Here is a 48,424-nt window from a genome sequence, read left to right on the forward strand (position 1 = left end):
AGTCTCTTTCCAATCGCCAGGAACTTGGCTCTTCTCTTAGCCCGCGTTGGGCGAAGCCCTTCCCGAAGGGTAGGCGGGCTTCGTCTGTATAGCCGCGATTTCCAAGAGACTGTTGGCGAATTGATGTAGGGTAAGACCCCACCCCCAAGTTTCCTCGTTCCCAGCTCAAGCTTGCAGGAGGAAAAACCGCGCAGATTGTGAGAGTCTCGCTCCACTCTTAGCCCGCGTTGGGCGAAGCCCTTCCCGCAGGGTAGGCGGGCTTCGTCTGTATAGCCGCGATTTTCAATCGCCAGGAACTTGGCCAACTAGCCAGAGGTCTAACCCCTCACGAATTCGCCAACAGCTTCTTTCCAATCGCCAGGAACTAGGCTAATCGCCGACGAACTAGCTTGATAGTCTAACCCCCCGTTAATTCGCCAACAGCTTCTTTCCAATCGCCTGGAAATTAACAAAGTAGCAAACCTCAATCCCTCACACCGGCGGCAATTCCAGCGGAATCGCCCCCAGCAAACCCTTGCGAAAATCAGTCAGCAACTGGCGCGACGCCCGCTCCACATCTCCCTGATATTTCAAGCGAGCCACACCCTGCACGTACTCCTCACCCGTCATCGAGATCGCGTCTAATTCATAGCGCGACTTTAACATATCTAGCGACACCACCCCCTCACTCGTCGCCTCCAAATAAGTCAGAAAATCCACCAGCTCAGCAGCCACCAAATAATTGTCGTAAGACGCCTCGCCAATATCGTCACAAATCGCCAACTTAATCGCATCTTCCTGACTGTCAATCTTCACCGGAATCACCCCCGGCGCATCCAGCAACTCAATCTCCTCAGAAATCCGCACCCAGCGCAACTGGCGCGTCACACCGGCACGCGCCGCACTCTCCACGACGCGCCGGTTCAGCAGCCGGTTAATCAGAGCCGATTTCCCCACATTGGGAAAGCCAATCGCCACCGCACGCACCGCCCTCGGCAACATCCCCCGCTCGCTCCGCTTGCGGTTCACCGCCACACCGGCAGCTTGAGCCGCCTTCGCCACCGCCTTGACACCTTGACCGTTTTGTGCGTTGGTGAAAAACGGCGTTTCTCCCTGCGCCCGGAACCACTCCTCCCAGCGCTGGCGTGCCGGTGGGGAAATCATATCGAGCCGGTTGACCACCAGCACCCGAGTTTTCCCGCCCACCCACTGGGGCACTTGCGGGTGGTGCGTGGCCAGAGGAATGCGGGCATCCCGGACCTCCAGCACCACATCCACGAGTTTTAACTGTTCCTTGAGCGCCTTCTCAGCCTTAGCAATATGGCCTGGATACCACTGAATGGTCATGGGTAACACCAATTTTGGATTTTCCCCTCGTTCCCTCGTTCCCAGGCTCTGCCTGGGAATGCTCTGCGGGAGGCTCTGCCTCCCGAACCCCTCGTAACCCCTCGTAACCCCTCGTTCCCCTCGTTTCCTGGCTCCCTGGCTCCCCTCCCCCAGGCACGAGGCAATGGCGTTCCCACTTAAACGACGCAGACGAGGCAGAGCCTCTGGAATGGCGTTCCCAGGCGGAGCCTGGGAACGAGAATATAACAGCCGAGGAACGAGAAACAGGACTAAGGGACAACCAGCACTGGACACGGAGACAGGTTGATCACCCGAACGGTAACGCTTTCAGCGGCTCCTTCCTCAGTCAGCCCCATTCCCCGGAAGCCCATGATAATTAAATCTGCGCCAATTTCGTCCGCCACATCACAGATTGTAAACGCCGGCTTGCCTTCGCGCTCAATGGATTGGGCCTCTATCCCCTGCTGGGCAAACATCTTTTGGGCGCTCTTGAGCAGTTCCGCAATCGCTTCTGGGGAGCTCATCGGCTCCGCCGGCGGCGCTGCCTCCCCAGCCCCCGGCACTTGCACCACAGACAGCAGCACCAGGCGGCTGCCATAGGTTTTGACCACGTTGACAACCGTATCAGCGGCTTCGCGGGACTCTCGGCTTTGATCTATCGGAAAAAGAACAGTCTTAAACATAACACCCCTATCCAGGACACACTCTTCGATAAAATGTTCTCGGCGAACCACCCGGTAGATTTCGTTATCACCGTCCAGTTTGGGCCTTGCATCAGGGCAGAAGTGGGAGCGACCGTTAGCGCACTGTTTGGGTGGAAATCAGACGATTTGACGCAATTAGGAGGTTTATCCGTGCCCAAGAAAACTGTAGCAAATTTGTCGGCATCCGATTTGGCCGGCAAGCGCGTGCTGGTGCGTGCCGACTTCAACGTGCCGCTCGACGAGGCCGGCAATATTACCGATGATACCCGCATCCGGGCGGCTCTGCCGACTATCCAGGATTTAACCGGCAAGGGAGCCAAAGTCATCCTGTGCAGCCACTTCGGACGTCCCAAAGGCGTAGACGACAAGCTGCGCCTGACGCCGGTGGCCAAGCGCCTTTCCGAATTGCTGGGCCAAGAAGTCATCAAGTGCGACGACTGCATCGGCGAGGAAGTGGCCAGTAAAGTCGGTGCCATGCAAGATGGCCAAGTCGCCTTGCTGGAAAACGTCCGCTTCTACAAAGAAGAAGAAAAGAACGACCCCGAATTCGCCCAAAAACTGGCCTCCGTTGCCGACTTGTACGTCAACGACGCCTTTGGCACCGCTCACCGCGCCCACGCTTCCACCGAAGGCGTCACCCACTACCTGAAGCCCTCCGTCGCCGGCTACCTGATCGAAAAAGAGCTGCAGTACCTGCAAGCTGCCATTGAGAACCCCCAGCGCCCCCTGGCTGCCATCATCGGCGGTTCCAAGGTGTCCAGCAAAATTGGCGTCATTGAAACCCTGCTGGAGAAGTGCGACAAGCTGCTGATTGGCGGCGGCATGATCTTCACCTTCTACAAAGCTCGCGGGCTGAGCGTCGGCAAGTCTCTCGTCGAAGAGGACAAGCTGGAACTCGCCAAAACCCTGGAAGCCAAAGCCAAAGAGCGGGGCGTCGCATTCCTCTTGCCCACCGATGTCGTCGTTGCCGACAAGTTCGCGCCGGATGCCGAAGCTCAGACTGTGAGCATTGAAAGCATCCCCGACGGCTGGATGGGCTTGGATATTGGCCCCGACTCCGTGAAGGTGTTCCAAGAAGCCCTGGCCGATTGCAAAGCCGTAATCTGGAACGGGCCGATGGGCGTGTTCGAGTTCGACAAGTTTGCGGTTGGCACCGAAGCGATCGCCCGCACCCTGGCGGATCTCACCCCGAAGGGCACCACCACCATCATCGGCGGTGGCGACTCCGTGGCGGCTGTGGAAAAGGTGGGCTTAGCTGACAAAATGAGCCACATCTCCACCGGCGGCGGTGCGAGCTTGGAGCTGCTGGAAGGCAAAGTCCTGCCTGGAATTGCCGCCCTCGACGAAGCCTAATTCCGTGACAGCCGGAGCCTGGTTCCAGATATTATCTGCCTTGTGCGGATATCTTTTGTAAACCCGTTCGTGCTGATTCTTGCCAGAAGTAGGGTGCGTTCCCCAGAGCGGAACGCACCCTACAAGTTGCTAAGAAACACTCATATTATTTAGGGATTGAGAAACCCCGGCGCTTGTAGGGGCGTGCCACCCACAAAGACCGCCCCTTGCGGGTTTATCAGCCGCCATTCACTCAACTGAGAGCCGCGCTCTCACCGGCAGCCTCACTTCATAGCAGTTCTTTCTTTGAATTTTCTCAGCAATTTATTATTGCTAATAAGGATAATCTGGCGGGTCAACTTGCCGCCCCCGAATGCGCGGGGGCAGAAACTCAGAGCGCCCTTTCGGAGGCATCGGGTGCCCGGAGTTGAAGGGCTGAATCACTTGCACTGTGCGGGGGGAGCGCTGCTGCTGCCAGATCAAAACGAATACCGCCGCCAGAATAATGCCAACAATAATTGTTAGCACCATACCGGCCAGCGCCCAAACTATCCCCAAAACCATTTGATTTGCCGGCTGCTGAGCGGGAGCAGGTGCCGGCACTGGGTTGCTCTTGACGCTGAGGGCATTTTCTTTCAGCTGCGCCGTCAGAGCCTCAATCTGCCGCTGCTGGCTCTGCATGATATCTTTCAGCTGCGCCATATCATTGCGCTGATCTTCGAGCCGGTCTTTCAGCCGCTCCACATCCAGCCGCTGCTCCGGATTGCAGGCAGTGGCAGCCGGTGTGGCAGCCGGTGGCGGCGGCAAAGACGTACTTGCAGAGGGCAGAGCCGGCGGCGCGGGGGGCAGCGCGGAATTGGGCAGATAAGATGGATCTAAATTCAATCCTCCCTTGAGCAAGACAAGAGCCGCAAGCCCAGTGAAGGCAGCTCCGGCCAAAAATGCTATACTATCACTCATCGACCTTGCCTTTGAACCACGACTTGACCACATTCAACTGACGCACTGCGACTCTCATCACTTTAACCCTACTGCAGGTTAACAGTTCAGCGGAGCCGCCGGCATCTTTTGCCAGTGTCTGACCGGCATCCCCTTTTTATAGGATATCGGGTAAATTGTCATTAAAAAAACTCACCCCCTCACCGCCGGCACTCATGGGAGAGACGAGAAACAATCCAATCTTTTTCTTACTTTCCCTCTCCGCTTCTGGGAGGGGGGTGGGGTGGCGAGGGGCAAAAAAAGTTTGATTAATAAACCGGACATGATATTACAGCAATGTTATGGGAACCGGATACATCGCGTCTTGTGCGGCTGCCGGTGGCGGGCCAATTGCGCCTGCCGCCAGGGAGCGGACCGCCGGTAGGGCACTATCCCAACTACAAACTAGGGCTAAAGTAGGGGCGGGTTTACCAGCATCTGAACTGAGCAGCAGAGTTCTTGGATAAACCCGCCCCTACTAGGGCTAAAGTAGGGGCGAGTTTACCAGCATCTGAACTGAGCAGCAGAGTTCTTGGATAAACCCGCCCCTAGGAACTTTTGGGCATTAGCCCAACTGCAAACTTTGGGCATTAGCCCAACTACAAACGGTCGGTTGTGGCTTCCCCAACCGAGGCGCTGCCAACTTCTTTGGTGATGAAAGCGGCAAGCTCCACCGCCAGTGACCGGTTGGCAAAGGCAGCCACCTCAATATACGCCCTGTCCTCCCCCCCCTGCCTGACCGAGGCATTCGGGCAATAGGACAGAATCTGAACGTACTTCTCCTTGCTGTACTCAACCAAAACCGGATACCGCGCTGTTGCCCCACCCGGATCGGGATTGCTGCAGGAGCGGCGGGGGCTGCCGGCTGCCGGTGGGCCCACTTTGGCGCGACCGGCAGCGCCGGCGATTGAATCCGCGAACGCCTGAGCCTGGAATCGATTGGCAAAAGAAGCAACCTGGATAAAGGTTTCGCTCGCCTCTCCCCCGAACACAATAAAGGTGTCGCGACAGTACCCCGACTGCACCCGCTTCAGGGTGTCAGGGCTGTACTCCACCAAAACCGGATACCAAGTGCCAGCCCCACCGCCCTCTGGCTCTTGACACAATTTTCGCGGGAAATACTCGCTCAAGCTAATCTCCAGTTTGTACTGGCTCTGGCTCACTCCCTTGACAGGGCGGACCTGAATCGAGTAATCTCCAGATGCGAACAGCCCCCCTTTCCAGCTTTGCGCCGGCACCTTTGGGTCGTTAATCGGTTGCGAGTTGGGGTTGAGTACCGTCACCGACACCCCCGTGCCGGTAGCTGAAGCGCTTAACTGCTGCCCGAAAAGCCCAGAAATGCTGTAGGTGCGGGTTTCGTTTGCTCTCACACTCCCCTCAACGGCGGCTGTTTGGTTGGGCGCTAGATCCACCGGCTCAGGAGGGGCGAGCCCTAGGCGACTGGAGGTTGCCAATGGTGACGGCTTTCCTGGATTGAAAACTAGGTTCAGCACCCCCCAACTGCCAGCGCCAACCGCCAAAACCAGACCGGCGGTGATTGCAAACGCCCAAGAAATAGGCCAGTTGGGGCGATTCAGAACCGGCTGCCGGCCTTTGGGGGTTGGGACTTTCAGCCTCCGCTGCTCTGGGAGCGCTTGTTTTGCCGGCACATCGCCAGCGGAAGTCCTGTCACTGAGCATCCGGTTGAGAATCTCAGCAAATTTAGGACTGACCGGCGCTATTTGCTGCCAGTCTCCAACCTTTCCGCTGCTGTCGGTCAGATCAGCGGCGTTTTTGCCGGTGAGCAGGACAATCGCTGTCAGCGCTAGGGAATAGAGATCGCTGTTGGGGGAGGCAGCGCCAGAAGGGGCAAGCAAGTCCTGTTGCGGTTTGCCGGCGGCTGTCTGGGAGGACGCCAGTTCCTTTTCTGCAGCGAGTTCGATCAGCACCGGCAGCCCCGTCTGACTCCTAGATCCTTCACTGTGCTGTGCCGGCAAGATAATATTCTCTGGCAAGATATTTCCGTGGGCGATCCCCATTTCGTGGAGGAAGTTCAGCACCGGCAGCACTTTTTGCAGCAATTGCAGCACTTCTGCTTCCGAGAGAGCGCCGCCGGCTGCTGTGCGCAGGGAAAGCAGACTGCGATAGCTTGTGCCCTCAACGTAGTCCCGCACTAAAAACAGGTGTCCATCTTCCTCAAACGTCGTGCGGTACTGGGGAATTTGCGGGTGTTCGATGCGGTAGAGGTGAGAGGCTCGCTCTCGCAATTGCTCGCCAGACACGGGGGAGCCGGTCGCGCCCTTTGGCTTCAATTCCTTGAGAACGCACAGCGCGTTCGAGCGTTCTTGGTCTTTGGCCAGATAGGTGCGGCCCGACTCCCCCTGACCCAAAAGGTCAATCAAATAGTAGCGGTTTTGCAAAACAGTCCCGAGGGGAAGGGGTAGCGGCATGGCAACTCAGCTGACTCTGGCGTGAAATGTGCGTAAAAGGGAACCGGATCGAGTCTAATCCAAATTTCTGTCCCTTATGGCACTGAATCCAAAATTCTCAGCAGCTCGGGGCGGAGCCTTGCCGGCGGGGATTGCCGGCGCGCAGGGGCGGGAAACCCGCTCGAAGAATTTTTGCATTTAATTTGCTCTATTCCTCTCTCTGCCCCGTTCCCTTGCCGGCAGTGAACCTCCCTTATCGCAGCCATTCAACGCTGCTATCGAGGATCTGCCCCCTTACTAACACAAGCAGATTAAGAGCATAACATTCCTATGTCGGCAGAGCGCTTGAAATGTCGCTCGACCGGCCCCTGTTTTTGTAAAGATTTATTAAAACGCCCGGAATATCATCCGCAATTTCACGCAAGAGCCCCGCTCGTGAGAGTTTTTGGGCGGCACCGGCATGGGGGGCTGCCGGCGGTAGCGCGCTCGCAGGGAGGCGATAAATCGCGCCTGAGAGCTGAGTTATAAAGAAAAGATGAAGGCACAAGAAACCGGGTTTTTGAAAGAAACCCGGTTTCTCTACCGGTTTATGGCTCCCTGCCGGCTTAACAATTATAACAGTATTCACTTAGTTTCTGACAGTAAAACAGGGGGGACGCCTGTCCTACGCCTTTTATCCCGAGGCCACTGATGTCCTAAGCGGCTACCGGTAAGGAGACTGCCCCCGTTTCTGGCTTCTTCACTTTTATTGACAAACACTCTTTTATCTCATGGCGTTGAACTGCCACAATTCAGCAGCCCATGCCCCATGCCCCATGCCCCATACCCTATGGCAGAGATATTATGGCTGTTCAACCTGACGTGATATTAAAGCTCTTGTAGAGACGACCCAGCAGATTTTTTAATCTTTCCGTTCAGTGAGGAAAGCGGCGGAGCGTAACCGCCTTCAGAGTTTCTCACACTGGCTCTGCGGGCCTGCCTTTCAGCTTCAGATTCTGCTGGGAACGGCAGAATGGGATTTTGATATTTGGCAGATGCGCCGCTGGGAATTGGGAGTTGTTTTTCCGGCAGGTTCAAGTCTTTGCTCTCGCGCCACAGCGTCAACTTTCCCTCGCTTTCCACAATCAGGCACAGAATATCTGATCTGAGATATTTATTGCAAGTTGCGAGCGCCTCTTGCCGGTCTTGTTGCGAAAAAGATTGACCTTTTGTAAAGATTGTGTTATTGAACGCCATTTGGGATGCTGCCTGGAAGGCAAACCCCTGAAGCTCTAATTCTTCGACACGCAGCACTAGCACAACTTTCTCCCCCCGCTTATACGTATTTTACCAAGATTTTACAATGCTAGCTCACATTTCGCTGAGTGTTCTCCGTGAGAATGCGGAAGTGTCAGAGTTCGTATTTTTACGCAGAGGCCGAGGTCGCTGTGCTGAGGCATGGCCCGATGGGCGTGGGGCGTGGGGCATTGAGGATAGGGCATGGGGCATGGGGCGTGGGGCTGACGCGCATGGGGTAAAACAATCAATCCCCAATCTATAGCGGTTTTCAGTTGGATGAAGTAGATGCCAGAAACCCGGTTTCTTAAAGAAACCGGGTTTCTCAGTACCTCACTTTCGATGAAAACCGCTATAAAATCCCCAATTCAAAATCCGGGCATCCAAAATCCGGGCATCCCCCAATGCCCAGAGCCCAATGCCCAGCGCCCAATGCTTCATGCCCAGTGCTTCATGCCAGGTGCCCAGTGCCCAAAATCACTTCGCCTGAACACTGAGCTCGAAAGCAACCGGCTCACTGTCTTCCGCGACGACCACAAATTCGTAGTAACCCGATTCAGGCAGCCGGCCTGACCAGCTGACCTGTTTTGAATCTTCCAGCAGCGACGCTTTTTTACCGCTAGGGGGATACACCGACAGGCGCATCGCCCCACCGGCATCCAGCTTCACCTGCAGCAATTGATCTTTGGCTAGCTCAGCAATATAAGCTTTCCCGTCACCGGGCGAGATCCTGCCTCTGACAGAGGTGCCGGTGGCACCCGGGGCAAATTTAATCACCTCCAGCGCCGCTCCGCTTTTCACGGCTTCGACTCGTTCGGCTGCGATCGCTTGCCAGACCTGACCGACCGGCAGGTCCAGCAAATTCTCTTCTTGTTTGAACTCTGGGAAAAGGCGGAAGAACTGGGCGTCTGTTAGGTCATTTAAAGAGCGGCTGCTCAGGTGCAGCCTGTTGATTTCCAGCTTCTGGCGGGCGATATCCTCTTTACTGTAGCTGCCCAATTTCTGGCGTGCCGGTGCGCTGAGAGTCGCCAGCTTCTGGAGCGACTCTGCGGCGGCGCTGTCCCACCGCTCCCGCCAGCCGGCGTCTGCGGGGTCATCGCTGAGGGTGCGTCCCCGCTGGTCGGGGTATTTGGCGTAATAAACATCATCCACTAGGGTGACATAAAAGTTGAAATCAACACCCAGCGATCGCCTGCGCTCTCGCAAGGCTTCTTTGCGCTGCCGCTCCTCAGGTGAGAATTTTCCGTTTATTTCCTCATGGCTATTTCCGCCGTGTGGGGGCCACATTTTCCCGACGAGCAAGCCGACGCCACCCATGCCGGCAATTATCAGGAACATTAGCAGAAAGTTCACCCACTGGGATGACCGGCGGCGAGGTTGCGGCGGTGCGGGTACAGCTGTGGGAGGTGCCGGTGAGACCGCTTGTGCCGTTTGGGTTGTGCCGGCAGGCGGCTGAGAGGTTGGTGCCGGAGGTGGGACAGGGGCGAGAGCGGGAGCCGGCGGACTGCCAGAATGGCGAGACGCAACATTTTGCAGCTCTGCGAGCGCCGCGCCGGCAGACGGGTAGCGATCGCCCGGGCGGTGCGCCAGCATTCTATTGAGAACAGCGCTGAAAGCTGGGCTGAGACTGATATACTGGTGCCAGTTCCAAGTCAGGGCGTGGCTGTCTCTGAGTTCTTGCGGCGGCTTGCCGGTGAGCAGCACTAAAGCGGTGACAGCCAGCGCGTACAAATCGCTGTGCGGGTAGACTAACCCGATTTGCATCTGCTCGTCTGGGGCGTATCCCGCTTTGCCCACCCGCGTTCCCGGAGTGGGGGGATTGCCGGCACCGCTGAATTCAGACTCCACCTCTACTTCAATTTCCTTGACGCCGCCGAAGTCGATCAGCACCGGCAGGCTGTCGGAGGTGCGCAGCATCAAGTTGTCTGGGGAGATATCTCGGTGAATCACGCCGAGAGAGTGGATGTATTCGAGCACCGGCAGAAGTTGCAGCAGCAGCTGAATTACTTCCTCTTCGCTGAAGGGCAGATTTTTCAGCCGGCGGTTTGCCGAAAGAGAGCGGTAGGTTTCCCCTTCCACGAAGTCCTGCACCAAGAACAGGTGCCCCTCGCTGTTGATATTGGCGCGAAACATTTCTCGGAAGCGGGGGATTTGCCGGTGTTGCAGTTTGTAGAGAACACCGGCTTCCCGCTCAAAGAGTTCTTTGCCTTTTTGCAGGGCGTAGGTGCCTCGCACTTGGGGGGCGAATTCTTTGAGAACGCAGCGTTCCTCAAAACGGTTGATATCTTCTGCTAGGTAGGCTCGCCCAAAGCCGCCCTGTCCGAGTTGGCGCACAATGCGGTAGCGTTCGCCCAAGAGCGTTCCCGGAGAGACACTGACGGCAACTGGAGAGCGCCCTCCCGCCGGGGGGGAGGGCACCGGCAGCGGTTCGCCGCACTGCTGGCAAAAGCGGTTGCCGGTGGGGTTTTCGTGTCCTTTGCTGCAATAGACGGGCTTCATTGGCGTCAGACGCTCCCAGGAGGGTTTACTTTTGGTATAGCAAATCTGTGGAGGGGTTGTGGGGGCGGGCTGGGATTTGTATGGATTTTTTAAGATTTAGAACTGAGACAGAAACCGGGTTTACTGCCCGGCACCCTTGACTATCAGTGCTGAGGGTGACACCAGAAATCGGGCTTATTTCACTTTTCAAAAAATGTGATATAATCTGTTTATTATCCCAAATTTCAATGGCAAATCGATATGAACTACAGCACGCCTGAAGAATTCATCAAAGCAGCAGACATCGAGTTCGAGCGCGGGGATTGGAATGGAGCCTGGAAGATAGCGACTGAAGGGTTGCAGCACTTCCCCGATCATGCGGAACTCCAGAAGTACGCGCACATTTTGGCTCCCCCGAAGGTGACAGTTGTGAACCGAGGCGGACATCCAGAACTCCGGGCTGATCGCGAATGGCTAAAGCAGAACCGAGCTGAATATCGGGGGCGATGGGTGGCAATAAAGAACGGCCAGCTGTTGGCCGTTGGGAACAGCCACGATGAAGTTCTCGCGCAGGTTGGCCCTATCAAAAATACTGGCATACTGGTGACTGCAATTTACTAATGACACTGCTTTTTTTTGCCAACGGGGAAACTTTTGCTTCCGGCGCATTAGGTTACCAATACGCGCCTGCGACTGAAACAGAAACGACGAATCGGATCTTATTTCGGATATAAATTGAAGGAATCCCGACTCGGGCTGTACTGGATACGGGTGCGCCCTATGTAATCTGTGCGCCAAAAATTGCTAGAGACGCTGGCGTCGATCCCGCCTCGGCACTGGAAAGAAAGACGATGTTGATTCGAGGGATGCGGCTGTCCGGGTTTGTTGTTCGTCTGAACATAAGGTTAAAAGCCGAAGAAGGAGAGGATTTGGATGTGGACTCTACTGTTTTTGTTCCAGATTCAGAGGTATTGTGGGGTAACTTTCCGTCTTTTATCGGTTTGACGGGATTTCTGGAAAGAATCCGGTTTGCCCTCGACCCGAATACGGATACGTTTTATTTCGGTTCGCTCTGAACTAAAGGTTCGTAGTTGGGCTTTAGCCCAAGGTTCGTAGTTGGGCTTTAGCCCAAAGTTCGTAGTTGGGCTTTAGTCCAAAGTTCGTAGGGGCGGGTTTATTAACATCTGAACTTCGCAGAGACATTTTGGGTGAACCCGCCCCTACTTCAGCCCAAAGTTTGTAGTTGGGCTTTAGCCCCACAGTTTATAGTAGCGTAAGGGTTGCTGCTTCCGAGGATCTTGGGCGCAGGCGCGGGTGTCGGAAGTGCCGGTGGGGGGAAGGATATTGGCCTTTGCAAGAGAAAGCGCCGCCTTTGAAATATAATTGGCTTGCAGCTAGAATAAAATCATGGAAGCACAACCCAGGGAGATTCGCAGTTACGTTACAGCAGATGGCAGAATTCCTTTCTCAGAGTGGTTGGATTCCCTGCGGGACAGGAAGGCACAAGTTAAGATTGATGCGAGGATCAGGCGAGTCAAGGACGGCAATTTGGGAGACTGTCGTTCAGTCGGTGAAGGAGTTTTTGAATTGAGGATTGATTCTGGACCGGGCTACCGAGTATATTTTGGACAAGCAGGGGCAACCATTGTGCTTCTCCTCTGTGGCGGGGATAAAAGCACTCAAGACCGAGACATTACCCAGGCTAAGTTATACTGGGCAGATTATAGGAGTTAAAACAATGGCTAAAAGTGTGAGCTACGACGAATCTCTGATCGCGCGTCTCAAAGACCCGGAATATGCTGCCGGCTACCTTGATGCTATATTAGAAGAAAAAGACCCTGAACCTGAATTGCTGAAACACGCACTGCAGGATGTAGCGGAGGCGCTGGGAGAATTGAAAATATCAAAGGAGCGAGCTAAACTGCACTTGGAGAAATTAGAGCATATCCTTTCGGTGGGAGGGAGTGCTGAGATTTACAAGCTGGGAGTTTGGCTGAATGAGCTGGGATTGAAGCTGACTGTTACTGTGAGTTCAGATAAGCCGGTGTAGGGAAAGTGGGCGCTCTATCTTGCGGGGGAGTGGAGGGGTTTTCGCACTTCTCACTTCCTGCAGTTCTAATGTCACTAGGGGCGCGTGGGGAGTATAATATAACCCAAGTTGCTACCTACAAGTCTAAACATCCAGATATCCCCAAACGGGGCGGAAGGGCCCGCCCCTACTTTGGGGGGCTTTGAGTATTTCCCCCCCCTTTTTAAGGGGGGGCTAGGGGGGGACCTCACCTAACTCACTGGTAAGTAGCAACTTGGGTTAATATATTTGCCGCGAAAAGTCAATGTCATCCCCTGTGCCGGTTGGGGCATTTGGGGGGAGAAGGGGTGAGCATGGATTGCTTCCGCAAGCGAGTTTTGCCCAGTCGCTGCGAGTGACGCAAATCCTGAGAAATAGCTGGCAACCTCGAATGTTTAAGGGCGCTGCACATTGAAAGGATAATTGCAACTTTTTACACTCACAAAATATCACCTCGCACGCCCCCTCCCCGAAGCGCGGGGAGGGGGTTGGGGGTGGGGGAAAACAAAGTTTGTAGTTGGGCTAAAGCCCAAGTTTGTAGTTGGGCTTTAACCCAAAAGGTTCGTAGTTGGGCTAAAGCCCAAAAGGTTCGTAGTTGGGCTAAAGCCCCACAGTTTATAGTAGCGTAAGCGTTGCTGCTTCCGAGGATCTTGGGCGCAGGCGCGGGTGTGGGAAGTGCCGGTGGGGGGGAATGATATTGGCCTAACTTCCCGTTTGTTACGATTTGTATGAAATTTAGTAATGAGAGCGTGATTTTACGAAAAACAAAATATAATAGGAGCAAGTTTAATTAGGCTTTGGGACGTGCCAATACGCACGGAGATGGCCAAAGTTGATTGATGCAAAGGAAGTTCGCCTTCACACTTCGGCTGCTCCCTGTTGGTAGCGTCCTTTTTTACCAGTTTGATATCTCGGAGTCACTATGAAAACGCTCAAAGCTTTTCAAATCGGCATCGCACTAGCGGCTTCCCTCGCTCTGGAACTGCCTACCTCTCAGTCAGCCAAGGCTGCATCTGTAAGTTCCCTCACGGATTGGAGCGTCAACGGCGCAAGTAGCGTACTCGGAGATTCGCTCACTGATAGTGGGACAAATCACCCGACGCTATTGAGTCGGAAGTGCCGGAAAAATGACGAGGGAGAAGAGGATTGTCCGCGCCGTCGCAGCGGGGAAGCTCGCGACACCAACAACCCCGGACAAACCGAGGAGGCGGATTTCAATTTGGCCACAACTGTGTGAGTTGAGTTTCGCTCGATTGAGTCACCGCCACTGGTTTGAGTGCGCGTCTCAGTTGCATTGCCGGCAGTTTTACGGACACTGTTCGTGCTAATTACATGCCGGTGCGAGCGCACCTCACGATATAGCAAAGCCACAGGTTTGACCAAAACCCCCTCAAAAGGATTCTACTTTTGAGGGGATTTAAAATCAACGAGGACACTTACCGCAGCTGCCTAGGGGAGAGAATACGATTCAGCTGCTCCGTAGTTGACGTTCCAGCCGTTGTCTCTGGCAGCAGCGATCGTCAGTACACTCAGGGGGGTTCTACTATCTTTACTAGCACAAGTGTTGAATCTTAACAATTCGACATAAAAAAAGCGCCCAAAACGTGCTATGATTTGGGCTACTGTCAAATCAATCCTGTTAATAACCTGTGCTCAACTCATTCTCTAAGATTGTCCAAAATCGTTTGGCTTCTTTGCCTAAAAATGATTATCCTGTCCTTAACACCCGCTTGTTTATGTCCATATGGTTGAGCTATGCAATGGATAAAAGCTTGACCAGTATGAGAGATATATTCAAGCGACTAAATGGAACTGGCTATGAGCTAGATATTTCAACTTTCTCCAAAGCTAATGCGTCCAGAAGTCAAGAGCCATTTCTGAGACTTTATCAACAACTTAATGAGGAAATTTGCCGTCAAAAAAGCCTTCAAAAATATGAGCTGTGTCCTATTGATTCAACTGTCATTACTCTAACGAGTAAATTGCTATGGCTGCAAGAATACTACCAAGTCAAGCTTGTTAGCTCCTTAAATTTAACCACAGGAGTTCCAGAAGAAAACTTAATAAATTTTGGATACGACTCTGACTACAGATATGGAAAAGAGATGTTAGCTAGTTTGCCCCCAAACGGTGTAGGGGTAATGGATCGGGGCTTTTCTAGTTTAAAATTTTTACGGCTCCCCCAGCCGTCAAACAGTATTTTGTCTTGCGCATACCTAACAACTACAAACTTCAATTTTCTGAAAATAAGGGGCAGTTTCTAGTTGGGACAGGCAAGGACTCAGGAATATATAGAGTTGTTAACTTTTGCGATCTTGAAAAGCGTGCTGAGTATAGATTGGCCACCAATTTGGAGCGGGCCGAAGTCTCCGATGAAGAGCTTATGGAAATCTACAAATATAGGTGGCACATAGAGTTGCTATGGAAGTTTCTTAAAATGCACCTTAAGTTGGATAAGCTGATTACTAAAAATGTAAATGGTATAGCTATACAAATTTATGTTTCGCTGATAGCTTACCTGATATTAAAGATAGTAGATATTCCTAAAGAATGGGGGACTACGCTACTAGATAAACTCCGCTATCTTCAATGTTGTATGTGTCAAGAAATCAGCTATGTCCACTGGATAGAACGACTTCTCTCTGGCTAAGCATTTTTACTCAGGGCAGGATAAATGTAAGCTAAAATGTAAAGTTTTGTGACAGAATTCAACACTTGTGCTTTACTAGGAGTCATTAGCTCCGTATCAAAGACGCTTTCCGCCCAGTGAGAGAAGTCAGAACCCGGGCTGTTCGTACTCGTTTCAATGGGCACGGGAATCCCGTCGATATTGGTCGAGCCTGTACGCAGGGCAAGCTGCTCTCCATAAGCAAAGCCGGCGGAAGTATTGGGCCTGTAAGTTGTGCCTTTAACCTCGGGGAAAAATTGCCGCCCATCGTTCAAGAAGTTATATTGGCCGACCAGCCCAAAGACATGACCGAATTCATGAACCATCGTATCCCGTAATTCCTCTGGAGTTGGAAAAATTTCGTTAAACAACCGGTCATTTATGTTGATGGCAGAACTGCCAAAAACCGGGAGAGATATGCCCTTAACATCGGATATGAAAACGTCTCCTCTGATAGGATCTTTTAGGATAAAATCTGTATCCTGTTTGGGATCTGCTATCCTGCGTATAAAGGGGCCGGCGTTAGCTAGTGTGGCGCTCCCTTGAGCATTATAACCTCCTAAATTTGCTCCAAAGATATCGATGGTTAAAGTGTGGCTGCCCCTAAAACTGCTGTGACTAATCACTCTCTCCCAGGTCCGGGCAGCCTGCTGCAATGCATTGCGGAAATCCGGCCTGGCGTTAAAGAAATCTGCTCCTTCCCGGAAGTTGAACTTAATCGAAAACGCTTGAGGGTCGCTAGCAGCGGGCGTGAAATTCGTCGCTACATTGTAACCAGTCGTTTGTTGGTAGGGGCTGTTGACTTCGAGAAAATAAGTTCCCGGCTGGAGGAAAGCGCGGATCGACTCGTTGCTAGCGTTACGATTTGGCAGCCAGCCAAGCACCTCAATCTCATCATCATCGATGAATTTATTGCCGTTGCGGTCTTCCACCCGATCGACCTGCCCGTTATTATTGAAATCTCGAATCAGCCGGACATCTGCATCGCCAGTCAGACCGGTCAGGTCTGCTGTGAAGATGCCAGACTGACCGACTGTAAAACTAAAGAAGTCCCTTTGATCGCTGGCACTTACCTGGTCACTCTTTGAGAAGACCGGTGAACTTTGAGCTAGCGCAGTTCCTAGAGTGTTGCCTGGTTCTGTCGGTGTCGGTGCCGGTGTGGGTGTGGGTGCCGGTGTGGGTGCCGGTGCCGGTGCCGGTGCCGGCGTGGGTGCCGGTGCCGGTGTGGGTGCCGGTGTGGGTGTGGCTTCAGGGGTTGCTAACAAGGTCAGAGTGTAGTTTGTATCTCCCTCAAACTGCAACACCCGAGCAAAATAAGTTCCCGCCGCCAAGCTGAGTTTCGCAATCTCCTCTGACAAGGTTCCCTGGGATTCGGAGAAAGCAATTACCTCATCGTCTTCATCCACACCATTGCCGTTGCGATCTTGAATCACCTCCACATCAGCATCAGCGCTCAATCCACTCAGAACAAGGCTTAAATTACTAGCTCCAGAAACGGTGAAGCGATATAAATCATCTCGGTCAACAGCTCCCACAAAGTCATTGAAGGTTTGGGGGATGCTGAGGGGGCCAATGTCACGCGCCTGCGGCAGGGTGTTGCCGGCACCGTCGGGCGGGATTACAGAGGGCGTTGCTGACAAACTGAGATTGTAATCGGTATCCCCACTGAACTGAAGAACCCGGACAAAGTAGCTTCCCGCCCCTAGACCTCTGCTATTAATCGACTCTGAACTGCTTCCCTCCGTTGCCGAGAAATCAATCACTTCACCATCATCTACCACTCCATTGCCGTTCTTGTCTTGAATCAATTCCAGATCGGCATCGGCGCTCAACCTGTCGAGGGACAGGTTTATGTCACTGATTCCGGCGAGGGTGAAGCGGTAGAAATCGTCTGTATCAGCATTCCCTACGAAATCGCTGAAGTTTTGGGGACTGCTCAGGGTGCCAATATCACGCGCCGCACTCAGGGTGTTGCCGGCACTGTCGGGTCGAGTCGTGAAGGGAGTCGCTGTAACGCTCAGATTGTAGTTCGTCTCGCCTTCAAACTGCAACACCCGCACAAAGTAAGTACCTGCAGACAAAGCGGTAAAGTCGATCGCCTCTGAAGCCGCACCCGGTTGAGCGGAGGCAGCAAGCGCCTCGCTGTAGTCCACAGTTTCATCAAACTGATTGTTGCCGTTGACATCCTGAATGAGCTGCACATCAGCATCAGCACTCAGACCTTCAAGAACTAGCCTTATGTCACTGGTGGCGTCGATAGTGAACCGGTAAAAGTCGTTCGGGTCGGGATTGCCTACGAAGTCAGCAAAAGTTTGAGTGCCACTCAGCCGGCCCATGTCACGCGCCGCGCTTAGCGTGTTCCCAGCACCGTCTGGCGGGATATTAGCAAAAGGCGTTGCCGACAGGTTCAGGGTGTAGTTCGTATTCCCCTGAAACTGCAAAACCCGCACAAAGTATGCGCCCGGATCTAGAAGGATGTTCTGAATCGCCTCTGAACTGGCACCCCCCAGCTCAGAAAAAACAATTACCTCATCGTCTTCATCAATGCCGTTGCCGTTCCTGTCCTGAATCAGTTCCAGATCGGCATCGGCGCTCAATCCGCCCAGCGACGCACTGAAGCTGCTAGTTGCGCTGACACTGAAGCGGTAGAGATCGTCCCGGTCAATGTCTCCCACGAAGTCATTAAACGTTTGCTTCCCACTGAGGATACCAATATCGCGTGCTTGAGGCAGCCTGTTACCGGCACCGTCTGGCGGGATTGCCGCAGGCGTCGCCGACAAGCTCAGGTTGTAGGTGGTGTTGCCGGCAAACTGCTGCACCGCGACCAGGTATTTGCCCGAATTCACAAGAACGTCTATTGCTTCTGGACTGGTATCCGCCGCTGTAGAAGACCCGATCAGCTCATCAACGTCTTCATCAATAACACCATTGCCGTCGGTGTCCTGATAGAGGTACAAATCTGCATCCGCGCTCAGGTTATTCAGCCCCAAAATGACTTGGCTGAACTGGTCAACGCTGAAGCGGTAAACATCAATCGGTTCCGAATCCCCGACAAATCCGCTCACGGTGCGAGTGCCTTTCGAGATGTCCAGATCGCCATCGCCACCCGCACCCGGACCGTTTAGCCCAAAAATATCTAAGAACTGAGGTAATTTCGGGTCATTCAGAAATGCGCTATCAACCATAACTTAATCTCCTGTTTGAAATCAACCTAGCGAATTTCTGGCCATCTAAAAGCTGAATGTGGTTCTGATTGTCCCAACAAAGACATCATCATTATCCCCATCTTGATTCGGAGCCGTCAACCAGATCACCCCCGGAGTAATCGAAATATTGTCCGTCACCTGATACTTATAAAACGCCTCCACATGCAAAGGCAAGTCGTCCTTGAAGAATTGGCCAAACCCCTCCAAATTCGTCAAATAAGGTTGCACCCCCACCAGGACACCGGCGACATTCCCCTCCTTCCCCAAATCCGGAAAAGCCAAACCAATCGCCCCATTCCAAATGTCCCCCCTCACATCTGCGTCCCGCAAATCCACGCGAGTGTACCCAGCCCACCCATTCAACTGCACCCCCGAAGAAATTCGCCACGCCCATTGCAAACCCACCGAATCACTCGTCACCGGCTGCGTCGCACCCACCCGATTTGCCAGCGCCGTACCGGCAAAAGGCGCAGTCCCCGTTTCCAAATGACCGGCACCATTATCAAACCCAAACCTTCCCGGGCCAAAATAAGCGTGATTGTAAGTCACCGCCGCCCCAAATCGCTCACTCGGCGTCCAAGTAATCTGCCCCAAAGCCGCAAAATCGCCCTTAAAAAAGCCATTCCCCGCACTGGGACTGAACCCTTCAGCCGCCAGATAGCCGGCAGTCAACTCCAGCGCCTGACTCAATTTCAAACTCAGCCCAATTCCTTGCCCTCCCCCCAAACGGTAAATCGGGTTTCTCTGGGCAAATGTACTAATAGATCCATTCCCCCCGTCAAAGTTTTCAAAGTAGGGGTTCAGCGTGGGCGTAAAGTCCTCAAAAATGCCGGCATTGGCAGCTACGAAAACCCTTGCCCTGTCACCCAGCGGGAATTGATACTCCAGCGTGTCCAGGATAACCTGGTTGCCGGTATCCCCAAACACTTGATGCGTCTGGAACCCCTCAGACGTGCCGGTGGGAAAAGCTATCCCCTGGTTAATATTCGTGTGGTCTAAAGCAGTGCTGTTCCCCACCTGTAGCCGAGTGACCAGCAAGTCAGATCCCGTGAAACTCGTATTCAAATTCAGGCGCACCCTCTGCTGCAACACCGGCACGCTGCGGCTCCCACTCCCAATCCCATCCGTGGCGGCAAAAATCGCCTCACCCGTCAGCTTAGTCGTGGTGGAAAATTGGTTCGCTTCCAGTTCCGCCGTTCGCGCTTCTAGGACATCCGTGCGCCCTCGCAGCGTAGCCAGTTCCGCCTGAAATTCCTCCAGCAGCCGGTTCAGCGTTGCTAAATCTTGTTTGGTAGCCAAATTTGAAGTGTCAACCCTGCTAATCAGCTGAGTTATCCTCTCCAAACAGGCATTTAAACCGGCAGCAAACTCATATCGCGTCATCGCCCGATTCCCCCGGAATGTCCCATCCGGGTATCCCGCGATACACCCGTAGCGCTCCACCAGATTCTGCAGCGCCTGGAACGCCCAGTCTGTGGGCTGCACGTCAGACAGCTGCGAGACAGACGTCACTTGAGCCATTGGATCGCTGTCCGCACTTTCCCCTTCCAGGTCCGACACCGGCGCGGGGTTGCCGGTGTCTCCCGCACTGAGCTCCAGAGGCGAACTCACCTCCCTCACCGCTTCTCCTGCGGGCCCATCTACAGCCCTTTGCCCCTCCTGGGACATTGCATCCTCTGCAGCAACCGGCAGCGCAGAAACCAAAACCGCTGCACCCACAATTGCTGGACTTGTCAGCCAAGACATCCAGCCAGATTTGGCCATCTTTGCACTCCTCACCTCAAACCACAGTCTCCTTTAGCCTTTCCAATCCAGACTTGGCACCGGGATTGATAAGCTAAAGCTATCACACTATTACTATTGCATAATTTTTTTTTATAAATATTAAGAATTATTAATTATTTTCCGTCAGGACTGTAAACGGCGACAGGGAGAGGCCGCAAACATTTGCATGAGATAAATTCCGTTAAATTGCATTGCAATATTGAGGGCGGGGGCAGAGGTGTTCTCCCAGATAAGTGATTGCTGTGCGGCAAAAGCAGTCTCGGCCATTTAATAACTAATCAACCGGCACTCATCTGCACGACTTCCAACCCAAGGCGTAGGACAGGCGTCTCGCCTGTCCTTGGTGGGCCCTCAAGGCGCACGAACCGGCGGACAACCTGTCCCGAATTGGCCAAACCCAGGCGTCTGGGCACAGGCGAGACGCCTGTGTTACGCCATATATCCCTCCAGACGTAGGACAGGCGTCCCGCCTGTCCAAGGTGGGCACAGGCGCTCTGGCCTGTGGGACGCCATATATCCCTCAAGGTGCGCGAACCGGCGGACAACCTGTCCCGAATTGGCCAAACCCAGGCGTCTGGGCACAGGCGAGACGCCTGTGTTACGCCATATATCCCTCCAGACGTAGGACAGGCATCCCGCCTGTCCAAGGTGGGCACAGGCGAGACGCCTGTGCTACGCCATATTTTGGAATACCGCACCTATCTGCGCCGAATAAGCGCGACTGTCGAAAAAACTGGGGTTCTCCTGCATTCTTCGCACAATCCGCTCCCGCCAGTGCGATCGCAACTCCCGATTGCAACCCAGCGCCACACTCAACCGAATATACTCCTCTTCCCCACCGGCAATCAAATCAAACAGCCCCAGCGATCGCAGCAGCGCCGCTCCCTGTCTCGCCCGCAAACAATTCCCATCCATCACCACAACCGGCATCCCAACCTCTAGCGGATCGGCGGTGGAATTTGCACCGGCATACGGATAGGAATCCAGATAAACATCCGCCAGCCTCAACACCGCTTTCACCTGCGCGCGACTCGGCAAAGCCTGCAGCAAAATCAGCCGGCTGCTCCCCACCCCATACTTCTCCAGTATAGCACGCATCTTCCTCACAAAAGGCATCTTGCTATAAGAATTAGACCAAGTGGGGCTGAAGGGATACAGCACCAGCACAGAATCAGGCACCGCTGCTAGAATTTTCGCCCAAGTCTCCCTGACTTCTGGTATAATCTTCAGCAGATTTGCCCCGGAAATAAACGCCACCGCCCTCTCAGGAATCCCCAAGCTTTGCCTGTCAGGGTTAATCCCCGCCACCTCTGGCTGTATGCTATAATTGAAACAAAAACCAGTGCCATCAACTGTTACCAGCTTCTCGCGATAGTGCTCTTGCGCCCCCTGTGCCGGTTCAGTCAGACTCCCAGAAATATAGTAATCCATGTGGCGCATGCCGGTGGTGACAGGGGAGGCAAAATAGGTCGCCTGCACCCGCGCCAGCCGGTGCAGCGCCAGTAAAATGATATTTTGAGCCGCATTTGTCACAATTGAACCCACAAACAGGATATCCAAATCATCCCCCCGAATCATCTCCACTTGAGCGCGGAGGTCTTTCGGTAGCACAACCAGTTTGTCCGCCCGACTCTGGCAATATTTCTCCACCGGCTCACCCGTGACATTCAGGACATAGAGCACAATCTCAAATTTGTCTCTGTCCAGATGCTCGAACACCGGCACAGTCGTGAACGTCTCGGAAAGGGGAGCGAAATTCGCCTTGAGAACCCCCAGACGAATTTTAGTCCTGCCGGCAGGACGCTCCGCAAACACCCACTCAATCTGGTGCCCCCCAAGTTTCAATATCAATTCTAGCATATCCCCCCGCTGCGTGTAAATCTCCTTGAGGTTATTTGTGCTAAAATATAAAGGCACAAAGTTAACCGTATCCGCGAACAATAAGGCCACACGCCGCCAGACGGGGGAGTTGGGATTGCTGAGGAACCGGCTGTGAATCAAATCGACTAATCGCTGCATGTAGGTGCAGTAACGTTCCACCTCTCCCACCTCCTTAAAATAAGTTGGGAAGGAGAACATAAACGCCAGCAAGTCGCTGACTAACCACTGGGGGACAGAAATTCGATCGCACTGCAACGGCAATTCATCCGCACGCCGGTACAGCATTGCTGCCAGCAGGTACTGAATCGCCTGTGGCGCATCAAATCCTTTCGCCACTTGCGCCGCTAACTCACCGGCACATAACTCCTCGGCATAACTCAGCTGTTCATCCCTCACACCGCAAGTAACCAACATTTGATGGGCTTTTCCCGCATAACCCATCCAGGCATTTTTCAGATTATCCCCTGCAGTCGCCAGCCAAAAATCTGCCAGCTGTCGGCGTGCTTGTCGCAACTCATCTAGCGCGGATTCCGGCGAGGGATAACTCTGATATTTACTCGCGCAACCCGACACCCAACTGAGGAATTGCGGAGAATCTGGATTCAGACTAGCTTTAATTGTCTCGCGATGCAATAATAGAGACAGGCGCTCTAATTGCCAATCCTCCTGCTGCGGTAACTCCGGAGAAACTCCGCTCGGCAAGTCAGCCGCTCCCTCTAATTGACTCAGCAGCTCAAAATATTCGGGAGACGAGACATGTAGCAGTTGAATCAGCGGATGGCTCACCGGCAACCCTCTCAGAAGTTTTGGGTCATAGATAGAATTGAGCGTGTCTTTTATCTCTCTCTCATTCTCGCCACTGAATCTAACCGGCATCTTGAGTTTTCCCCTGACAAGCGCTAAAATTTTAGAGGGAGATTCCAGCCAAGCATTCAAACTCACCAGCAGACACTTGTGGGAGTGCCGGTGATAGAAATCAAGGACGTGCCGGTTGTAGAATTTCCACGCCCGCAAGGCGGAGTCAGGTCTTTCGTTGAAAAACGGGATGTTTAGCCGTAAAATAGAATCAGCCACATCCCAAGGAGATCGATAGACAAACAGGAAGCGGGCGTCAGGGACGATCTGATTCCAGAAGTCTAGCAGCAAACAGGTGCGGGGATCTTTCCACCCCCAAATCCCCGGAGAGTTTTGCCGGCATTCGACTAATCGCTCCGCCTGTTCCCTGTAGGTTTCTATCTGCTGCCGGTTCAGCCACTCACTTTCTGTCCACCCCCATTCCGGAAAGCCGATTTCCCCCGCGCGACAGCAAGCTTTTAGAATCGCGCCCTGCAATCCCACAAAATCAACATCTTCAAAGTAACCTTTGGGATTCCCATAGTTCCCTTGCAGGAGTTTGTCTCCCAAATCTATCCCAATCGCTTGCAAAAAGGCAGCTGTCAGGGACGTTCCCGAACGGTGCATGCCGGTGACAATCAGCACTGAGGGCTGGTTTTCTACTTCTGACATTAACTCACTCCCCACGCTTTGTGAGAAACCGACTTTCTTTTAGCAACCCGGTTTCTGGCTACATTCAGCCTTAACTGGCTAACAAGATAGCACAGTTTACCGCAATTGAATGTTAATTTTTGCAAATGTTGGGGGGAGCCGGTTCGGCCAAGCAGCCGAGTGCGGGGCTTGCGGAGTTGGGGAGCGGGGAAAAGGTAGGGCTCGCCACCCCAAAAAATAGAGACGCCACATTCATACCTTCCTACATCTTATCCTCCCTTGGCGCTCTTGGCGTCTTGGCGGTTCATAAATACCGCCTCTCTAACAGCGCTTTCCTAAATTTAACATTTTCTTTATAAAAACCCTTTTAAAACAGCGGGTTTTCTGGGAATATTGGGGAGAAACAGCCCGTGACAAGCGAAATGCGTGTGCTGCGGGGTTTTGGATTGCAGGGACAAAAAATATGGCACTTTTTCAGGGCAGTTCTATAGATGAGCTTCTGACTGGGGGAACCGAAGATGACAGCTTATTTGGCGGTGGCGGAAATGACACCCTAGATGGGGGTGCGGGAGATGACAGCTTAGTTGCGGATGGCACAAGCACCTTTTTGGGCGGGGATGGCAATGACACACTCGTCAGCACCGGCACCAACAGCACCTTACAGGGCGGAGGGGATGACGATACCTACATCCTGCTTGACACCGGCACAGGCAACCAGATAGACGATACAGCAGGAACCGATATTCTGATCCTGCAAGACAGCACCGGCACTCCCATCACCCTATCTTTAAATCTGCAGGAAAATTCCACCGGCACCGCACGCCAGGGAACCAGCTTGCTGATAGACTTGAACAGAGACGGAGTGGCTTCCCCGACGGATGACTTGACAATCTTAAACGTCTTCACCGAGGGCGAAACAACTGCCGGTGCCGGTTTCATTGAAACTGTGGGGAATCTCACAGAGAGCGAACTTCTCACGCTGGTAGATACAAACATAACGGCGGGGACAGATTCTGGGGGCACAACCTCAACTTCCGCCACAGAAGGTGACGACAGCATTGTCGGAACCAGTGGGGATGATACCCTCGCCGGCAATGGTGGGAACGACACCATTTTGGGGAATGCCGGCAGTGACACGATAGACGGCGGGGATGGAAATGACAGCATCAGCGGCGATGCCGGCGATGACAGTCTGCTTGGCGGTGCCGGTGATGATACCATCAGTGGCGGCACAGGTGCGGATACGGCGGATGGGGGTGCCGGCAGCGATCTGGTTTCTGCCACCGGCAGTTCTTCCATATCCGGCGGCGACGACGGCGACACCCTCAATGGCATCCAAGGCAATAATACCCTCGATGGCGGCGAGGGCAATGATAGCATTCAAGCCGGTGTCGGGGGCTCCAGTGCCAGCAACTTTGGCAGCTTCCTCTTCGGGGGTGCGGGAGACGACACCTACAGCTTGACGGCAGGTGGCAATCTGATTCAAGATACTGCCGGCACGGATACCCTCATCCTGCTAGACGCCAACGAAAACATCACCCCCTCACAGGACCTGCTGCGGCGTCTCGGCAATGACTTGACGATTGACTTCAACGCTGACGGGGTGCCTTTTGCAAGCTTCGATTTGGTCATTTTAGACTACTTTGCCGACACGCAGAACGCAGCCGGTGCCGGGTTTGTCGAAACGGTGGGCAACCTGAATGGCAGCGATATCCTCACCAGTATACAGCCCACACCGACAGCGACTGCCGCCACTGACGGTGACGACACGATTTTTGGCAGCAGTGCGGATGACACCCTCAGCGGGGGTGCCGGGAATGACATCCTTTCTGATATCGGCGGCGATAACACCCTGACGGGCGGCGATGGGGATGACGTGCTCTCCGGCGGGTATGGGAATGACACCCTGCTTGGGGAGATCGGCAATGACTTGCTGCGGGGTTGGAAAGGAGATGATAGCCTCGATGGCGGCGAGGGAGACGACACCCTGCTTGGGGGTGCCGGTGCGGATAGTCTCAGTGGGGGTGCCGGTGCGGATAGCCTTTCGGGTATCGGCAGCAACAATACTTTAGACGGCGGCGACGGCGATGACACGCTGGAAGCCACCGCCAATCCTAACAGCAGCCGTAACACCAACAACATCCTCCGGGGGGGCGCGGGAGGCGACACCTACAGCATTTTCGCAGGAGTTGGGGCTCAGATTGAAGATACGGAAGGTGAGGATACGCTCAACCTCCTAGACAGCGCCGGCGCATCCATCACCCTGTCTTTCAATCAATTGCTGCGCCAAGGTGCCAACTTACAGATCGACCTCAACTCTGATGGAGTGGCTAGCTCAGCGGATGATTTGCTGATTGTAGACTTCTTTGCAGCAGATGATACGATTGCCGGTGCCGGCTTTATCGAAACCGTGGGCAACCTCTCAGGAGATGAAATTCTCGCCAATGTCACCCTCTCTGGCGGCACCGGCACAGACACCACCACCGGCGGCACCGGCACAGACACCACCACCGGCGGCACCGGCACAGACACCACCACCGGCGGCACCGGCGGCACCGGCACAGACACCACCACCGGCGGCACCGGCACAGACACCACCACCGGCGGCACCGGCACAGACACCACCACCGGCGGCACCGGCACAGATACCACCACCGGCGGCACGGTTATTCCGGTTGGAGGCACCGGCACCGACACCACCACCGGCGGCACTGGCACAGACACCACCTCTGGCAGCACCGGCAGCGACACCACCCAAGGGACCAGCGTCACCTTTACCCCCCCCAGCAACAGTCAGGCTGTTGCTGTTACAGGAACCGACAGCACCGACAGTCTAACTGGCAGTGACGCTGCGGACAATATCCGGGGCAACCAGGGAAATGACTTCCTGCTGGGGTTGCTGGGAGATGATATCCTGTTTGGCGGTGACGGAGACGACTTTATCAGTTGCAACCAGGGCAATGACTTCGCCGATGGGGGTGCCGGCAGCGATACAGTCCTTGGCGGAAAAGAAATTGACACCCTCCTGGGCGGCAGCGGCGATGACATCATGCTGGGGAATCTGGACGCCGATACCCTTTCTGGGGGCGATGGCAGCGACACCCTTAACGGCAACCAAGGCAACGACTACGTGGATGGGGGTGACGGCAGCGATGTCTTGTTTGGAGGGCAGGATAATGATATCCTGTTTGGGAACCTTGGCGACGATACTGTCCTGGGCAATTTGGGAATTGATACTGTTTTGGGCGGCGACGGTGACGACTTACTGTTCGGCAATCAAGGCGATGACAGTCTTGATGGCGGCACCGGCAGCGACACCCTCGGCGGCGGCAAAGACAGCGACACCTTCACCGGCGGCGCTGGCAACGACTTCCTCAGCGGCGATCTTGGCAACGATCGCCTGATTGGTGTCGATCCCAATGCCGCCAGTCCGGGAATCGGCGAAATTGACACCCTCATCGGCGGTGCCGGTGCCGATACCTTCGTGCTGGGAGATGGCAGCCAAGCCTACTACAATGATGGCAATAATGCCGGTGCCGGTTTGAATGATTACGCTTTGATTGTTGACTTTGACGTCATCGAGGATGTCTTCGTGCTGCGCGGCAGTGGCTCTAATTATTTACTGCTAGCCTCCCCACTGGCAAACGCACCTGGCACAGCGATTTTCCAGACAGGTGCCGGTGAGAATGAACTGATTGCTATCGTGCAAGGGGCTGACAGCCTCAATCTTGACGCCAGCTACTTTACGTTTCTCTAACCCCTAGCTTTTTCCTGGTTCCCAGACTCCGCCTGGGAACGCCTGAAAGGAGGCAAGGGAGGCCGGAATGTAGGTTTCCTAAATGCTTACTGCTATATAGACGTAGGGCAGCGTCTGGCTGCCCTGAAGGTCTAATGTTCTAACCTAAGTTCATACTGCTATATCACAGGATAAGCTAAAATCCCCCCTCAAAATAAAATTCTGTGACGGGAGAGGTCAGGCTTGTTGCAACAGCCGGCGCGTGTCCGAGCTCAGAACTCGAATGATGGACCTCAGCGCTCGAATGATGGACCTCAGCGCTCGAATGATAGACCTCAGCGCTCGAATGATGTGCCTCAGCGCTCGAATGATGTACCTCAGCGCTCGAATGATGTACCTCAGCGCTCGAATGATGTACCTCGGAACTCGAACGATGGACCTTTTGGGAGGAACCGCCGTTCCCCCCAGCGGAACAATCTCGGCAGGAGCTCGTCGTGTGGGGGCGCGGCATAACGCGCTTACGCGCGTGCATAGCCCACTCCGCCCCCGCCGGCAAGGGACTGAGAAACCCGGTTTCTTAAAGAAACCGGGTTTCTGGCATGTACTTCATCCAACTGAGAACCGCTATATTTATAGCTGCAACTGCCGAATCAGATCGAGCGCCTTTTGGTAAAAATCTTTCCTTCCCTGTTGCTGAAAAATCTCTGCGGCTTTCTGGAAATCTTCAAGTGCCTTTTGCTTCTCTCCCAGCTGCCGGTGGGAATTCCCCCGGTTGACGTAGGCACCGGCATAATCGGGAATCAGACGAATCGCTTCATCGTAATCGGCTATCGCTTCCTGATACTTTTCCAGCTTGCGGCGGACATTTCCCCGGTTGTTGTAGGCGTAAGCGTAGCTGGGATTGAGGCGAATCGCTTCATTGTAATCCGAGATCGCGCCCTGATAGTCTTTCAAGTTAAAGCGAGCCACCCCCCGGTTGTTGTAGGCATAGGCGTAGTTAGGATTGAGGCGAATCGCTTCATCGTAATCGGATATCGCGCCCTGATAGTCTTTCTGCTCGTAACGGGCGTTCCCCCGGTTATTGTAGGCATAGTCATAGTTGGGATTGAGGCGAATCGCCTCACTGTAATCGGAGATCGCCGGCTGATAGTCTTTCAGGTTAAAGCGAGCCACCCCCCGGTTGTTATAAGCTTCCGCCAAATTGGGATTGAGGCGAATCGCTTCCCTATAATCGGCGAGCGCCGCTTGATAGTCTTTCAACTCTGAGCGAGCCAGCCCCCGGCTATTGTAAACACCGGCATCGTTAGGATTGAGGCGAATCGCTTCATTATAATCCGAGATGGCTTCCTGATACTCTTGCCGTTGGCTGCGGGCAAACCCCCGGTAGAAGTAAACTGCAGCACTATTGGGATTCAGCCGCAACACCTGGCTAAAATCTCCAATCGCAGCCAAGTAATTCTCCAGCTGTAAGTAAGCCTCCGCCCGCCGGTAAAACGCCTCAAAACTATTCGGATTGCTCTCCAAAGCTTTGCTGTACTCAGCGACAGCTTCCGGGTACTTGCCCGCCTTCGCCAATTGCTGCCCACGGCTGACAAAATCCTCCACCGGCACAATATTGCTGGGGGGCACCCAATTAATTTTATCCGCCAAAAAGGTTTGCAGCGGAATCCCCAAGCCAGACACTTCTCCCGCGTTCCCCTCCGAAGTGAAACGCCCGTTCACCCCCACCACGCGAGCGTTGGCGTCCAGCACCGGCCCGCCAGAAATCCCCGGAGTTGCCGGATTGTCGTGAGCTAGAGTGTAGCCTTTTTCTGCCTTTTGCGCTATACTGGTAATGTTAGCAATCAAAAACTGGTAGGTGGGTTCCGGAATGCCCGGTATGGGGTCAGCCCAACCGGCCAGATAAACCGCCTGCCCTTGCGCCAGTTCCGCAGAGTTTCCCAGTGGCGCAGTCGGGTAGTTTTCGTCGCTGGCAAACTGCAGCACCCCCACATCCACATCTGCCAGATATCTGACTTGGCTGTAGGGAACGAGATATTTCTTGCCATCGGGCGCTGTGATTTGGTAATCTCCCTCTGTATAGATGACGTGCCGGTTGGTTAGCACAGAGTAAGTCTTGCCATTGCGCTCAAAAATCACCCCAGAGCCGGTTTCTGGCCCGTCGATGCGCACCGTAAACGCTTTGGCTTTAGCGGCAACCTCCGAAGGCTCTAGCGCCACGGCCATCTGAGGCTGCACCAGGGCAACTGTCGCCGCCGCACCTATCAGCGCTGCCGGCAATCCATAGAGAAAGTTCATAATTTGACCGTCAACCTAACCTCTTGTATTATCTCACTCACCCGCCAAGAATTACAAGGCTGCATCTTATTTACCGGTGGGGGACCTCTGGTTCCGAGATGTTTCAAACCCGCGCCGCCTTTCCCTCGCCCCCGCGCCGCCAAGGGAGCCGGTGAGGCTGGGCGATCTCGCAGCGGCGACTGGGAGTGTCCCGATTTGCGAATTGGGCGGTTAAAATGCACCGTGTGTTTGCTGGAGAGCAACTCTTGAAAGCCTTGTTTTGCGGGGAAAGTTTGATGAGCCGCTATTTATAAGATAATGTTGGCGTGCTTGATAGGGGGTTTTACCCCACCCCCACCCCCTCCCCGTTAACGGGGAGGGGAGCTTTCTGGGAACCCTTGTCCCCCCTTTCCTCATCTTTCCTGCAAAAAAAACCGGGCATATTTTGAGAGTCTCGCTATACTCTTAGCCCGCGCAGGCGGGCTTTGTCTGTATAGCCGCGATTTACAATCGCCAGGAAACCCGGCTAATCGCCGACGAACTAGCTGTAGGTCTTCCCCCACATCAACTCGCCAACAGTCTCTTTATAATCCCAAGTTTAGACAGATATAGCGCGCCTAAATCCTTCGCGTAAATTTAAGGAACCCGGTCTCTTAAAGAAACCGGGTTTCTGGGCCCCCAGACGTTGCGCAAATCATGGAGAGCTGCTATAATTTTTTATTGCTGAAAAGGCGTTCATATAGCCTTTTAAAATCCCTACTCCGGGCAGGCAAAATCCAAAATGTATAAGACTGCCGTGAATTAAGGCGCGTTCCGCACTCCCAGGGCAGTCAAACGCCACTTGTGGGACACGAGTCTGTCCCGGAGCTGGAGAGGGGTCGATCCAGTCCGTCTCCAAGACGCCGGACAGGCGTCCCGCCGGTTCAGTCCCTCTCCCAGACGCCGGACAGGCGTCGCGCCGGTTCAGTCCCTCTCCCAGACGTAGGCGTCCCGCCTGTCCTAAAATCAGCGATTGCGAGAAACCTGTAAATAGTCTAAAATAAGAAATCCCTAAAAACATCCCTGTGTGAGGGGAGCGCTAAAGCCTACTGGGACAGTCCGGACGTGGCAGATGGTTTGGCAGATTTGCAAAAGACACCAGCAGAGAGCACCGGCATCGGGAAAACAGCCGGTTCACCCCCGAAAAACCCCCGTGGATTAGAGCCAGCAGTGGCTCAAGGCACCGGCGGGGTGCCGGCAGCCGCTCACCTGTGCTATTAAGGAGACAGGGAGCGAACGGCGCGGCAACTGTACAGTGATGGTCAGGGGGGAGGGGATGGGGTGCGCTACCCTTAGAGTTGCGGCAAATATAAATACTGCTTACCACCAACTCAAGGATTTTCCTCAAGGTTAATACAGTGGCAGGAATTGCCGGCAGAACGCCACAGCAATCATCGGGGGGTAAAATTTAACCTATCGAGTGTTCCTGGAGTTCTCGCACGCCTTGTTCGCCGGGGTTTAAGGAGGTTTGGGAGTAATGGCAGAGCTCAAGCTGCGCCTGCAAATTGAGGGAAAGATAGAAAGAACGGTTACGGTGGATCGGGATGAATTTAAGATAGGGCGCTCGCCGGAATGCGATTTACAGTTGCCACTGGCGGCGATTTCCCGGTGTCACGCCCGCTTTATGAAAACAGCTGCCGGAGAGTGGACAGTTGAGGATCTGGGGAGCAAAAACGGTACGCTGCTCAACGATCGCCTGGTCACCTCCCCTCAAAAGGTGAGCCACGGCGACGTTGTTCAGCTGGGGAATATTGGGCTGAATGTTATTTTCTCCAGCCGTCCAGAAACCCAGACGCCTTGGCCCCCTCCCTTTCGCAGCAAGAGCCCACCGCAGATGACAACCGCCAGTCCCGGAATGACCATCCTCCGCAATGCCAAAGAGCTGCAACAGCAGTGGATACGGGCTGGGGAACAGGGGAATGGGGCTAGCAACCAGGAAAAAGCCATTGCCCGCCTGAAAGACCTTGTAGATATCGCCAAAGGTCTGAACTCTGCTGAATCGATAGAAGCGATTTTCTCCCAAGTCCAGAAAGTCGTTTTCCGCGAACTCAGCTGTATCGACCGGCTGGCCCTGTTAATCGACATCAGCGGGACAGGCAAACTGGAATTGCTCAACGCCGCCGCCAGAGATGCCTCTCAACAGAAGAATCTCGCCGCTGATGGGAGTTGGATTAGCCGCACCATCTGCCAAAAAGTATTCTCCGAAAAAGTGGCCATCCAAACGGCTGACGCGCAGACAGACGAGCGGTTTGATGGAGAAGAGAGCATTTTATTCAAAGGCATTCACAGCGCGATGGCGGTCCCTCTGTGGGATGAAAATAAAGTGGCCGGCGTACTTTATGCCGACGCCCAACTTTACAGCAGCGATTCCGCCGAGAGAGCAGAAGAAGATTTAAGCTTTTTTTCCGCCTTAGCCAACCTTGTCGCTTCCAGCGTGCAGCGCTGGCTGCTCTCGCGCAAACTCAGAGATGAAGAAACCATCCGCCACAAGCTAGAGCGCTATCACTCTCCAAGCGTTGTGCAGCAGCTGATTGCCGCAGGAGCCTTGGAAAACGGTCGCCTGCCTCCTGTAGAAGGTGAAATCAGCATCCTGTTTGCCGATATCGTGGGCTTTACCGCACTTTCCGAACGGCTCACTCCGTCGCAGATTGCCGAATTGCTCAATGATTTATTCGAGGAAATGCTCTACGAAGTTTTTGCCCAAGGCGGCACGCTCGATAAATTTATCGGCGACTGCATCATGGCATTTTTTGGCGCTCCCGAATCCCAGCCGGATCACGCCGAACGCGCCGTCGCAGCCGCCAAAGGAATGCTCGACCGGCTCGAAAGACTTAACGACAGTCACGCCTTGCGCGAACCCCTGCAATTGCGGATTGCCATCAACAGCGGCAAAGCCGTCATTGGCGATGTCGGAAGCTCTCAGCGTGTGGACTACACCGTCTTGGGCGCGACGGTTAATCTCGCTTCCCGCATGGAAGGAATCTGTCCCCCCGGTGAGTGTGCGATCAGCGAAGCAACCTATCAGTTGCTGCTAGCGCCTCAAGACTTTCAGCCGGCGGGAGAGCACCGTTTCAAAGGAATTGACCGGCCAGTTATAGTTTACCAGACCCAGAGAAATACATAGCCACAAGAAACAGAAAAAACCGGGTCAAGAAACCGGGTTTCGCCGAAGTTACCCGGTTTCTGGGATGACCTCAACCGAAAGTTGAGCTATTCCAGCCCCACATCGAACCCTTGGCATCCGCAAACTCGATGTAGACGCGATTGGGCTCCACTCCCAGCGCCTCCTTAATTTGCTGGCAAAAATCCTGGCTCATGGCCTTCGTTTGCGCCGGACTCATGCTGCCAATACTCTTAATTTCCACATAGCACACCGGCTCCGCCGTGCCGGCAAACGTCATGGCCACCTCCGGCTCAAAAGCCGTCATCACATAGGACTCCGGCTTGCCCAGATGCTGGGCCAACTTAGCCGACAGGCTTTTCAGCAGCCCCTCAACAGCAGATTTCTCAGGAGCGGACACAGAGGTTTGAACTTTGATCAGAGGCATAGGTTAATCCTGGAGAGTCTGCAACAAACCCGGTTTCTCAATTCTAAACTTTGCCAGCCACTCGCCAGCAGCGACGCCCGATCAGCCGCCGTAATTCCAGCCGGTGCTTTCCAGCAATAGGGGCTCGCCCTCCCGGTGGACACCGGCAGCAATCACCTCACCCACATACACCGTGTGATCCCCATGCTCAACCGAGCCCACCACCCTGCACTCCACATAGCCCAGGGAGTCCGAGATAATCGGACAGCCGGTTTCCTCTCCCCGGTAGAATTGCACGTCCCCGAACTTATCCCCCACCCAGCGCTGCGGCTGAAAGAATTTCTTCGCCAGCTCCTTCTGTCCCGCTTCCAAAAAGCTGAGCGCGAAAACCCCACTCGCCTTAATCATCGCGTGGGACCTGCTGTCCTGCTTCACGCAATTCACAACCAGAGGCGGCTTAAAGGAACCCTGCATTATCCAGCTTGCCGTGAAGCCGTTAATATCTTCCCCATCCTTAACGCCACAGATATAGATTCCGTGGGGAATCTTGCGCAGTAAAGTCTTTTTCGCTTGTTCGTCCAGCATGGGTAAAGCACTCCGACAGTACACCGATCAGTGTATACCAATTCCTTTGCACATGGCAACCTCAACCTGTGACAGCTGAGAAACCGGGTTTGTGAAAGAAACCCGGTTTCTGGTCCGGCACACTCCCGCCTCAGCCGGCACGCACCAAGCTAGAGTCCGCCATTTCACCCCGCGCTCCTCAGCGTCTCTCTTTGCTAAAGATGTCTTTGAAAATGTCTGTGACGTCCTCTTCCTTGTAATCCTTAAACTCACCGGCATCAAACCAGATGCCATAGCAGACCGGGCATTTCTCGTACCAAATGTGAGGCTGGTTGAGGTCAACCATTTTCGTCATTTTCGTGTGACATTTTGGGCAGTTGATATCTCCCATTTCATTGTACTTACTGCCGGTTTTGGGGTCGCCAATGTCCAAACTCTCAGATCCCTCAATTTTCTTGAGCGTCTGAGCCTCCAGGGAATCAAACCAAATCCCTTTGCAGTTCCCGCAGCGGTCTACTTCGATATTTGCGTACAGGACCGCTTCTAAACTCCCCGCGCACTTCGGGCATGTCATTTGGCTCATTTTGCTATTCCTGTGAATCTAAACAAACTTGAGTTAATGCAGATGGGAATAGTTTATCAGCTCTCGCGGGAGAGCGGGCGGAACAGGTGCGAGTGTTCCGGATGGTAGAGGCGAGAGCGCGCCGGCACCTCCCCCAGTGCGGGGCTAATCGCGTAAAGCGTTGTCCGGACCAGCTTTTCCAGCTTCGTTTTCGCCGCCATTTCCTGTAGGGGGACCAGCCAAATTTTCTCATCAGGCCACCCCAGCCGGTAGCAAATGGCCACCGGCATCTCAGCCGGGTAGTGCTGCATCAGCTTCTCCTGCGCCTCTCCCACATGACGGGCGCTCAGGTACAGGCACAAACTCGCCCGGTGCGCCGCCAGACTGGCCAATTCCTCCGTATCCGGGACGCCGGTGCGACCCGCAATCCGCGTCAGGATAATCGTCTGCACCACACCCGGAACAGTCAGCTCAACTTTCAGCTTAGCCGCCGCCGCCTGAAACGCACTAATTCCCGGGATCACCTCAAACGGAATCCCTGCTTCCCCCAGCGCTTGCATTTGCTCGTGAACCGCGCCGTAGAGACTGGGGTCTCCGGAGTGCAGCCGCACCACGGACTGGTTAGCTCGCACCCGTTCCAGCATCACCGGCAGGATCTCTTCGAGAGTTTTATTCGCCGTCCTAATAATTTCCGCATCCGCACGAACCCCCTGCAAAATCTGCTCAGGAACCAGCGAGTCCGCAAATAAAATCACATCAGCCCGCTCCAGGATTTTTTGAGCCTTAACCGTCAGCAAATCCGGATCGCCCGGGCCGGCACCCACAATGTAGACTGCCGGTGCCAGGAAAAGTTCTTGATTTTTATTTGACTTTGAATTTTGAGTCTTCAATCTGTTTTCTTCTCCCCTGGCGTGCAGTCTTATCAATCGCGCTTATAACTCATATCTCTGAGTTTTGTCAAACAGGTGGCTGAAATGAGCGTGGCATTTTTTAATCGCTGCTAAAGGCGAATTATATCCTGACGGACTGGCTGCTGCTGCGAAGCATGAGGCATGCACTTGGATATTGACAAATTTTAGAATTTATGCGTGTCGCAAATGCACCTGCAATTTGTGCCGTTTCGGCCATCGCTGTCCAGGGGTTAACCGCCCCGGTGAGCGCCAGTCCAAATTCCCCATTTCCCCCACCGGCACTAGAGGCGGACAGCTTTATAGTCCAGCCCCTTTCTGCGGCCACACCCGCAGAACTTGTGTCGCTCGCCCCACCGGCAATCGTTGGGGGCGCACAAACGCCGGCATCAGCCTACGGAACGCAAGATAGCACTGAAATTGGCAATTATCAAGACCCCCTGAAGTATATCGCGCTTCCAGCCCCCCGGAGCGGAACGGGAGCCAGCCGCGCCATGTCACCAGGAGCTGATTTCCTGATTCCGGCGGCTGTCGCGCCGGAGTGGGGAGATCCCCTAGACTTTATTGTCCAGCCGAGAGTGGGGGCGGCAGCGGTTTCCGCCGCGCCGGTGATGCCACCGCCGGCATACGCCAGCAGCGCCCAGTTGCTCAAGCCGCTGCCGCAACAGCCGGTTGGAATGGCCACTGCTGCCGGTGCTTCCAGCAATCTCGCCCAAAATCTGGTCGCTATGGGGCAGGCACCTGTTAGCCTTTTGCCAGAAGTCCCTCCCCCACCCCCCTCTGCCCAGCCGGCGCAAAACCAGCCGCCTCCAGGAGCGACACCCTCCCCACAGCCGGCGCAAAACCAGCCCGCCAGCGCCATACCCTCCCAACAGGAAATTGAAAAAATACTCAATCAGCTGGATGGTCTCCAAGACAGAAAAATCGATTTTGCCGACCTTTACAAAGGTTCGCCCGGGCTGACAGTCGCCAACCCTTCCGGATTTGGCGCAGATAACAACACCGGCTATATCGGTGTCGGCTTTCAATCGCGAGTCCGATATGCCGACGCTCTGGATGGGGGCACAGTTCTGGGAGCAGGTTTTGGCGATGCCGTCAAATCCGTGGGTGTAGAAGTTTCCTACACACTGGCCAGCATTACTGGAGGAAATACCGAGTTTGGCAGAGGCGGATTAAACCTCAAAGTTCACCGCCAGTTCCCGCAAGACTGGGCGGTAGCAGTCGGCTGGAATGGCTTTTTAAATATTGGGGCAAATGACGTTACCAACTCCTTCTATGGAGTAGCTACCAAAGTTTTCCGGCTGCGAGAAGATATCAACTCCTCCTTCAGCCGGGTGGCTGTCACCGCCGGCTTGGGCAATGGCCAATTCCGTTCAGAGGAAGACATCGCCAATGACAGGAGCGCGGTCAACCTGTTTGGCAGTGTAGCCGTCCGGGCGGCTGAACCTGTCAGTTTAATTGCCGAATGGACAGGACAGGACTTAACGCTGGGGGCTTCGATTGTTCCGTTCAAAAACGTTCCCGTGGCGATTACTCCCGCGCTCCGCGACGTTGCCGGTGCTGGAGACGGGGCCCGGTTTGTGATCGGCGTCGGGTACTCATTCAATTTTTAAGTGTTGAAATAGGATAGTTAGTGATGCGCAAAATTCAATCGATCAGTTTGGGAATTGGCATTTATATTGTCACAGTAGCAATAGCAGTTGCTCCTTCAGCTGCCCAGACAGCCGGTCAGCAGTCCGACCACCAGGGACCCAACCTCTGGAACAATCCGGCACCGTTTATTAATCCGGGGCTTTCCAATGTCGGCAATAATGTCGGCAATGGTATTTTTGGAGCAAATGGGACAATCAGCCCCCAGGTTCTCAATGCTGCCACACAGCTTTCCCAACAGCTACAGCAAGCGCTTGCCAACTCGCAAGCTGACAGAGTGAATCTCCTAGTGCAAGAAGCCCTGCAACTTTTAAACGATGTGGATGCCGAGCAGCAGGCTCAGCTTAATTCCCTTTTGAGATTTCGGACTTGGTAGGCGTTCAGTTGTCCATTGAACAGATTCCCCTTTGTCAGGAGACAGTAAAATGATACGCTAGCCGAAATATTACGGAATACAGATTTTAATGGCAGCCCCTGCAGGGGGGCTTGCCAGCACTTTTCCGACAGCGTATCAAGCAGATTAATTGTTTTTTAACATTTATCAATTATTTTTGCGCGCCTTATTCATGAGGTAAACTGGCAATTAGGTTGCCTTAAACTATGCAAATTAAATAGAAATATCTTGAGATGGAGACGCCCCTGATTGTCGAGGTCAAACCCTCTGACGTCGTGCAAGATCCCAACCGCCCCTCGGATTACATAGACGACACCAACACAGGCCGGCAGAATGATTTTCGCGGGACTCCTGGCAACGCCGTGCCGCAGCCACTGGCTGAGTTCGAGTTTAAGGCCAAGACGAAGTACAGCTTCTATTTGGAATCGACCTACAACGGCAGGCCGGCGGGCATCCTCTACTCGACGGATTTTCAAAACCTAAACCGCAGGCAGCAGGCCCTCTTTGACGGTGGCATGAGCGGTCTGTCTCAGGGCGGTACGGCCATCCGCTGGGACGATACGGGGATAGTCAAGGCGCTGGAAGAGAGAGACTTCGACGATTTCATCGTCCGTCTTGGGGGTCATTTAGAGTGCCCCTATCAGGGCCAGACCCCGTGCACGCCCTGTTACAAGCTCAAGGAGGGCAGCAGCAACCCTGTAGTGCCGGCACCCTCCAACGTAGTGCCGGCACCTTCCAACCCGTCCCGCCAGTAGGTGCCGGTAAGGGCCACACTGCCGCTGCTTGCTGTCAAGCAGCGGTTTTTGTCTGGGGGGGCTGCCGGTGTCCGTCCCGCCACCGGCAGCCCCCCTGCCAGATGGCTGCCCCAGTCTGGCGAGCCGGCCCCTGAGTCCCAGAATGGGGACAGTCACTTAGTTATTCTTTACAAATAGAATGGCTGTGATAGTATCTGGATGGTTTGAGGCGGCGTCAAGCTGCCAAATGGCGTAAGCCTTGTGGTGGTGGAGGAGTATTTAGGAGTGCCAGATCGCATGTCAGTGAGATGTTCAAACGCTTATGTGCCGCGACCCCAACCTGAACCTATCCGCATTGGGGTGATTGGGGTAGGCAACATGGGACAGCATCACACCCGAGTTCTGAGCTTGTTAAAAGATGTTGATCTAGTGGGTGTAGCCGATATTAATGTCGAACGCGGTTTAAACACTGCCAGCAAGTACCGGATTCGCTTTTTTGAAGATTATCGGGATCTGCTCCCTCATGTGGATGCCGTTTGCATTGCTGTTCCCACGAAACTGCATCACGCAGTGGGGATGGCTTGCCTCCATGCCGGCGTGCACGTATTGATCGAAAAGCCGATAGCTGCCAGTATTGCCGAAGCTGAATCGCTGGTGAATGCGGCAGCTGAAACCGGCTGCATCCTGCAAGTTGGCCACATTGAGCGCTTCAACCCTGCTTTCCAGGAACTCAGTAAGGTGCTCAAGACCGAGGAGTTGCTGGCGTTGGAAGCGCATCGCATGAGTCCTTACTCTAGCCGAGCCAATGATGTGTCTGTGGTTTTGGATCTGATGATCCATGATATTGACTTGCTGCTGGAATTGGCCGGGTCGCCGGTGGTCAAGCTCACAGCCAGCGGCAGCCGCGCTTCCGGATCTGGCTATTTAGATTATGTTACCGCTACCCTTGGCTTGGCCAATGGCATTGTGGCCACTCTCACGGCCAGTAAGGTAACGCATCGCAAACAGCGCCGAATTGTGGCCCATTGCAAAAACTCTTTGACGGAGGCGGATTTTCTCAACAATGAAATCTTGATTCACCGGCAAACGACTGCCAACTACATGACGGATTATGGCCAAGTGCTTTACCGGCAGGACGGTCTGATTGAAAAGGTCTACACGAGCAACATTGAGCCCCTGCACGCCGAGTTGGAACACTTTGTCAGCTGCGTGCGCGGTGGCAATAAACCTTCTGTCGGCGGAGAGCAGGCTCTCAAAGCCCTGCGTTTGGCAAGTGCCATCGAGCTGATGGCGATCGATGGGCAAATCTGGTATCCCCCAGGCCAGGAGCGCAGTCCCTTGAATCCTTCCACGCTCCCTGTCGCCTGATTGAGACAGGCCGCCCTCAGGCTATTTCCGTTTTAATAATTTATATTACTGGTTCGCGTTGCCCCCTTCTCCAGAAGGGGGTTTTGCTCTAAACTCCTCTCACATAAAAACTAACCAAACGGAAGGTATAGCAATAGTCATATTGGGCACGGACATTAATGGCATGACGCATGGGGCATGGCGCATGGGGCATGGCCCATCAGACTGCGAGCAATGCGATGGGGCATCATCGCCCACTGCCCCAATGCCCACTGCCCATGTCCTAACCTAAGTGCATACTGCTATAGCTCATTGGCTGTCGGTGGCCAGTAACCGCTGCGCCAGAGCGGGGCTCAGAGCTTCACTGACAGCGTGATTGCCTGTGGGACTGAGGTGAATGTGGTCGCGGTACAGGGTTTCTGGCTGCTTTTCAGCGTTGAAAAGGGGCAGAAAATCAATATAAGTAATTCTCTGCTGCTCGGCAAACTCTGCCAGACGCCGGCGAGCCTGCTGTTCGTAGTCGCGAGGGCCAGGATTGCCGATTTCCCGCAGCAAGGGGGTCATCAATAGCATAAAATGGCTATTTTTGTCAAGGGCAATTTCCTGAATTTGCCGGATCGCCTGCAAATTGCGACCGGCGCGATCTCCCCCTTCTGCCTGTACCGCTTTTAATTCGTCTGGCACTGGCGTTGCCGGCAGCAAATAGCGGCTGAACACCTCTGCTAGGGCTGAGGGCGGTTTGCGGTCAGGGTAGTTGCGATCTCGCCCCACCGGCAGCGACGTGGGCGCGGTGGCGAACAGGTCATCCGTATTGATCAGCAGCACCACCGCCCGCGCCTCAAAGGTGCCAAACCGCTGCAAATAGGCCAATTCATTGCGCGGCCCCCAAGAGTTGGCCGAAGCGTTGAGGACTTCCACACTGGGGCTGGCGCTTGGGGGAATTTTGCCCCCCTCCGCCGCCAGCAAACTCAGCTGGCGGGCTAACATTGCTGAAATCGTCTCCCCTTGGTCTGTCCACCAGCCCCCATTGGCCACGGAATCCCCCAGCAGCAACACCCGCAGTGCCGGTGCAGTGGGCGCTACTGCAGGGCTGCGCATGGAATACTCGTTGATCTCTATGCGGTTGCCAAACCGGCGAGTGCGCTGGGAAGGCGCTAGCAGATAGCCAATTTCCTCGTCCGCAATATAAATCAGGGGACTGCCAAAGCCCGCGAACAGCCGCAAGCAGGCCTCTAGCGCCAGCACCAATCCAGCTATTACCGCAAGAACTATCATCGCAAACTTCATAGGCTCGTGAATTATATCGCTTGTAGTAAAAGCGCAGTTCCCACAACGCGCGAGTTATATAAGTAAAGGATTTAGGCGTAAATTTCAGGAAAGACCTCTCTGTGCGAGTGCGGGGGCGCTCACCGGCCTGGAGGAAGCCAGCCGCTGGCTCGGGCCAGAGGGCGGAGAGCGAACAGGCCAGCCCTGAAAATCGCCAGCTCTGGTGGCAGCGTTTGAAAGTCCAACTCGCCCGCTTGCGGCTGATGGTCAGTTATAGCGGTTTTGAGGCGGCCTGGAGTGCAGCCGGTGTCTGGGACTGTCCGATTTTTAGAGACGGTGAGCAGTTCTTTTGTATCAATCCCTATGGGGGACTGAAATATAGTAAAGTACAAGTGGCTTCATCTCACCTGCAAAGGAGAGACAGACTGATCGAGGCGTGCCACCCGTTGTGGTGCGTTGAGTGATTTGACAGAATTCTCCTCAAGAAAGCCGGCCCTTTCTAGAAAAGAATTGCGGTGGCCCAAGTGGGAGTGCCGCGACCCCTCTACAGTTAAAATAGAGGTCAGCGCCCTCTCCTGAACCAGCAGGGGCCTGGAGACAGCACTGCGGCCTAGTGCCGGCTGCGTGGTGTGCCAGGAAGGCAGAGCAGTGAAGTCTCGAACTGCACATGCAAGCCCAAAGCTTGAAAAATCCCGCCTCTTCTGGAGGGGGGAGTGTCAATGGCGAGTCCGGATAGTAAACTCGTGGACTTAATTCAGATATTCAAAACAGAGAATCCGATTATTGGCGTCGTGCATTTACTGCCTCTGCCGACTTCTCCCCGCTGGGGGGGCAGCCTGAGAGCGGTTGTGGAGCGAGCGGCACAAGAGGCCACAGCCCTAGCATCCGGTGGCGTAAACGGCATTATCGTTGAGAACTTTTTCGACGCCCCGTTTACCAAGGGGCAAGTCGATCCAGCGGTGGTCAGCGCTATGACGCTGATTGTCCACCAGCTGATGGACTTGCTGACGCTGCCGGTGGGAATCAACGTCTTGCGCAACGACGCCCACAGCGGTTTGGCCATCGCCTCCTGTGTGGGGGCCAAATTCATCCGCGTCAACGTCCTCACCGGCGTCATGGCCACAGACCAGGGCTTAATTGAGGGACAGGCTCACGAGTTGCTGCGCTACCGGCGGGAACTGGGGAGCGATGTCCAAATCCTGGCAGACGTGCTGGTGAAGCACGCTCGCCCCCTGGGCTCCCCCAATCTCACCACAGCCGTGCAAGAGACAATTCAGCGAGGTCTGGCGGATGGGGTGATTCTCTCCGGCTGGGCCACGGGCAGCCCGCCGACTCTGGAAGACCTGGAGCTGGCCAAGGCAGCAGCCCTTGGCACGCCGGTGTTCATCGGCAGCGGTGCCAGCTGGGAAAATATCTCGACCCTGATGGGGGCAGCTGACGGGGTGATTGTCTCCAGTTCCCTGAAGCGGCACGGGCGCATCGAGCAGACGATCGATCCAATTCGAGTCAGCCAGTTCGTGGAAGCGACGCGCCGCTGCTTGGCGGCAAAGACCCAGCCCAAAGCAATTTCCAGTGACAGTTCCCTGGAGGCTGTCCGCAACTGAACTCACCCGTCTGAGCAAAGGAACCTCACCCCCTAACCCCCTCTCCGCTTTTCGGAGAGGGGGGATCGGACAGCAAAATGCCGCAGCTTGTGAGGTGGATTTTGCCTGCCCGGATTTAGGACGGTTGTGGGAACACTTGACAGTAGAGAGAGGACAAGGTAGAAAGAACTTTCTAAAATTTAAAATCTAAACTCTAAACTCTAAAATTGATATGGTTCGCCGACGCAAAACCCCCTGGATTCATCGCTTCTCCCGCCTGCTGATCGCCGCCATAGCAGCAGCCGGTGCTGTGGAAACGGCCTTTCTGACGGTGGTCGAGCTGACCGGCAGCGCCTCTGCTGTCTGCCCCACGAGCGGCTGCGTCCAGGTGCTTTCTAGCTCCTACGGGAAAATATTCGGCTTGCCCCTCACCTTGTTCGGTTTTTTGGCCTACACCGGCATGGGGGTGCTGGCAGTCGCTCCCCTGGCAATTCACCCAGTAAATCAGAAGGAACTCCGCTCCAAGCTGGAAAAACAGACTTGGCCGCTGCTGTTTGCCGGTGGGACGGCAATGGCGATTTTCAGCAGCTACTTGTTCTACCTGCAGGCTTTTGAAATCAAGGCGTTCTGCCCCTACTGCATCGCCTCGGCTGTCTTCTCGCTGTCGCTGTTTGTGCTCAGTTTGACAGGTCGGGAGTGGGAGGATATGGGCCAGCTGTTTTTTAACGGCGTCATTGTGGGCATGGTGACGCTGATTGGCACTTTGGGCCTGTACGCCAGCGCCAAACAGCCGGTGGCAACTCCAGAAGCGACTGCGGCTTCCAATGCGCCCGGACAACTTGGCGAGCCGATTACCACGACCTCGGGTGAGGCAGAAATTGCTTTAGCGCGTCACCTCAAAGAGATAGGCGCTAAGGAGTACGGGGCTTACTGGTGCCCCCACTGCCACGACCAGAAGCAGCTATTCGGCAAAGAAGCGTTTGAACTCCTTGATTACGTCGAGTGCGACCCCAACGGCAAGAACGCCCGTCCCCAGCTGTGCGCGGAGGCGAAAGTCAAAGGCTACCCAACCTGGGAAATCAAAGGCCAGCTGTATCCGGGTGTGTTTTCGCTACAAAAACTGGGCGATATGTCAGGCTACCAGGGTCCGGGCAACTTTAAGAATTTAATCCCTGGGGCGGCAGCGCCCTAAAGGCAAGCAAGGGGCAGAAATTCTAGAATAAGGGTGGATACTCCGGTGACGCTCTCGACTTTTCTTGAGTGAGTGTGAAGTTTTATGGCTGGAACAACTACCGCAGAAGCAATCGAAGCCTTAGCCGCTGAAATTGGCGAAAATATCTATATCGATATCGCCAAGTGGCATCTGTATCTGAGTGACGCTCACCTGCACACGCCTCTCGCCGAACAGCTCTACCCGCTTCTGACGGGTGGCAATCTCGAAGAAGATCGGGTGCTGGAGGTGCTGCAAGGCATCCCGGTGAAACTGGGCGGCGGCAGGCGGGAAGTCCCTCTGGCGGATTTGCTGCCGGTGCAGTGTCAGGTTCAGCTGATGGATATTTTGGAGGAGTGCCAGCGCAAGCTGGGTTAATTTTATTAGAAGCCGGGATTTGGGGATTTGGGGATTGTTGTGTCCCCATTCCCCACGCTTGCTTTCGCGCTAGATATTCTGCATTAAATTTGCCATATGCATCTCTATCCCCGCGTTCCCAGCCTCAGGCTGGGAACGACGTCCTGGAGGCTCTGCCTCTTTCGGGAAGATAAGCAAATTAAAAGCGTAACAGCTTATCTGGCAAACTTCTGGCGCAGGCGGGAGAGGAAGATGTCAATTTCTGGCAGTTTCAGCTGGGTGGCGACTAGGGCGAAGACGCCCAAACCGGCAAGACTGGCGAGACTGAGTTGCAGCAGCTGAATCAGCAGTCCTTCGGTGCCCATCAAGCGCTGTGCGCCCCAGAGTGCGCCCCAGCTGGCCACACCGGCAAGGACGCTGCCGCCGGTTAAGCCGAGGATTGGCCAGCCCCAGGTGTGCCACTGCAAGCCGTTGAGTTTGCGGTCGAGGAGGATTAGGAAGGCGATTGTTGAGATCAGGTTGACAGTGACTGTGGCCAGGACTAGGCCAGGTGCGCCGAAGGGCCCAACGAAGAGGTAATCGAGGACGGCGTTGAGGAAGATGTTGGCGACGCTGACGCGAAAGGGGGTTTCGCCATCGCCCAGGGCGTAAAAGACGCGCACGAGTACGTCGCGCCCGAGATAGACAAACATGCCGGCGGCGTAGGCGATGAGGACGGCGGTGACGAAGCTGGATGCGTCTTTGTTGAAGGCGTAGCGCTCGTAAACGACTCGCACGATGGGGAATGCCAGAACGATCATTAGGGCGCTGAGGGGCAGCATGGTGATGCCGGTGAGGATTAAGCCCTGGCGAATCCGGGTTTTGAGTTCGGGCCAGTCTTTGGGGTCGGCTAGGCGGGAAAAGACGGGCAGCAGGGGGACCAGGAGGACGTTGGAGATGATGCCGAGGGGGGTTTGCACGAGCAAGCCGGCGTAGCCGAGGGCGGCGGCAGCTTGGGGGATGAAGGAGGCAAACCACAAGTCGGTGTAGACGTTGATTTGCAGCATGCCGGAGGAGAAGGTTGCCGGTCCGAGGACGTTGAGGACTTCGCGGACTCCGGGCTGCTGGAAGTCAAACCGCAGGCGCAGGGTGCCCATGCCGGCACGCCACTGGGCACCGACCTGTATGGCCCACTGGAGGATTGCGCCGGCTAGGGTTCCCCAGGCGAGGACTAAACCGCCTAGCATGGCGTATTTGGGGTCGGTAATTTTGGGGCCAAGCTGGAAGGTGAGGATGGCCAGTCCGCCGATGACGGCGGCGCTGGAGAAGAGGGGGCTGATGGAGGGGAGCCAGTATTGATCGGCGGCGTTGAGGGTGCCGAAGCCTATGCCAATCAGGCCGGCGAGCAGGGCCATCGGGGCCATGATGCGAAATTGCTGGATGGCGATCTGGCGAATGGTTTCGCCGGCGGGTGTTTTGCTTAAGCCCGGGGCTACTACGTCGGTGAGGGGTTCGGCAAAGACGATCAGGGCGATGGTGACGAAGAGGAGGATTCCCCCGACGAGGGTGGTGATGGTTTCGACGAGGGGGGCGGCTTCTTCTTGTTTGCGCTTGGCGAGGACACTGACGATGGCGCTGTGAAATGGGCCATTGATGCCGCCGAGGAGGACGAAGAGGAAGCCGGGGATGACGTAGGCGTAGTTGTAGGCGTCAGCTGCAGCACCGACGCCGAAGGCGGCGGCGATCGCTTGCTGGCGGACTAGGCCAAAGATTTTGCTGATTAGGGTGGCGGCGGCTACGATGCCGGCGATGCCGGCGAGGGAGCGAGCGGGTTTTTTGGCTTCAGACACAAATGGTTAACAATATGTAGGTGAGCTTAAATAAACTTAACCAGAAACTCTACACCCTGCCTTTTGCCGGTTTTTGGGACAGGCACTCCGCCTGTACCACTCCCAGCCGCAGGCGGCGTCGAGCCGGTCTTGCTCCCCCTCCCCGTCAGCGGGGAGGGGGTTGGGGGGGTGGGGTCAAGCGCATTTTACGTTGAATTTTGCCCACATAAAAGCTATTCTCACGGTTGAATGGTAATGAAGGATTTTGTTTATAAGTACCCGCCACTGCTGTCTGGTATTTTGGTTAGGCGCTACAAGCGGTTTTTTTGCGATATTGAGCTGGATACGGGGGAGAAGATTACTGCCCACTGCGCCAACACCGGCCCGATGTTGGGGGTTTGTGCGCCTGGGAGTCGGGTGTGGGTGTCGCATCATAGCGATCCTAAGCGGAAGTTGGCTTATAGCTGGCAGTTGGTGGAGGTGAGGGATAATGAGCCGACTTGGGTGGGGATTCATACGGGTTTGCCGAATCGGGTGGTTGAGCTGGCTTTGGCTCAATATCTGTTTCCAGAGTTGGGGGAGTACGAGCGGATACAGGCTGAGGTGGTGTACGGTCAGGATAAAAAAAGTCGGGTGGATTTTCTGTTGACAGGAAGTGGGATTTGTGATATTTACCTGGAGGTGAAGAATACGACTTGGGCGAATGGTAGGGTGGCTCTTTTCCCGGATACGGTGACGGAGCGCGGACAGAAGCACTTGCGGGAATTGATGGAGGTTGTGCGGGGCGGGGGAAGGGCGATCGCACTGTTTTTTATTAACCGGGGGGATTGCGCGGAGTTTGCGCCGGGAGATATTGCCGATCCGGTGTATGGGAAGCTATTGCGGGATGCGATCGCTTTGGGGCTGGAGGTGTTGCCGTGCCGGTTTGAGGTGTCGCCGGTGGGTGTCCGCTATTTGGGTTTGGCGTCGCTGCGGGTGTGATATTAAGTTCGGAAACCGGGTTTCTGAATCAATCTTTTGGGTGGGATGCGAAGGAAAGTCTCAGAAACCCGGTTTCTAGGGGCTGAGAAACCGGGTTTATGAATCAATCTCTCGGTGAGGAGATGATTCCGCTAACTATTGCTGAAATTGGGTTAATAGCCAGGTACTGACTTTGCCGTGATTCATCTGGCGGGTGCGCTGTAAAGCTTCTTCTAGCAGGGAAATTGCTAATCCTGGCAATACCTGAGACTCTGCAATCCGCCGGCTACCTTTCTCAGCAATGGAAAAAGCGATGACGCGAACCTTTCGCACATCGATGACCCAGTATTCAGCCACTCCCAGTTCCTCATACAGCAGGCGCTTTTCGCCTTGATCGTCGGGGAGGGAGGTGTTGGCTACTTCAATTACTAGCGCTGGTGGGGGATAGATGTCTAGGTCGATGATAGAAGTTCCCCAAGGAATCACATTGGCGTTTTCCCCCATGTAGAAAGACGCATCGGGTTGAGCTTCTTGGAAGCCGGGTTTGCGGTAGGTGCAGTTATCATGTCCATCCAAATCCAGGTTTTTGATACCTGCAAACAGGTGAACAGCATGGATAATAATCGAGTGATCTCGTGAGTGGTCATTTCCAACTGGTGACATCTCTATCCTCATTTGTCCATTGTAGTAGTAGCCTTTGGCTTTTTTGCAGGCGGGGTCTTCTATCGCCTGGATGTATTCATCCCAAGTGGCTGTCACCCAAGTATCAGCCGGCACTTTTGTCTCTAAGGCGTTCATGGATTCCTCCTGTGATGCTGGGCTGTCAGAATGGCATGTCTGGAGTTGCCGTTCATATTGAGCGGTATAGGAATCTATTATAACAGGTTAATGTTGCGGGATTGAGGGGGCACCGGCAGATTTTGTCAGGGGTGCGTTCTTTTTGGGACACCGCTGCTACAGGAGGGTGCGTTCCGCTTTATGAATTTCTACAGGCTGCAATCTTTGCTGCTGGATGCTTTGACTCTGAAGCGCAACCTGCAAGTGAAAAGTTACCCGCACGCCGCCAGTCGGTACATGATAGACTCTCTGGTGGCTGAGGGGATCTGACAGCTGGTTATCAGGTATAGTGACACAAGTGTTGAATTCTGTCACAAAACTTTACATTTTAGCTTACATTTATCCTGCCCTGAGTAAAAATGCTTAGCCAGAGAGAAGTCGTTCTATCCAGTGGACATAGCTGATTTCTTGACACATACAACATTGAAGATAGCGGAGTTTATCTAGTAGCGTAGTCCCCATTCTTTAGGATATCTACTATCTTTAATATCAGGTAAGCTATCAGCGAAACATAAATTTGTATAGCTATACCATTTACATTTTAGTAATCAGCTTATCCAACTTAAGGTGCATTTTAAGAAACTTCCATAGCAACTCTATGTGCCACCTATATTTGTAGATTTCCATAAGCTCTTCATCAGAGACTTCGGCCCGCTCCAAATTGGTGGCCAATCTATACTCAGCACGCTTTTCAAGATCGCAAAAGTTAACAATTCTATATATTCCTGAGTCCTTGCCTGTCCCAACTAGAAACTGCCCCTTATTTTCAGAAAATTGAAGTTTGTAGTTGTTAGGTATGCGCAAGACGAAATACTTGTTTGACTGCTGGGCGAGCCGTAAAAATTTTAACTAGAAAAGCCCCGATCCATTACCCCTACACCGTTTGGGGGCAAACTAGCTAACATCTCTTTTCCATATCTGTAGTCAGAGTCGTATCCAAAATTTTATTAAGTTTTCTTCTGGAACTCCTGTGGTTAAATTTAAGGAGCTAACAAGCTTAACTTGGGAGTATTCTTGCAGCAATAGCAATTTAACTTGTTAGAGTAATGACAGTTTAATCAATAGGACACA

40 protein-coding genes and 2 pseudogenes are annotated in these 48,424 nt (G+C 54.3%); 22 read left to right on the forward strand and 20 right to left on the reverse strand.

Annotation, left to right across the window (positions count from 1 at the left end):
* Positions 1-471: 471 nt before the first annotated feature.
* A complete protein-coding gene (gene ylqF / locus OSC10802_RS0114050; RefSeq protein WP_017717403.1) occupies positions 472-1,326 on the reverse strand; it encodes a ribosome biogenesis GTPase YlqF in 855 nt (284 codons plus the stop codon).
* A 269-nt stretch (positions 1,327-1,595) separates the two neighbouring features.
* Positions 1,596-2,009: a universal stress protein gene (locus tag OSC10802_RS0114055; RefSeq protein WP_017717404.1), complete on the reverse strand. Its 414-nt coding sequence runs from the start codon at positions 2,007-2,009 to the stop codon at positions 1,596-1,598.
* Positions 2,010-2,180: 171 nt separating this feature from the next.
* On the opposite strand from OSC10802_RS0114055, the gene OSC10802_RS0114060 reads away from it, so the two are divergent.
* A complete protein-coding gene (locus tag OSC10802_RS0114060; protein ID WP_026098466.1) occupies positions 2,181-3,383 on the forward strand; it encodes a phosphoglycerate kinase in 1,203 nt (400 codons plus the stop codon).
* A 312-nt stretch (positions 3,384-3,695) separates the two neighbouring features.
* Here OSC10802_RS0114060 and OSC10802_RS0114065 read toward each other — a convergent pair whose 3' ends face one another.
* The 4 genes from OSC10802_RS0114065 to OSC10802_RS0114095 form a co-directional block, all read right to left on the reverse strand.
* Positions 3,696-4,322: a hypothetical protein gene (locus OSC10802_RS0114065; RefSeq protein WP_017717406.1), complete on the reverse strand. Its 627-nt coding sequence runs from the start codon at positions 4,320-4,322 to the stop codon at positions 3,696-3,698.
* Between the two features lie 617 nt (positions 4,323-4,939).
* Entirely contained in the window at positions 4,940-6,769 is a 1,830-nt protein-coding gene (locus OSC10802_RS0114070) for a serine/threonine protein kinase (RefSeq protein ID WP_026098467.1), read from the reverse strand.
* Positions 6,770-7,615: 846 nt separating this feature from the next.
* Positions 7,616-8,047 (reverse strand): hypothetical protein, encoded by a 432-nt coding sequence (locus OSC10802_RS0114085; RefSeq protein WP_017717409.1) that lies wholly within the window; start codon positions 8,045-8,047, stop codon positions 7,616-7,618.
* Between the two features lie 453 nt (positions 8,048-8,500).
* Positions 8,501-10,522, reverse strand: coding sequence for a serine/threonine-protein kinase (locus OSC10802_RS0114095; protein ID WP_017717411.1), 2,022 nt, complete (start codon positions 10,520-10,522; stop codon positions 8,501-8,503).
* 240 nt (positions 10,523-10,762) lie between these two features.
* On the opposite strand from OSC10802_RS0114095, the gene OSC10802_RS0114100 reads away from it, so the two are divergent.
* The 6 genes and pseudogenes from OSC10802_RS0114100 (at position 10,763) to OSC10802_RS40135 (ending at position 15,219) form a co-directional block, all read left to right on the forward strand.
* Positions 10,763-11,122 (forward strand): hypothetical protein, encoded by a 360-nt coding sequence (locus tag OSC10802_RS0114100; RefSeq protein ID WP_017717412.1) that lies wholly within the window; start codon positions 10,763-10,765, stop codon positions 11,120-11,122.
* A gap of 122 nt (positions 11,123-11,244) precedes the next feature.
* Positions 11,245-11,577: a hypothetical protein gene (locus tag OSC10802_RS0114110; RefSeq protein WP_369797119.1), complete on the forward strand. Its 333-nt coding sequence runs from the start codon at positions 11,245-11,247 to the stop codon at positions 11,575-11,577.
* A gap of 331 nt (positions 11,578-11,908) precedes the next feature.
* Positions 11,909-12,235, forward strand: coding sequence for a type II toxin-antitoxin system RelE/ParE family toxin (locus tag OSC10802_RS0114115; RefSeq protein ID WP_017717415.1), 327 nt, complete (start codon positions 11,909-11,911; stop codon positions 12,233-12,235).
* 4 nt (positions 12,236-12,239) lie between these two features.
* Positions 12,240-12,551, forward strand: a complete 312-nt coding sequence (locus OSC10802_RS40130) for a helix-turn-helix domain-containing transcriptional regulator (protein ID WP_017717416.1) — start codon at positions 12,240-12,242, stop codon at positions 12,549-12,551.
* Positions 12,552-13,491: 940 nt separating this feature from the next.
* The gene (locus OSC10802_RS0114125) at positions 13,492-13,806 is read left to right on the forward strand and encodes a hypothetical protein (RefSeq protein WP_017717417.1); all 315 of its coding nucleotides are present in this window, start codon (positions 13,492-13,494) and stop codon (positions 13,804-13,806) included.
* A 412-nt stretch (positions 13,807-14,218) separates the two neighbouring features.
* Positions 14,219-15,219 (forward strand): annotated as a pseudogene (locus tag OSC10802_RS40135) (IS4 family transposase).
* Here the strand turns inward: OSC10802_RS40135 and OSC10802_RS47620 are convergent.
* The 4 genes from OSC10802_RS47620 to OSC10802_RS0114150 form a co-directional block, all read right to left on the reverse strand.
* Positions 15,216-18,422, reverse strand: a complete 3,207-nt coding sequence (locus tag OSC10802_RS47620) for a PPC domain-containing protein (RefSeq protein ID WP_017717419.1) — start codon at positions 18,420-18,422, stop codon at positions 15,216-15,218. The pseudogene OSC10802_RS40135 and the gene OSC10802_RS47620 overlap by 4 nt on opposite strands.
* A gap of 45 nt (positions 18,423-18,467) precedes the next feature.
* The gene (locus tag OSC10802_RS0114140; protein ID WP_017717420.1) at positions 18,468-20,207 is read right to left on the reverse strand and encodes an iron uptake porin; all 1,740 of its coding nucleotides are present in this window, start codon (positions 20,205-20,207) and stop codon (positions 18,468-18,470) included.
* A 299-nt stretch (positions 20,208-20,506) separates the two neighbouring features.
* Positions 20,507-20,884 carry a hypothetical protein gene (locus OSC10802_RS49790; protein ID WP_155967734.1) on the reverse strand — a complete coding sequence of 126 codons (378 nt, stop codon included), beginning with the start codon at positions 20,882-20,884 and terminating at the stop codon, positions 20,507-20,509.
* Positions 20,885-20,900: 16 nt separating this feature from the next.
* Entirely contained in the window at positions 20,901-23,615 is a 2,715-nt protein-coding gene (locus OSC10802_RS0114150) for an O-linked N-acetylglucosamine transferase family protein (RefSeq protein WP_017717422.1), read from the reverse strand.
* Positions 23,616-24,057: 442 nt separating this feature from the next.
* Between OSC10802_RS0114150 and OSC10802_RS56155 the strand changes: the two genes are divergently transcribed.
* Complete coding sequence (locus OSC10802_RS56155; protein WP_017717424.1) at positions 24,058-27,351, forward strand: beta strand repeat-containing protein; 3,294 nt, start codon at positions 24,058-24,060, stop codon at positions 27,349-27,351.
* A gap of 609 nt (positions 27,352-27,960) precedes the next feature.
* Here the strand turns inward: OSC10802_RS56155 and OSC10802_RS0114165 are convergent.
* Complete coding sequence (locus OSC10802_RS0114165) at positions 27,961-29,628, reverse strand: serine protease (RefSeq protein WP_017717425.1); 1,668 nt, start codon at positions 29,626-29,628, stop codon at positions 27,961-27,963.
* Positions 29,629-29,631: 3 nt separating this feature from the next.
* Between OSC10802_RS0114165 and OSC10802_RS49800 the strand changes: the two genes are divergently transcribed.
* The gene (locus tag OSC10802_RS49800; RefSeq protein ID WP_155967737.1) at positions 29,632-29,877 is read left to right on the forward strand and encodes a hypothetical protein; all 246 of its coding nucleotides are present in this window, start codon (positions 29,632-29,634) and stop codon (positions 29,875-29,877) included.
* A 424-nt stretch (positions 29,878-30,301) separates the two neighbouring features.
* Here OSC10802_RS49800 and OSC10802_RS49805 read toward each other — a convergent pair whose 3' ends face one another.
* Complete coding sequence (locus OSC10802_RS49805) at positions 30,302-30,667, reverse strand: hypothetical protein (RefSeq protein WP_155967740.1); 366 nt, start codon at positions 30,665-30,667, stop codon at positions 30,302-30,304.
* Positions 30,668-30,711: 44 nt separating this feature from the next.
* On the opposite strand from OSC10802_RS49805, the gene OSC10802_RS49810 reads away from it, so the two are divergent.
* A complete protein-coding gene (locus OSC10802_RS49810) occupies positions 30,712-30,867 on the forward strand; it encodes a hypothetical protein (RefSeq protein ID WP_017717426.1) in 156 nt (51 codons plus the stop codon).
* A gap of 256 nt (positions 30,868-31,123) precedes the next feature.
* Positions 31,124-32,770: an adenylate/guanylate cyclase domain-containing protein gene (locus tag OSC10802_RS0114180; protein WP_017717427.1), complete on the forward strand. Its 1,647-nt coding sequence runs from the start codon at positions 31,124-31,126 to the stop codon at positions 32,768-32,770.
* 70 nt (positions 32,771-32,840) lie between these two features.
* Here OSC10802_RS0114180 and OSC10802_RS0114185 read toward each other — a convergent pair whose 3' ends face one another.
* From OSC10802_RS0114185 to cobM, 4 genes are all read right to left on the reverse strand, one after another.
* The gene (locus tag OSC10802_RS0114185; protein WP_017717428.1) at positions 32,841-33,194 is read right to left on the reverse strand and encodes a phenylpyruvate tautomerase MIF-related protein; all 354 of its coding nucleotides are present in this window, start codon (positions 33,192-33,194) and stop codon (positions 32,841-32,843) included.
* Between the two features lie 81 nt (positions 33,195-33,275).
* Positions 33,276-33,758: a flavin reductase family protein gene (locus OSC10802_RS0114190; protein ID WP_017717429.1), complete on the reverse strand. Its 483-nt coding sequence runs from the start codon at positions 33,756-33,758 to the stop codon at positions 33,276-33,278.
* A gap of 178 nt (positions 33,759-33,936) precedes the next feature.
* Entirely contained in the window at positions 33,937-34,320 is a 384-nt protein-coding gene (locus OSC10802_RS0114195; RefSeq protein WP_017717430.1) for a TFIIB-type zinc ribbon-containing protein, read from the reverse strand.
* Positions 34,321-34,376: 56 nt separating this feature from the next.
* Positions 34,377-35,189 (reverse strand): precorrin-4 C(11)-methyltransferase, encoded by an 813-nt coding sequence (gene cobM / locus OSC10802_RS0114200; protein ID WP_017717431.1) that lies wholly within the window; start codon positions 35,187-35,189, stop codon positions 34,377-34,379.
* A gap of 194 nt (positions 35,190-35,383) precedes the next feature.
* On the opposite strand from cobM, the gene OSC10802_RS44365 reads away from it, so the two are divergent.
* From OSC10802_RS44365 to OSC10802_RS40160, 5 genes are all read left to right on the forward strand, one after another.
* Positions 35,384-36,820, forward strand: a complete 1,437-nt coding sequence (locus OSC10802_RS44365; protein WP_017717432.1) for a hypothetical protein — start codon at positions 35,384-35,386, stop codon at positions 36,818-36,820.
* 23 nt (positions 36,821-36,843) lie between these two features.
* Positions 36,844-37,233, forward strand: coding sequence for a hypothetical protein (locus OSC10802_RS0114210; protein ID WP_017717433.1), 390 nt, complete (start codon positions 36,844-36,846; stop codon positions 37,231-37,233).
* A gap of 251 nt (positions 37,234-37,484) precedes the next feature.
* A complete protein-coding gene (locus tag OSC10802_RS40155; RefSeq protein WP_017717434.1) occupies positions 37,485-38,006 on the forward strand; it encodes a hypothetical protein in 522 nt (173 codons plus the stop codon).
* The gene (locus OSC10802_RS49815) at positions 38,007-38,183 is read left to right on the forward strand and encodes a hypothetical protein (protein ID WP_155967743.1); all 177 of its coding nucleotides are present in this window, start codon (positions 38,007-38,009) and stop codon (positions 38,181-38,183) included.
* A 99-nt stretch (positions 38,184-38,282) separates the two neighbouring features.
* Positions 38,283-39,353, forward strand: coding sequence for a Gfo/Idh/MocA family protein (locus tag OSC10802_RS40160; RefSeq protein ID WP_044171013.1), 1,071 nt, complete (start codon positions 38,283-38,285; stop codon positions 39,351-39,353).
* A gap of 288 nt (positions 39,354-39,641) precedes the next feature.
* Here OSC10802_RS40160 and OSC10802_RS0114230 read toward each other — a convergent pair whose 3' ends face one another.
* Positions 39,642-40,619: an SGNH/GDSL hydrolase family protein gene (locus tag OSC10802_RS0114230; RefSeq protein ID WP_017717436.1), complete on the reverse strand. Its 978-nt coding sequence runs from the start codon at positions 40,617-40,619 to the stop codon at positions 39,642-39,644.
* A 101-nt stretch (positions 40,620-40,720) separates the two neighbouring features.
* Here OSC10802_RS0114230 and OSC10802_RS49820 point away from each other — a divergent pair, with 101 nt between their 5' ends.
* The 4 genes from OSC10802_RS49820 (at position 40,721) to OSC10802_RS0114250 (ending at position 43,769) form a co-directional block, all read left to right on the forward strand.
* The gene (locus OSC10802_RS49820) at positions 40,721-41,062 is read left to right on the forward strand and encodes a hypothetical protein (protein WP_155967746.1); all 342 of its coding nucleotides are present in this window, start codon (positions 40,721-40,723) and stop codon (positions 41,060-41,062) included.
* Positions 41,063-41,341: 279 nt separating this feature from the next.
* On the forward strand, positions 41,342-42,202 hold the full coding sequence (gene btpA, locus OSC10802_RS0114240) for a photosystem I biogenesis protein BtpA (protein ID WP_026098468.1): 861 nt from the start codon (positions 41,342-41,344) through the stop codon (positions 42,200-42,202).
* 211 nt (positions 42,203-42,413) lie between these two features.
* Positions 42,414-43,373 carry a vitamin K epoxide reductase family protein gene (locus OSC10802_RS0114245; protein ID WP_017717439.1) on the forward strand — a complete coding sequence of 320 codons (960 nt, stop codon included), beginning with the start codon at positions 42,414-42,416 and terminating at the stop codon, positions 43,371-43,373.
* A gap of 84 nt (positions 43,374-43,457) precedes the next feature.
* A complete protein-coding gene (locus OSC10802_RS0114250; RefSeq protein WP_017717440.1) occupies positions 43,458-43,769 on the forward strand; it encodes a DUF3181 family protein in 312 nt (103 codons plus the stop codon).
* A gap of 194 nt (positions 43,770-43,963) precedes the next feature.
* Here OSC10802_RS0114250 and murJ read toward each other — a convergent pair whose 3' ends face one another.
* On the reverse strand, positions 43,964-45,577 hold the full coding sequence (murJ, locus tag OSC10802_RS0114255; RefSeq protein ID WP_017717441.1) for a murein biosynthesis integral membrane protein MurJ: 1,614 nt from the start codon (positions 45,575-45,577) through the stop codon (positions 43,964-43,966).
* A 234-nt stretch (positions 45,578-45,811) separates the two neighbouring features.
* Between murJ and sfsA the strand changes: the two genes are divergently transcribed.
* A complete protein-coding gene (sfsA, locus tag OSC10802_RS0114260) occupies positions 45,812-46,537 on the forward strand; it encodes a DNA/RNA nuclease SfsA (RefSeq protein WP_017717442.1) in 726 nt (241 codons plus the stop codon).
* Between the two features lie 135 nt (positions 46,538-46,672).
* Here the strand turns inward: sfsA and OSC10802_RS0114265 are convergent, their stop codons facing one another.
* A complete protein-coding gene (locus OSC10802_RS0114265; protein WP_017717443.1) occupies positions 46,673-47,314 on the reverse strand; it encodes a Uma2 family endonuclease in 642 nt (213 codons plus the stop codon).
* Between the two features lie 180 nt (positions 47,315-47,494).
* Between OSC10802_RS0114265 and OSC10802_RS55625 the strand changes: the two genes are divergently transcribed.
* Positions 47,495-47,623 carry a hypothetical protein gene (locus tag OSC10802_RS55625; RefSeq protein WP_017717444.1) on the forward strand — a complete coding sequence of 43 codons (129 nt, stop codon included), beginning with the start codon at positions 47,495-47,497 and terminating at the stop codon, positions 47,621-47,623.
* Between the two features lie 93 nt (positions 47,624-47,716).
* On the opposite strand, the pseudogene OSC10802_RS40165 reads toward OSC10802_RS55625, so the two are convergent.
* Positions 47,717-48,424: pseudogene (locus OSC10802_RS40165) on the reverse strand (IS4 family transposase); the annotation flags it as partial.

The organism is Kamptonema formosum PCC 10802, assembly GCF_000332335.1.
Lineage (GTDB): Bacteria > Cyanobacteriota > Cyanobacteriia > Cyanobacteriales > Oscillatoriaceae > Oscillatoria.

What these genes read in the sequence shown, in the direction of transcription:
- OSC10802_RS0114095 (WP_017717411.1), bottom strand. Translation starts at nt 10,522, where the DNA reads ATGAAGCCCGTCTATTGCAGCAAAGGACACGAAAACCCCACCGGCAAC.
- OSC10802_RS0114180 (WP_017717427.1), top strand. Translation starts at nt 31,124, where the DNA reads ATGGCAGAGCTCAAGCTGCGCCTGCAAATTGAGGGAAAGATAGAAAGA.
- OSC10802_RS0114165 (WP_017717425.1), bottom strand. Translation starts at nt 29,628, where the DNA reads ATGAACTTTCTCTATGGATTGCCGGCAGCGCTGATAGGTGCGGCGGCG.
- OSC10802_RS0114065 (WP_017717406.1), bottom strand. Translation starts at nt 4,322, where the DNA reads ATGAGTGATAGTATAGCATTTTTGGCCGGAGCTGCCTTCACTGGGCTT.
- OSC10802_RS0114140 (WP_017717420.1), bottom strand. Translation starts at nt 20,207, where the DNA reads ATGGCCAAATCTGGCTGGATGTCTTGGCTGACAAGTCCAGCAATTGTG.
- OSC10802_RS56155 (WP_017717424.1), top strand. Translation starts at nt 24,058, where the DNA reads ATGGCACTTTTTCAGGGCAGTTCTATAGATGAGCTTCTGACTGGGGGA.
- OSC10802_RS0114195 (WP_017717430.1), bottom strand. Translation starts at nt 34,320, where the DNA reads ATGAGCCAAATGACATGCCCGAAGTGCGCGGGGAGTTTAGAAGCGGTC.
- OSC10802_RS0114125 (WP_017717417.1), top strand. Translation starts at nt 13,492, where the DNA reads ATGAAAACGCTCAAAGCTTTTCAAATCGGCATCGCACTAGCGGCTTCC.
- OSC10802_RS0114115 (WP_017717415.1), top strand. Translation starts at nt 11,909, where the DNA reads ATGGAAGCACAACCCAGGGAGATTCGCAGTTACGTTACAGCAGATGGC.
- OSC10802_RS47620 (WP_017717419.1), bottom strand. Translation starts at nt 18,422, where the DNA reads ATGGTTGATAGCGCATTTCTGAATGACCCGAAATTACCTCAGTTCTTA.
- OSC10802_RS0114265 (WP_017717443.1), bottom strand. Translation starts at nt 47,314, where the DNA reads ATGAACGCCTTAGAGACAAAAGTGCCGGCTGATACTTGGGTGACAGCC.
- OSC10802_RS0114245 (WP_017717439.1), top strand. Translation starts at nt 42,414, where the DNA reads ATGGTTCGCCGACGCAAAACCCCCTGGATTCATCGCTTCTCCCGCCTG.
- OSC10802_RS0114070 (WP_026098467.1), bottom strand. Translation starts at nt 6,769, where the DNA reads ATGCCGCTACCCCTTCCCCTCGGGACTGTTTTGCAAAACCGCTACTAT.
- OSC10802_RS0114190 (WP_017717429.1), bottom strand. Translation starts at nt 33,758, where the DNA reads ATGCTGGACGAACAAGCGAAAAAGACTTTACTGCGCAAGATTCCCCAC.
- OSC10802_RS0114150 (WP_017717422.1), bottom strand. Translation starts at nt 23,615, where the DNA reads ATGTCAGAAGTAGAAAACCAGCCCTCAGTGCTGATTGTCACCGGCATG.
- OSC10802_RS44365 (WP_017717432.1), top strand. Translation starts at nt 35,384, where the DNA reads ATGCGTGTCGCAAATGCACCTGCAATTTGTGCCGTTTCGGCCATCGCT.
- OSC10802_RS0114055 (WP_017717404.1), bottom strand. Translation starts at nt 2,009, where the DNA reads ATGTTTAAGACTGTTCTTTTTCCGATAGATCAAAGCCGAGAGTCCCGC.
- OSC10802_RS0114250 (WP_017717440.1), top strand. Translation starts at nt 43,458, where the DNA reads ATGGCTGGAACAACTACCGCAGAAGCAATCGAAGCCTTAGCCGCTGAA.
- sfsA (WP_017717442.1), top strand. Translation starts at nt 45,812, where the DNA reads ATGAAGGATTTTGTTTATAAGTACCCGCCACTGCTGTCTGGTATTTTG.
- OSC10802_RS40160 (WP_044171013.1), top strand. Translation starts at nt 38,283, where the DNA reads ATGTCAGTGAGATGTTCAAACGCTTATGTGCCGCGACCCCAACCTGAA.
- OSC10802_RS49805 (WP_155967740.1), bottom strand. Translation starts at nt 30,667, where the DNA reads ATGTTTTTAGGGATTTCTTATTTTAGACTATTTACAGGTTTCTCGCAA.
- OSC10802_RS55625 (WP_017717444.1), top strand. Translation starts at nt 47,495, where the DNA reads ATGAATTTCTACAGGCTGCAATCTTTGCTGCTGGATGCTTTGACTCTG.
- ylqF (WP_017717403.1), bottom strand. Translation starts at nt 1,326, where the DNA reads ATGACCATTCAGTGGTATCCAGGCCATATTGCTAAGGCTGAGAAGGCG.
- OSC10802_RS0114100 (WP_017717412.1), top strand. Translation starts at nt 10,763, where the DNA reads ATGAACTACAGCACGCCTGAAGAATTCATCAAAGCAGCAGACATCGAG.
- OSC10802_RS0114230 (WP_017717436.1), bottom strand. Translation starts at nt 40,619, where the DNA reads ATGAAGTTTGCGATGATAGTTCTTGCGGTAATAGCTGGATTGGTGCTG.
- OSC10802_RS0114185 (WP_017717428.1), bottom strand. Translation starts at nt 33,194, where the DNA reads ATGCCTCTGATCAAAGTTCAAACCTCTGTGTCCGCTCCTGAGAAATCT.
- OSC10802_RS40155 (WP_017717434.1), top strand. Translation starts at nt 37,485, where the DNA reads ATGGAGACGCCCCTGATTGTCGAGGTCAAACCCTCTGACGTCGTGCAA.
- OSC10802_RS0114210 (WP_017717433.1), top strand. Translation starts at nt 36,844, where the DNA reads ATGCGCAAAATTCAATCGATCAGTTTGGGAATTGGCATTTATATTGTC.
- OSC10802_RS40130 (WP_017717416.1), top strand. Translation starts at nt 12,240, where the DNA reads ATGGCTAAAAGTGTGAGCTACGACGAATCTCTGATCGCGCGTCTCAAA.